At 69.4% G+C, this 57,671-nt stretch carries 42 protein-coding genes and 3 pseudogenes (1 of these 45 cut by a window edge); 24 read left to right on the forward strand and 21 right to left on the reverse strand.

Annotated elements, in window-relative coordinates:
- A pseudogene (locus IEZ21_RS31085) lies at nt 1-1,429 on the forward strand (hypothetical protein); the annotation flags it as partial.
- A gap of 199 nt (nt 1,430-1,628) precedes the next feature.
- On the opposite strand, the gene IEZ21_RS31090 reads toward IEZ21_RS31085, so the two are convergent.
- The 3 genes from IEZ21_RS31090 to IEZ21_RS31100 form a co-directional block, all read right to left on the reverse strand.
- Nucleotides 1,629-2,306 (reverse strand): AIM24 family protein, encoded by a 678-nt coding sequence (locus IEZ21_RS31090; protein WP_189325195.1) that lies wholly within the window; start codon nt 2,304-2,306, stop codon nt 1,629-1,631.
- Nucleotides 2,307-2,501: 195 nt separating this feature from the next.
- The gene (locus tag IEZ21_RS31095) at nt 2,502-4,307 is read right to left on the reverse strand and encodes a S8 family peptidase (RefSeq protein WP_189325196.1); all 1,806 of its coding nucleotides are present in this window, start codon (nt 4,305-4,307) and stop codon (nt 2,502-2,504) included.
- 498 nt (nt 4,308-4,805) lie between these two features.
- Nucleotides 4,806-6,569, reverse strand: coding sequence for an ABC transporter ATP-binding protein (locus IEZ21_RS31100; protein WP_189325197.1), 1,764 nt, complete (start codon nt 6,567-6,569; stop codon nt 4,806-4,808).
- A gap of 108 nt (nt 6,570-6,677) precedes the next feature.
- On the opposite strand from IEZ21_RS31100, the gene IEZ21_RS31105 reads away from it, so the two are divergent.
- Entirely contained in the window at nt 6,678-8,195 is a 1,518-nt protein-coding gene (locus tag IEZ21_RS31105) for a VMAP-C domain-containing protein (protein WP_189325198.1), read from the forward strand.
- A 288-nt stretch (nt 8,196-8,483) separates the two neighbouring features.
- The gene (gene fxsT, locus IEZ21_RS31110; protein ID WP_189325199.1) at nt 8,484-12,437 is read left to right on the forward strand and encodes an FxSxx-COOH system tetratricopeptide repeat protein; all 3,954 of its coding nucleotides are present in this window, start codon (nt 8,484-8,486) and stop codon (nt 12,435-12,437) included.
- 91 nt (nt 12,438-12,528) lie between these two features.
- Here fxsT and IEZ21_RS31115 read toward each other — a convergent pair whose 3' ends face one another.
- The 5 genes from IEZ21_RS31115 to IEZ21_RS31135 all read right to left on the reverse strand — a co-directional run bounded on the left by IEZ21_RS31115 (nt 12,529) and on the right by IEZ21_RS31135 (nt 16,808).
- Entirely contained in the window at nt 12,529-14,430 is a 1,902-nt protein-coding gene (locus IEZ21_RS31115) for an HEXXH motif domain-containing protein (protein ID WP_189325200.1), read from the reverse strand.
- Nucleotides 14,431-14,468: 38 nt separating this feature from the next.
- Entirely contained in the window at nt 14,469-14,636 is a 168-nt protein-coding gene (locus IEZ21_RS31120; protein ID WP_189325201.1) for an FxSxx-COOH-like cyclophane-containing RiPP peptide, read from the reverse strand.
- A 132-nt stretch (nt 14,637-14,768) separates the two neighbouring features.
- Complete coding sequence (locus IEZ21_RS31125; protein WP_189325202.1) at nt 14,769-15,860, reverse strand: effector-associated domain 2-containing protein; 1,092 nt, start codon at nt 15,858-15,860, stop codon at nt 14,769-14,771.
- A gap of 9 nt (nt 15,861-15,869) precedes the next feature.
- Complete coding sequence (locus tag IEZ21_RS31130) at nt 15,870-16,169, reverse strand: trypco2 family protein (protein ID WP_033322570.1); 300 nt, start codon at nt 16,167-16,169, stop codon at nt 15,870-15,872.
- Nucleotides 16,170-16,241: 72 nt separating this feature from the next.
- Complete coding sequence (locus IEZ21_RS31135; RefSeq protein ID WP_189325203.1) at nt 16,242-16,808, reverse strand: ATP-binding protein; 567 nt, start codon at nt 16,806-16,808, stop codon at nt 16,242-16,244.
- 241 nt (nt 16,809-17,049) lie between these two features.
- On the opposite strand from IEZ21_RS31135, the gene IEZ21_RS31140 reads away from it, so the two are divergent.
- The 4 genes from IEZ21_RS31140 to IEZ21_RS31155 all read left to right on the forward strand — a co-directional run bounded on the left by IEZ21_RS31140 (nt 17,050) and on the right by IEZ21_RS31155 (nt 22,328).
- Entirely contained in the window at nt 17,050-17,925 is an 876-nt protein-coding gene (locus tag IEZ21_RS31140) for a Sco1979 family transcriptional regulator (RefSeq protein ID WP_033322569.1), read from the forward strand.
- Nucleotides 17,926-17,953: 28 nt separating this feature from the next.
- Nucleotides 17,954-18,166, forward strand: coding sequence for a DUF397 domain-containing protein (locus IEZ21_RS31145; RefSeq protein WP_051744871.1), 213 nt, complete (start codon nt 17,954-17,956; stop codon nt 18,164-18,166).
- A 99-nt stretch (nt 18,167-18,265) separates the two neighbouring features.
- Nucleotides 18,266-19,081: an SAM-dependent methyltransferase gene (locus IEZ21_RS31150; protein WP_189325204.1), complete on the forward strand. Its 816-nt coding sequence runs from the start codon at nt 18,266-18,268 to the stop codon at nt 19,079-19,081.
- 145 nt (nt 19,082-19,226) lie between these two features.
- Nucleotides 19,227-22,328 (forward strand): beta-N-acetylglucosaminidase domain-containing protein, encoded by a 3,102-nt coding sequence (locus IEZ21_RS31155; RefSeq protein ID WP_189325205.1) that lies wholly within the window; start codon nt 19,227-19,229, stop codon nt 22,326-22,328.
- Between the two features lie 6 nt (nt 22,329-22,334).
- Here IEZ21_RS31155 and IEZ21_RS31160 read toward each other — a convergent pair.
- Nucleotides 22,335-22,445 (reverse strand): annotated as a pseudogene (locus tag IEZ21_RS31160) (sugar isomerase); the annotation flags it as partial.
- Between the two features lie 125 nt (nt 22,446-22,570).
- Between IEZ21_RS31160 and IEZ21_RS31165 the strand changes: the two are divergent.
- Nucleotides 22,571-22,927 carry a hypothetical protein gene (locus IEZ21_RS31165; RefSeq protein WP_189325206.1) on the forward strand — a complete coding sequence of 119 codons (357 nt, stop codon included), beginning with the start codon at nt 22,571-22,573 and terminating at the stop codon, nt 22,925-22,927.
- Between the two features lie 284 nt (nt 22,928-23,211).
- Here the strand turns inward: IEZ21_RS31165 and IEZ21_RS31170 are convergent, their stop codons facing one another.
- Complete coding sequence (locus IEZ21_RS31170) at nt 23,212-23,703, reverse strand: ATP-binding protein (RefSeq protein WP_189325207.1); 492 nt, start codon at nt 23,701-23,703, stop codon at nt 23,212-23,214.
- Between the two features lie 150 nt (nt 23,704-23,853).
- Here IEZ21_RS31170 and IEZ21_RS31175 point away from each other — a divergent pair, with 150 nt between their 5' ends.
- Nucleotides 23,854-24,720: a helix-turn-helix domain-containing protein gene (locus tag IEZ21_RS31175; RefSeq protein WP_189325208.1), complete on the forward strand. Its 867-nt coding sequence runs from the start codon at nt 23,854-23,856 to the stop codon at nt 24,718-24,720.
- Nucleotides 24,717-24,926 (forward strand): DUF397 domain-containing protein, encoded by a 210-nt coding sequence (locus IEZ21_RS31180; RefSeq protein WP_213089373.1) that lies wholly within the window; start codon nt 24,717-24,719, stop codon nt 24,924-24,926. The genes IEZ21_RS31175 and IEZ21_RS31180 overlap by 4 nt, the downstream gene beginning before the upstream one ends.
- Nucleotides 24,927-25,179: 253 nt before the next feature.
- Here IEZ21_RS31180 and IEZ21_RS31185 read toward each other — a convergent pair whose 3' ends face one another.
- The 3 genes and pseudogenes from IEZ21_RS31185 to IEZ21_RS31195 form a co-directional block, all read right to left on the reverse strand.
- Nucleotides 25,180-26,415, reverse strand: coding sequence for an MFS transporter (locus IEZ21_RS31185; RefSeq protein WP_189325209.1), 1,236 nt, complete (start codon nt 26,413-26,415; stop codon nt 25,180-25,182).
- Nucleotides 26,416-26,551: 136 nt separating this feature from the next.
- A pseudogene (locus IEZ21_RS31190) lies at nt 26,552-27,643 on the reverse strand (IS630 family transposase).
- A gap of 43 nt (nt 27,644-27,686) precedes the next feature.
- A complete protein-coding gene (locus IEZ21_RS31195) occupies nt 27,687-28,430 on the reverse strand; it encodes a helix-turn-helix transcriptional regulator (protein ID WP_189325210.1) in 744 nt (247 codons plus the stop codon).
- Between the two features lie 54 nt (nt 28,431-28,484).
- On the opposite strand from IEZ21_RS31195, the gene IEZ21_RS31200 reads away from it, so the two are divergent.
- Nucleotides 28,485-29,693, forward strand: coding sequence for an MFS transporter (locus IEZ21_RS31200; protein WP_189325271.1), 1,209 nt, complete (start codon nt 28,485-28,487; stop codon nt 29,691-29,693).
- A 507-nt stretch (nt 29,694-30,200) separates the two neighbouring features.
- On the opposite strand, the gene IEZ21_RS31205 is transcribed toward IEZ21_RS31200, so the two are convergent.
- Entirely contained in the window at nt 30,201-30,965 is a 765-nt protein-coding gene (locus IEZ21_RS31205; protein WP_373302339.1) for a sugar isomerase domain-containing protein, read from the reverse strand.
- A gap of 242 nt (nt 30,966-31,207) precedes the next feature.
- On the opposite strand from IEZ21_RS31205, the gene IEZ21_RS31210 reads away from it, so the two are divergent.
- From IEZ21_RS31210 to IEZ21_RS31235, 6 genes are all read left to right on the forward strand, one after another.
- The gene (locus IEZ21_RS31210; protein ID WP_189325212.1) at nt 31,208-32,098 is read left to right on the forward strand and encodes a MurR/RpiR family transcriptional regulator; all 891 of its coding nucleotides are present in this window, start codon (nt 31,208-31,210) and stop codon (nt 32,096-32,098) included.
- A gap of 236 nt (nt 32,099-32,334) precedes the next feature.
- Entirely contained in the window at nt 32,335-36,618 is a 4,284-nt protein-coding gene (locus tag IEZ21_RS31215; protein WP_189325213.1) for a glycoside hydrolase family 38 N-terminal domain-containing protein, read from the forward strand.
- Nucleotides 36,615-37,367, forward strand: coding sequence for a peptidyl-prolyl cis-trans isomerase (locus IEZ21_RS31220; RefSeq protein WP_189325214.1), 753 nt, complete (start codon nt 36,615-36,617; stop codon nt 37,365-37,367). Before IEZ21_RS31215 ends, IEZ21_RS31220 begins: the two co-directional genes overlap by 4 nt.
- 138 nt (nt 37,368-37,505) lie before the next feature.
- Complete coding sequence (locus IEZ21_RS31225; protein ID WP_189325215.1) at nt 37,506-38,873, forward strand: extracellular solute-binding protein; 1,368 nt, start codon at nt 37,506-37,508, stop codon at nt 38,871-38,873.
- Between the two features lie 3 nt (nt 38,874-38,876).
- A complete protein-coding gene (locus IEZ21_RS31230) occupies nt 38,877-39,923 on the forward strand; it encodes an ABC transporter permease subunit (RefSeq protein WP_189325216.1) in 1,047 nt (348 codons plus the stop codon).
- Nucleotides 39,920-40,801 (forward strand): carbohydrate ABC transporter permease, encoded by an 882-nt coding sequence (locus IEZ21_RS31235; RefSeq protein ID WP_189325217.1) that lies wholly within the window; start codon nt 39,920-39,922, stop codon nt 40,799-40,801. Before IEZ21_RS31230 ends, IEZ21_RS31235 begins: the two co-directional genes overlap by 4 nt.
- Here the strand turns inward: IEZ21_RS31235 and IEZ21_RS31240 are convergent.
- Entirely contained in the window at nt 40,765-43,020 is a 2,256-nt protein-coding gene (locus IEZ21_RS31240) for a glycoside hydrolase family 3 N-terminal domain-containing protein (RefSeq protein ID WP_189325218.1), read from the reverse strand. The two genes, IEZ21_RS31235 and IEZ21_RS31240, sit on opposite strands and share 37 nt — an antisense overlap.
- On the reverse strand, nt 43,014-44,051 hold the full coding sequence (locus tag IEZ21_RS31245) for an N-acetylglucosamine kinase (RefSeq protein ID WP_189325219.1): 1,038 nt from the start codon (nt 44,049-44,051) through the stop codon (nt 43,014-43,016). The genes IEZ21_RS31240 and IEZ21_RS31245 overlap by 7 nt, the downstream gene beginning before the upstream one ends.
- A gap of 129 nt (nt 44,052-44,180) precedes the next feature.
- Here IEZ21_RS31245 and IEZ21_RS31250 point away from each other — a divergent pair, with 129 nt between their 5' ends.
- A complete protein-coding gene (locus IEZ21_RS31250) occupies nt 44,181-45,416 on the forward strand; it encodes a glycoside hydrolase 5 family protein (protein WP_189325272.1) in 1,236 nt (411 codons plus the stop codon).
- Nucleotides 45,417-46,077: 661 nt separating this feature from the next.
- Here the strand turns inward: IEZ21_RS31250 and IEZ21_RS31255 are convergent.
- On the reverse strand, nt 46,078-47,052 hold the full coding sequence (locus IEZ21_RS31255) for a LuxR C-terminal-related transcriptional regulator (protein ID WP_189325220.1): 975 nt from the start codon (nt 47,050-47,052) through the stop codon (nt 46,078-46,080).
- Nucleotides 47,053-47,314: 262 nt separating this feature from the next.
- Here IEZ21_RS31255 and IEZ21_RS31260 point away from each other — a divergent pair, with 262 nt between their 5' ends.
- From IEZ21_RS31260 to IEZ21_RS31285, 6 genes are all read left to right on the forward strand, one after another.
- Complete coding sequence (locus IEZ21_RS31260; RefSeq protein ID WP_189325221.1) at nt 47,315-47,482, forward strand: hypothetical protein; 168 nt, start codon at nt 47,315-47,317, stop codon at nt 47,480-47,482.
- A 47-nt stretch (nt 47,483-47,529) separates the two neighbouring features.
- The gene (locus IEZ21_RS31265) at nt 47,530-47,790 is read left to right on the forward strand and encodes a hypothetical protein (RefSeq protein ID WP_246568319.1); all 261 of its coding nucleotides are present in this window, start codon (nt 47,530-47,532) and stop codon (nt 47,788-47,790) included.
- Between the two features lie 70 nt (nt 47,791-47,860).
- Complete coding sequence (locus IEZ21_RS31270) at nt 47,861-49,093, forward strand: hypothetical protein (protein WP_189325223.1); 1,233 nt, start codon at nt 47,861-47,863, stop codon at nt 49,091-49,093.
- Between the two features lies 1 nt (nt 49,094).
- Nucleotides 49,095-49,376, forward strand: a complete 282-nt coding sequence (locus IEZ21_RS31275) for a hypothetical protein (protein ID WP_189325224.1) — start codon at nt 49,095-49,097, stop codon at nt 49,374-49,376.
- Nucleotides 49,377-49,447: 71 nt separating this feature from the next.
- Nucleotides 49,448-50,584 carry a hypothetical protein gene (locus IEZ21_RS31280; RefSeq protein ID WP_189325225.1) on the forward strand — a complete coding sequence of 379 codons (1,137 nt, stop codon included), beginning with the start codon at nt 49,448-49,450 and terminating at the stop codon, nt 50,582-50,584.
- Nucleotides 50,581-51,927 carry an MFS transporter gene (locus IEZ21_RS31285; protein WP_189325226.1) on the forward strand — a complete coding sequence of 449 codons (1,347 nt, stop codon included), beginning with the start codon at nt 50,581-50,583 and terminating at the stop codon, nt 51,925-51,927. Before IEZ21_RS31280 ends, IEZ21_RS31285 begins: the two co-directional genes overlap by 4 nt.
- A 326-nt stretch (nt 51,928-52,253) precedes the next feature.
- Here the strand turns inward: IEZ21_RS31285 and IEZ21_RS31290 are convergent, their stop codons facing one another.
- The 4 genes from IEZ21_RS31290 to IEZ21_RS31305 form a co-directional block, all read right to left on the reverse strand.
- Nucleotides 52,254-52,901: a response regulator gene (locus IEZ21_RS31290; RefSeq protein ID WP_189325227.1), complete on the reverse strand. Its 648-nt coding sequence runs from the start codon at nt 52,899-52,901 to the stop codon at nt 52,254-52,256.
- Nucleotides 52,902-52,903: 2 nt separating this feature from the next.
- Nucleotides 52,904-54,091, reverse strand: a complete 1,188-nt coding sequence (locus IEZ21_RS31295; protein ID WP_189325228.1) for a sensor histidine kinase — start codon at nt 54,089-54,091, stop codon at nt 52,904-52,906.
- A 50-nt stretch (nt 54,092-54,141) separates the two neighbouring features.
- Nucleotides 54,142-56,346 carry an MMPL family transporter gene (locus tag IEZ21_RS31300; protein ID WP_189325229.1) on the reverse strand — a complete coding sequence of 735 codons (2,205 nt, stop codon included), beginning with the start codon at nt 56,344-56,346 and terminating at the stop codon, nt 54,142-54,144.
- A 554-nt stretch (nt 56,347-56,900) separates the two neighbouring features.
- Nucleotides 56,901-57,671, reverse strand: partial view of an RICIN domain-containing protein gene (locus IEZ21_RS31305; RefSeq protein ID WP_189325230.1) — the 3' portion only. It continues 750 nt past the right edge of the window; 771 of the gene's 1,521 nt are visible here — the last part of the coding sequence; its start codon lies beyond the right edge, outside the window; the stop codon is at nt 56,901-56,903.

A 57,671-nucleotide genomic window follows, 5' to 3' on the forward strand; every position in this document is an offset into this window, starting at 1 on the left:
CGTCGCGGGCGCCGACGACGCCGATCCGCCCGAGAGCGGCGGCGGATACGCGCAGACCGCGCGCAACACGGCCGTCGGCAAACCGCTGGACCTGCTGGTGCACCCCGAGTCGGGGAAGCTGTACGTCGGGTCCGACACCGTCGCCGGGACGACGGGCGCAAGCCTGGCGGGCCTCTACGCCGTCGACCCGGCCTCGGGACAGACTCTGAGCTGGGTGAAGGAGTCCCCCGGCAGTACGGGGCAGCCCGCGCAGCTCCCGGCGAAGCGGTTCGCCGGGCCGCTGCCGGGCGACGGTGTGCACTACCTCGTCGGGCTGCGCGGTATCGCCGCCGCGAAGGACGGCGAGGCGGCGGGACGCGGCGGCTGGCTCACCGGTACGGCGATCACGCAGGCCAAGGCGGGTGCGAAGGACGGCACGGTCGTGGTCCTGCGCGGCACCAGGCTCGAGGAGGTCGCCGTCGCTGAGACATCGGTGACCGTGGAACGCTCCCTCACCCTGCCGGCCGGCGGACCGCTCGCCGTCGACCGGGCGGCCGGCCAGATCTGGGTCGCCGACAACACCAACAGCCTGCTGCGCAGGGTCGATTCGGCCGGCTTCGCGCTGGACGGCACCGAGATCACGCTCGGCGCCGGTGCCGCGGTGACCTTCCTTGAGTGGGACACGGAGCACGGTGTGCTGTGGGCGGGGCGCGGTGCCGTACTGGAGGCGTACGACATCTCCACGGACAAGCTCGCCGCCTCCTTCACCTCGGACCCCGGGGATTCCGTCGCCGACGTCGCCGTCGACCCGGGCTCCGACCAGGCCTTCGCCGTATGGCAGGACTTCGGCAATCCGCCGGAGGAGGGGGACGGCGTCGGACGGCTCGCGGTCTACGACACGGCGGCGCTGAAGGACTCCGGCAAGGATGTCGAACTGCCGGGCGTTACCGGGCAGTTGGGCACTTCCTCGGTCGCGGTGGCCCCGGGCGGGGAGTCGGTGTTCGTGGGGAGCCCGGCCGACGGATCGGTCACCACGTTCCAGCGGCCGCAGACTCCGCCGTCCGAATCTCCGTCGCCGACCGGATCGCCCTCCCCGACCGGCGGGCCCTCGGAGCCGGAACCGGAGCCGGACCCCAGCGGCACCGATCCGACCGGTGATCCGACGGCCGACCCGAGCGCAGGCCCGTCCGCCTCGGACGGCGTGGTCCCCATCGACATCCCGACGCCCAGCGGGGACAACGGAGACAGCGGGACCGGGGGCAGTACCGGTGGCAGCGGAGACAGCGGCTCACTGACCACGACCACCGGCGGCGGCTCCGCGGCCACGTCCGGCGAAGGCATCCTCGCCTCCACCGGCACCACCGTGCTGCTGACCGCCGGAACCGCCGCCGCCCTGCTCGCCGGCGGCACCGCAGCGGTCCTGTGGCGCCGCCGAGCGGCCACAGAGTAGGGACGTCAGCGCCGCCGGACGGGCTGATTTCAGCCCGTCGTGGGGGTCCCCCCGCTCGAGCGAAGCCGAGAGTGGGGGAGCTTGAGGACGAGGCCGTCCAGGCCGATGGGGTCCGGGGCGCAGCCCCGAAGGGGGTCTGAGGGCGGAGCCCCCAGCAGGGTTCCAGGGGCGGAGCCCCTGGTGGTAGAGACCCTACGCATCAGTGCTGTTGAGGCTTCTGCGGCGTCGCCTCGCTCGGGCGTACGACGACGTATCCCTCACCCTGCAGCATCAACTGCACCGCCTCCCCCGAGCCGCCGCGGATCATCGAGCCGATGGACTGCGAACGGTGCAGCGTGGTCTGGAGGTTGGCGGTCCAGCCGACGATCGCGTCCGTGTCTACGTACACCGGGTACTGCGGCGAGACCGGGATGACCAGCGGATTGCCCTCGCAGACGAGGCCGAGCCTGCCCTGCCCGGTGAAGACACTGTTGAACAGGCCGCCGCCGGTCATGCCCGCGCCCTTCACGGTCTTGATCTCGTACGACAGGGAGGCGTCGAAGCACAGGATGTTGCGGCCGTTGACGGTGAAGACGTCGCCGGGGTCGATGTCGACGATGAAGCAGTTCTGCGCCTCCTGCGCGAACCAGGCCTCTCCCTGCCCGCGGACCACCATGAGCGGCAGCCCCTCCCCGGTGACGGCGCGCTTGAACATGCCGCCGACTCCCTGGCCCTTGCGCTCGAACTGCAGGTTTCCGCGATAGGCGATCATCGCGCCCTGCCGTGCGAGCATCTCGCCGTTGATCATGTATCGGATCGACTTGGCGTTCTGCACGCTCATGCCCACGGTGGTGGCGGGCTGCACCATGTACTCGCTGGAAAACAGGTCACCCTTCATGCGGGCATCGTGTCCCGGACGTGTACGTTCCGCCAACCGGCGGCGGGATGAAAGGCATCGCCGAAAGTATCCGTCCACGGAACGAAAGGCGGGGCGGCCGACGCCCGCTCGCGTCGGCCGCCCCTGTGGGGGGTGGCGGTCTGAAGTTGCCGGCCTGGTCAGTGGACCTGGCCGGCAGACCTGCTCAGCAGGCCGTCAGAAGGTCAGCTTCCAGCTGTTGATGGTGCCGGTGTCCTGGGCGGCGACGTCCTGGACGCGGAGCTTCCACGTGCCGTTGGCCGTCTCGCTGGAGGCGTTGACGGTGTACGTGGTCTTGACGTCGTCGGCCGAATCCGAGCCGGACGCCTTCAGGCGGTAGCTCGTACCGTCCGGGGCGATCAGGTCGACGACCAGGTCACCGCGGTAGGTGTGGGTGATGTCGACGCCGACCTGGAGGGCCGAGGGGGCGTTGCCCGTGCGGCCGGTGACGGCGATCGGGGACTCGACGGCCGAGCCGTTGTCCGGGATGGAGACGGCCGAGGTGCTGGTGAAGGTGGTGCCCCCCGTGGAACCGTCGGTCCCGCTCACCGCCTGCACCGTCTTGGCCGCGTCCGCCAGACCCGCACCGCAGCCGCCCGAGCAAGCACCGGGCAGAGCACGCGAGTTGGTCTTGATCGCGGACTCGATCTGAGCCGGGGTGAGCGAGGACTTCGCCGACTTGGCCAGCGCCGCGAGGCCCGCGATGTGCGGGGCGGCCATGCTGGTGCCCTGGTAGTAGGCGTACGACTCCGAAGCCGGGCCCTGCGTACCGGAGTTGAGCGTGGACAGGATTCCGTTGGCGGTGCCGGTGCTGGTCTGGCCGCCCGGGGCCGCGATGTCCACGACCGAACCGAAGTTGGAGTACGAGGCCTTGGCGCCGGTGCGGCTCAGCGCGGCGACGGAGATGACGTTGTTGCAGCTCGCCGGCGAGTAGTTGGCCGCGTTGGCGTTGCTGTTGCCCGCCGCGACGACGACCGTGGTACCGCGGTTCACGGCGTTGTTGATCGCGGTCTGGGTGGCGCTGGTGCAGGCGCCGCCACCGCCCAGGCTCATGTTGATGACCTTGGCGACGTTGGTGTTCGCGGGGACGCCGGAGACCGTGCCGCCGGACGCCCAGGTGATGGCGTCGATGATGTCGGAGTCGTAGCCGCCGCACTTGCCGAGGACGCGCACCGGGGAGATCTTCGCGTTGTACGCGATGCCGGCGACGCCCTTGCTGTTGTTGGTGGCGGCGGCGATGGTGCCCGCGACATGGGTGCCGTGCCAGGAGGAGGTGCTGCCCTCGGCCTGGCCGCACTCGCCGTCGGCGTACCAGTCGCCCGGGTCGGCCGGGTTGCTGTCGCGGCCGTTGCCGTCGACGGAGACCTCGGTGTCGGCGATGAAGTCGTAGCCGCCGACGATGTTGGCGGCGAGGTCGGAGTGGGTGACGTAGCCGGTGTCGATCACGGCGACGGTCACGCCGGTGCCGGTCGCGGTGTCCCAGGCGCCCGGTACGCGCATGCCCGCGGTGGTCTCGAACAGGTCCCACTGCTTGCTGTACTCGGTGTCGTTCGGGTCCGCGAAGGCCTTGTTGAGGCGGTCCGGTACGACGTACGCGACCTGCGGGTCGGCCTGGTACTCGGCGACGACGTCGGCGACCGCGGCCTTGCTGAGCTTCGCGCCCAGGTCGACGAGCGCGGCACCGGTGCCGAGGCGGCGCTGGAAGTCGAGGTCCTCGCCCGCGTCCTTGCCCTTGGCCTCGGCGTCCTCGCCGGCGGCCTTGTTCGACTTGGCCTCGCTGGCGCCGGACTTGTAGCCGACGATCAGCCGCTCGGCGGGGGCGGCCACGGCGGAGGCGGCGACTGTCCGCTCGGCGGTGACGGCAGCCGTGGTCTTCTCGGTGGGGACGGTCGCGGTGGCGGAGGTGGCGGTGCCTGCCAGCAGTGTCGCGGATATCGCGGTGACGGATATGAGGGTCCGTCTCGCAGGGCGTGGAGTACGCAAGAGTGTGTGCCTTTCGGGGGCCGGCTCCGGGGCGAGGCGCCCAGCGCGACGCGGCGGAGCAGCGTTCGAATCGCTTCGTCGTCGAAGCGGCGGGGGGTGCGATCGAAAAGACAGGGGCGATCGGAAAAACACGGCGGCCGGCCAGGCGCTTACGACCCTTAAGGGGGTGACCCACGGGTCAGCTGTGTTCGAACAATAGGCGGGGCTCTGAGCCTCCGGATACGGGGAAAACCCTCGATCCCCGCCCGAGATCCCCCTACGGACCGCCCGGTCGAGGGCCGGAAGACACCGCTTTCCCCCGCTCGGTCCGCTCTCGTCCCGTCGTTCCGTATCGGACTGCGGGGTGAAGACGGACGAAACAGCCCCGCGCCCCTTCGGGGCGCTAAGCGGGTCCGGCGAAGTCCGGTGCGGTTCGGCAGCGCCCCAAAGGGGCGCGGGGAACTGCGCGACCAGCCACGACGGACCCGCAGGTGACGCACCGGACTTCCAGCGGAGCGCTTAGGCGTCCGCCGCCGCGAGGAACTGCGTGGCCGCGAGTTCGGCGTAGAGCGGGTCGGCGGCGACGAGTTCGCGGTGGGTGCCGACGGCCCGTACCTCGCCCGCGTCCATGACGACTATGCGGTCCGCCATGGTGACCGTGGACAGCCGGTGGGCGACGACCAGGACCGTGGTCGTACGGGCGACATCGGCGACGGTGTCGCGCAGCGCCGCTTCGTTGACCGCGTCGAGCTGGCTGGTGGCCTCGTCGAGCAGCAGCAGCCGGGGGCGGCGCAGCAGGGCGCGGGCGATGGCGACCCGCTGGCGTTCGCCGCCGGAGAGCTTGGTGCCGCGGTGGCCGACGAGGGTGTCCAGGCCGTTCGGCAGCCGGTCGACGAGGCCGTCGAGGCGGGTGGTCTTCAGGGCGCGGAGTACGTCGTTCTCGTCGGCGCCGGGATTGCCGAGCACGAGGTTGTCGCGGAGGCTTCCGGAGAGGACGGGCGCGTCCTGCTCCACGTAACCGATGGAGGACCGGAGCCCGGACACGTCCCAGTCGGCAAGATCCCGGCCGTCCAGTGTGATCCGGCCCTCGCCCGGGTCGTAGAACCGCTCGATGAGGGAGAAGACGGTGGTCTTGCCCGCGCCTGACGGCCCGACGAAGGCGGTCATGCCGCGCGGCGGGATGGTGAAGGTCACGCCGTGGTGGACGTACGGCAGGTCGTCGGCGTACCGGAAACGGACGTTCTCGAAGGCGACCGCGGCGGGTTCGGCGCCGAGGCTGGGCAGCGGCGCGGGTTCGGTCGCCGGCTCGGCGGGCAACTGCCGGGCCTCCTCGATCCGGGCCAGAGCTGCCGCACCCGTCTGGTATTGCGCGACGGCGCCCACGACCTGCTGGATCGGCGACATCAGATAGAAGACGAACAGCAGAAAGGCGACCAGCGTGCCGATGTCGATGGCCCCGGTCGCGACCCGCGCCCCGCCCACCGCGAGCACGGTGATGAACGCGATCTGCATCGACAGACCGGCCGTATTGCCCGCCAGCGCCGACCACTTGGCGGCCTTCACGCTCTGCCGCCACGACTCCTGGGCGGCGGCGTGCACGGCCTGTTCCTCACGGTGCTCGGCCCCGGACGCCTTGACGGTACGCAGCGCGCCCAGGACCCGCTCCAGTGAGGCACCCATCGCGCCGACCGCGTTCTGCGCCTGCCTGCTGGCCCGGTTGATACGGGGCACGATCACCCCGATCACCGTGCCCGCGCCGAGCACCACGCCCAGGGTGACGGCAAACAGCACAGGGTCGACCACCCCCATCATCACGAGCGTGGCGACGAGGGTCAGTCCGCCCGTGCCGATACCGACCAGCGAATCGGTGGTGACCTCGCGCAGCAGTGTGGTGTCGGAGGTGATCCGGGCCATCAGATCGCCGGGTTCGCTGCGGTCGACGGCGGCGATACGCAGCCGCAGCAGATGCGACACCAGCGCACGCCGCGCCCCGAGCACCACGGACTCGGCGGTGTACCGCAGTACGTAGCCGCCCAGCGCCCCGATCGCGGCATTGGCGACCACGAGTGCGGACATGGCCAGCAACGCCCCGGTGATGGCCCGGTCGTGCTGCAGGTCGTCGATCAACCCCCGGGCCACCAACGGCAACGCGAGCCCCGCCGCCCCGGTCATCAACGACAGAACCGCCCCGCCCAGCAGTGCCCAGCGATGCGGCCGCACATATCCGAGCAACAGCCGCCAAGGCGGCACGGCGGGCGGGGCGGACGGCTCGGAATCCTGCACGGCGCTCCCCGTACGGCATTGATGACACCCTGACGTGGTTGGAACTGTAGCCGTACGCTGGTCGCCACTATCAAGACGGTTTACGACGTACGACGTACGACGAACTCGATGACAGCTGGTGGCGATCGGGAGGTCACGGGGGTGGAAGGGCGCAGCCCTGCACGGGTTCGCAATGAGTTGGCGGCCGAAGTCGTCGACGTGTTACAGGAGTCGGCCACGGTGCGGCACGGAAACAGTGTCGAACTGTGGGTGAGCATGCTGGGCCAGGAACTGCGCACGCCGGTGGAGCCGTTACGCAGCGAGGCGCTGCGTCCGTGGCTGCTGCGCCTGGTGGAGAGCTGTACGCGGACCCCTGACGGCCTGTCATGTCTGGTGCGCTGCCTGGGATATGTGGAGCAGCAGTCCGTCGCCATCGCGTCACTGCGGCGTCTGGTGGACGAGTGGGAGGCGGTGGATTTCTTCGACGGTGCGGACCTGCGTCCGCTGCGGCCGGTGCTGCGCGAGATTCGGTCGTCGGCGGGCCTCGCGGCGATGATGCGGCGGGCCAGCCGGTCGCGTATCCAGGAGCTGCCCGAGTGGTGCGACACGGGCTGGGCGGTCTTCCTGCGCCTTGCCGGGGACAATTCGGCCGCGAACGAACTACCGGTGAGCATGGCGTTCTTGGCACTGGCCGCCGATCAGCTCATGGAGGACGGGCAGGCGGAGGCGGCGGAGCTGCTGCGCCGCTGGAACCGTGGGCAGGCCCTCGCGTGGGGGCTGGAGGACAAGATGGCGGACTGGCAGCGCGGTGGCGCCGTCCAGCCGCCGCCTTCCCTGGTGCCGGCCTACCTGATGATCCAGTTCGAGCCCGACGGTGTGGATTCCGACCGTTACTACCTCTCCCACTGGCGGCAGTCGGACGCGGAGGGCTGGCATCCCGTTCCGGGCGAGACGCTGCACCTGCACCGCGACGACCTTCCCCGCGAGGTCGAGCAGCTCATCGAGCAGACCGAGGAGCGGTGGGCGGATCTGAGGCAGCCGGTCGTCCTCGAGTTCATCCTCCCGTGGGAATTGCTGGGCGAGCCGGTGGAGTGGTGGCACAAGGAGTCGTCCTCGTCGTCCCCGACACCGCTGGTGATGGACTACGCCGTCCTGGTCCGCAGCTTCGAGCGGCTGCGCAAGGCGGCCTGGCACCGGCCCTGGCACAAGAAGTGGCGTCATCTCAAGGAGAAGCCGGCGGACAGCCACCCGTACTGGAACCGTCCCGGCCGGTCGCAGTTCCACCTGGAGCTGGAGTTGAAGGAGGACGAGCACGCGGTGTGTCTGGTGCTCAGCCAGCCGCCGGGCACCGACTCGCCGGCCAGTCAGCAGGAGTTCATGGCGGCTCTGCGGGCCGGCATACCGGCGATGATCTGGCATCGCGGCGACTGCGACGACCCCGCCTTCAAGGAGGCGGTCGCCGACATCGTGCAGGACAGGGGGCTGGCCGGTCTGGTGGAGCGGGCCGGAAAATGGCGCAAGGAGGCACTGGCGGTGGGGCCGGAAGGCTGGGACAACCACGTGGGGCGCCATCTCGCGATCCTGGTCGACGATCCGGAGCGCAGACCCGGTCCCTCCGGGCCGGACCGTGCGCCGGTGAAGCCTTGAACCGGCCGTACGGACGCATGTCCGTGGACCGCGCGCACCCGGCGAGGAAGGGGCGTCACGCCGTGCACCTGGATGCTTCCGTTGACGCACATGTGTTTCACCCCGGCGCCATGATCCCAGTCATGCCGGGCATGCTGTCGCCCACGCCTCGGGTGAGCCCCCGCACGCACTTGCCCGGAGAGCGGACGCACTGCGAGGCTTTGCCCGTGGACGTCACGCATGCCCGCGGTCTGCGGGACTCCGCGAAACTCTCACCGTCACCGCGACGCCATGAGAGCAAGAGCACCTATGCACGATGACGACGGGCAGCGGCCCGCACCTGCCACGCGGGCACGGCGGGAAGCCGCACACGTCCTGAGCAGGCTCGGCCGGCCGGGCGAACAGGAGCCCGCGGAGGCGGTCCTCGTCATCGACACCCACGTGACGATGAAGCTGTGGGACCGAGCCGTCGAGGAGCTGGCCGGCGAGCTGGATCGGGCGGGGGACTTCACCCGGGTGCGGGTGGTGCGCCTGCTGGGGACGGACGAGACCGATCCGGCGCGGATACGGCTGGAGGAACCTCTCTGGTACGACGCGTCGGTGCGCCGCGTGGTGCTGGTACTGACCGACGGGCTGGCCGCCGGGTGGCGATCGGGCGCCGTGCCGCCCCTGCTGCGCGTGTGGGGGCGTACGTGCCCGGTGGCCGTGGTGCACATGCTGCCGCAGCAGCTGTGGTTCCGTACCGGGCTCGACGTCTCGCGTGTACGGATTCGCTCCCCCCGTGCCTGGGCGGCCAACAGCGAGTTCGACTGGGAACCGCGTGTCGCCCCGGTGGAGTTACCCGACACCCGCGAACACGAGTCCGACAGGGACGACGGCAACACCGACACCGTCGTCGTACCGGTCCTCGCGCTGACCAACACCTGGGCGGAGGCCCTGACACGCCTGGTCTCGGGGCAGGAGCCGCGCTGGCTGGACCTGTCCGCCGTTCAGGCCAGGTCGTGGAAGCGCAGGCCCGACGCCGCGCGTGCCCTGCCCTGGGTGGAGTACGTTCCCGACCCGCAGAGCACGGTGCCCGCGGCGGAGCGTGTCTCGGACTTCCGGGCGGGCGCCTCCCCCACGGCGTTCACGCTCGCGATCCGGCTGTCCGCCGCGCCGTTGAGCCTTCCCGTCATCCACCGGATCGTGGAGACGACTCCGGGCGCGGGCCCGGTCCATGTGTCGGAACTGCTGATGAGCGGTCTGGTCCGGCCCAGCGGAACGCAGGGTGAGGGCCCGGCGGATGTGACGTTCGTCTTCGCTCCCGACATCCGCGAGGAACTCCTCGCGCTGGGACGCCGGAGTGACACCGCGCGGATTCTGCGTGACGTACGCGAATTACTGGCCGACGAGGCGGCGGAAGGCGGCTCGCCTCTGCCGCCGCCCACCGAACCGCTGGACACCCTGGCCATGCCGCGCGTGAACAGTCGCAATATCGCGTTCCTGCGTGTGGAGCTCGCTGCTCTGAGGGCGTTGTCAGGCCGCTATGCGCAGCGCACCGACATGTTGGCCAGTGTGTTGCACTGGCACGATCGGCGATACGCCGTCAGCCTGGAGAAAACACCACACATTCCGACGGGCCCCGCACCGTCCGGCTCGGGGACAGCTGAACACGGTGATTCCCCCATTTCCCGTAACGTTTCTGAAGGAGCATCGGAGATGTCGACTACGCCCCAGCGAACGGTGGCGGGGGACCGCACCTCACAACCGCGCGTCTGGGGAAATCTGCCGCCCCGGAACCCGAATTTCACCGGTCGCATGGAGCTGCTGGAACAGCTCGACGAGCGATTGCGGGAAGGCACGACCACGGTTCTGCCGGAAGCGATTCACGGTATGGGCGGTGTCGGCAAAACACAGCTCGCCATCGAGTACGCGTATCGCCACCAGTCGGAGTACGACATCGTGTGGTGGATTCCCGCGGAGCGGCCCGGCCAGATCGGGCAGGCCCTGGTGGAGCTTGCCGGGCGCCTGGGCATTGTGACCAGCACCGAAGCCAATATCGCGGGACCCGCGGTCCGCGAGGCGCTGCGCGAGGGGCGGCCCTTCTCCCGCTGGCTGCTCATCTTCGACAACGCCGACAGTCCGGAGCAGGTACGTCACTATTTCCCCACCGGCGGCGACGGAACGATCCTTGTCACCTCCCGCAACCGGCGGTGGGGGCTGGTCGGCGGATCCCTCGAAGTGGATGTGTTCACCCGCGAGGAGAGCAAGGAGCTGCTGCGCCGCTCCGGGCCGCCGCTGCAGGACGACGAGGCCGATCAGCTGGCCGAGGCACTGGGCGACCTGCCCCTGGCGCTGGAACAGGCGGCCGCCTGGCGGGCGGAGACGGGAATGCCCGCCTCCGAATACCTGCGGCTGTTCGAGAGCAAGCGCACCGAACTCCTCGAAGTGGCCCCGCCGCCGGACTACCAACTGCCTGTCGCCGCGGCCTGGAACGTTTCCCTCGACCATCTGGAAACGCGGAGCCCGTCAGCTCTGCGGCTGCTGCAGCTGTGCTCCTATTTCGCCCCGGACCCTATCTCCCGGTCCATCTTCTCCGGACTCGGGAACAGCAGTATTTTCCCCGAGCTGGACGCGACGCTGAACGATCCGATGAAGCTCGCCCGGGCCATAAGGGAGGTGAACCGCTACTCCCTGGCGCGGATCGACCATCGCACGAACTCCATCGAGATGCATCGCCTGGTGCAGCTCGTGCTGAACAACCGCATGACCCCCGAGGAGCAGTCCCGCATGCGCCATGGCGCCCACACCCTGCTGGCCGCCGCCGACCCGAAAAGCCCGACCAGCCCGGCCAGTTGGCCACGGTATGCGGAGCTCTACGGTCACGTCATCGCCTCCGACGCGATCAGGTCCGACCAGCCGTGGGTGCGGCAGCTGGTCATGAATATCGCCAATTACCTCTACTACTGGGGCGACCACGGCGTCTCGCTCGACTTCTCCGAGCAGGCCTGGGATTCCTGGCGCACCATTTTCGGCGAGGAGGACCAGCAGACACTTCTCATGGGGCACTGGCTCTGCTTCGTGTATCTGATCGTGGGCCGCTTCGACGACGCGGCCAGGCTGGTGGCGCAGCTCAGGGAGGTCTACGTACGGACCGCCCCCGCCGACGGCGAGGACACCCGAGAGGACGCCCTGGACGCGATGAACACGGAGGCCGCCGTACGCCGCGCCGAAGGCAGGTTCGCCACCGGGGCCGAGCTGGACAAGATCGCGTACGAGCGGGCCCGCAGGGCCTTCGGGGAGGACGACCCCACCACCCTCAACACCGCCCACAACCTCGGGGTGAGCCTGCGTCTGACCGGCGAGTTCGGCCAGGCCCTGGAGTTGGACCAGCACACGCTGGCACTCAAGTTGCGGGTGTTCGGCCGCGACGACCAGCGGACTCTGATCACCGAGAACTCCGTCGCCATCGATGTGCGGGAGATGGGGGACTACGTCGGTGCGCGTGCCCTCCAGGAAGCCGCACTGGATGCGTTCCGCGATGTGTTCGGCAGCGGAAACCCCGCCACCATCGATGTGATGCGTCAGCTCAGCGAGGCCTGCCGCAAGGAGGGCGACCACGCCCGCTCTCTCGAACTGGCCACGGAGGCCTACGGAAGGTTCACCCGGCGCTACGGCGACGCCCACCCCCAGTCGCTGTCCGCCGCGCTGGCCCTGTCGGTGGCCCTGCGCCAGAACGGCGACCTGCAGGCAGCCCGCGCGCGCGGCGTCAACGCCTGCAAGGACTACCGCCAGGTCTACGACCCGAACCATCCGCATGTCCTCGCCTCGGACGTCAACCTCGCGGTCACCCTTCGGCTGCTCGGCCAGCCGGAGGAGGCGCACCGCCTGGACGAGACCGCTCTCGCAACCCTCACCGAGCGGCTCGGCGCGGCCCATCCCACCACCCTCAACTGTGCGATCAACCTCGCCAGTGATCTCGCCGCTCTCGGCAACCACGCCGAGGCCCGCATCCGGGGCGAGACGACGCTGCCGCTGTGCCTGTCCACCTTCGGTCCGGACCACCCGACCACGTTGGCGTGCTCCGGGAACCTCGCGATGGACCTCATCGCCGTCGGTGCCGAGGAGGAGGGCACCGCACTCCGCCAGGACACCCTGGAGCGGATGGAGCGGGTCCTCGACGCCCCACGGCTGCGAGCCGACCCGGGCACGGCGCACCCGGCCACGGTGCAGGCCAAGGAAGGCCTGCGGGCCAACTGCGACATCGACCCGCTGAGGCTGTGACCGGACAGGCTCTCAGGTCCGGGGCCGAGACGACAACATCCTCAGGACCTGCTGTCGCCGATTGTCAGCGCGATTCGGGACACCGGCGTTCCTACGTCTCGCCCCGGCCCAGCCACTCCGCGAGGCGTACGGGGTCCGGGGCACGGCCCTGGGCGGCCTCGACCGCCTCGTGTACGGCACGGGCCCGCTCCGGGAAGCCGAGCAGCAGGCGGGAGGCGGTGTTGCGGGCCTGCCCCTCACCGGCAAGTGCCCGCCCCAGGCCGGCCCAGGCCGCCACGGGTGCGCCCTTGCCGGAGAGCTGCGCGACGAAGGCGGCTCGGGCTCCGGCCCGGTCGTCGCAGGCGAGCAGGACGTCCGCCGCGGTGGCGCCCTCGACACCGGCGGCTTCTCCGGAACCCTGGGCGGCAGCATGCCGCCAGGCCCCGTCGGAATCGCTGAGGCGGTGCCGGACCAGGACGGCCGCGCTGTCCAGGAAACGGACCTCGCTGTCCGGCACCAGTTCGGGTTCGGCGGCGAGGCCGGCCGGCGCGCGGTCATCGCCTCGCCGCCAGGCCCGCACAGCTTCCTCCACGGCCGCGGCGGGAGGCCGTAGATGGTGTGCGCGCCAGCGGGCCCGGTGGTCGGCTGCCGCTTCCCGGGCCAGCTCCGCCTCGGCGTCCGGCACGGGATCGGCCAGCCACTGTGCGCACTGCTCGCGCAGCCCCTCGATCACGTGCCGCCCGAGGGGCGTCAGCTGTTCGTGACCGCGCACCAGATTCAGCGTGGACCACACCTGCGTACGCCACAGGGCGAACTCGAAGTGCTCCGACGAGGCCTGCGCGGCACCCGCAGCGTACCGGTGTGCGCGCCAGAAACGGGTGACCCCCGTGAAGGCGTAGATCCCCTGCAACAAGCCGCTCAGCGGGCGAGGATCATCCCGCCAAGGGGCGTAGAACAGCTCCTCCGGATCCTGCGCGGCCTGCGTGGCCTGGGCGTTGATCAGCGGCTGCAGGTGGATCAGGCCGCCCAGCTTGGTGTGCTGGAACTCATGCACCAGCGTGGCGGCGAGTTGCGGCACGTCGTCCGGACAGGACGCCGTGACACCGCCGAACGCGTCCCCGGCCGTCTCACTGTGCGGCCGGAACCTTTCCCTCGCCGGCGTGGGAACCAGCGACAGCAATCCCTGCCGCATCCCCTCGGCGCTCTCCGGCTCGTCCCGCAGCAGGATCTCCCACGCCTCGGCGAGCATGCCCTCCCAAGCCTCGGCCTCGGCAGCGGACAGGAGCCGGGGCTCGCTCGGACGGGGGAACGTCCGGTAAGGGTCCAGTTCGTCCAGGGGCAGGCGCTTGGGACGTACTCCGGACTCCAGTACGACGTGGCGTACCGCATGCCAGTCAGGGCTGTTCGCCTCCGCGTCCCGCGGCACCAGCACCTGGCCGCCCCCGCCGCTGATCCTCAACTCTCCTTGCCGCGCCTCGACTTGGGCCACACTCCACGGCTCACGCACGGGCAGCACCGCGCACCCCAGTGTCGGCAGCGACACCAGGCCACGGCGCACCGGTACGGCCAGCGAGAAGTCCAGACCGGCCCGGGCCCCGGCTGCGGCTGCCAGCGCCGACAGGTGCCCGAGCACCACCCACAAGGGAGCGTCCTCTGCGGACTTGCCTCGCATCTGACGCAGCGCGCGGGACACCCACATGCCCGTGGACGGCGACATCAGGACGTCCTCGAACACCCCGGGCGCCTGCCGCTGGACACGTTCGAGGAGGGACCAGGCCTCCCGGTGCGACAGCGCCGTCCCGGACGCCTGCGGTGGGCCGCCTTCGGAAAGGCCCTCGTCTTCGGAAACGCCCTCGTCGAGGGCTCTCAGAAGCAGCAGCCGACGGCTGCGCTCGGCGGTCAGTATCTCCGCGATCGTGTCGGCGCCGCCCTCGCCTCGGGCAAGGCTCTGTAAGCTCACCGCCGACAGTCGGTGGAACGGCAGTTCCGCCCGGGCCGCGGACTCACCCGGCATGGGTACTCCCCGGCATCGAGAGCACCGAGCCGGTCCCCTCAGTCGAAACGTGACGGGTTGTGCCCCGCCTCCGTGATGGACTGAGGGTTGTCGATGTGGTGCAGCAGCCGCTCCAGCGACTCGGCGACGGCCGTGTTGTCCATGGAGCGCAGCGCTTCAAGAGAAACCCCCGAGAGATCTACGAGACCGGACTCGACGGCAGGCATCGATCGCTCCTCGGCTGCCAAGTCCCCTCCTGTATCCCGTAATTCCATGTCCGCGCGGTCCGTGCCCTCATCATGATGACCCAGCAGGGCCCAAGCCGAAACCCCGCGACCAGGCCGCCCCGCGAGATCGAGTCAGCCAGATCGCCGGGCCAGCCGGGCCGCCTCATGGTCGACCTTGGCCACTTCGGAGGACGGCCCCTCCAGCAGACGTACGGCCTCCAGGAGCTGGTCGAGCGTGCCCGGATAGCGCAGACAGGTGCGTACGATCCCGTAGACGTCCATCCTCAGCCGGGGATCCCTCGGGCTGTTCGCCGCGATCTCCGCGCTGATGCTGTCGAGCAGCAGGGCCATGCTGTTCGCGTTGCGCAGGGAGGGAAGCGCCACCAAGGCGTCCACGAGGTCCACGAGTTCACTCAGCGGCAGGTCGGGAGGCAGACCGGTCAGACGGGTCAGGCCGGCGACCGGCCGGGAATGTACGGGGTCTGTCGCGGACCCGAGGCGGTCACGCGCCGGCAGGCCGGCGTACCGGTGGAACCGCTCCAGCTCGGCGGCGGACAGCACGTCGTACCAGCGCTCGACGCGGCTGGCGGCCAGCCTTCCCAGGCCGTCCGAGCGGTGATGGGCGCTCACCACTCCGATCACGGCACCGTCGCACCACACCACGGCACCCGACATTCCCTCCCAGGGGGAACGCTCCGGTTCGATGTCGGCTCGTGGGGCGGGGACGGCCAGTTCAAGGGTGCCTTCCCGGCGGTTGGACAGTACGGAGACCGTTCCCGTGAGGTGGCAGGAGTCCCGGTACTGGCTGGGAGCGCTGTCGTCGAGGAGGCGCATGCTGTCCCTGCGCAGTTTGAACCGGGGGAAGCCCACCGCGCTGAACGGCAGCACCACGTCGGCGTCGGGCACCGCGGCGTAGCGAGGCCGCTCGGTGCCATCGGGCTCGGGCGGCGCGCCCGTGATCTCGAGCAGTGCGACATCGGCGGCTTCGGCGAGGAGCACGACGTGGGCGTCGGCGGTCCACTCCCCCGGCCGGTCGGCGTCGACGCGCACCCGCACCGACGCCACCGGCCCCGCCACCACGTGCGCCGCCGTCAGCACGCACCGCTCCGCCACCCGGTAGCCGGACCCACGCCGCCCGGGCTGTCCACCGGGCCTGCTGACGAGTACTTCGGCGACCCGCACCGCCGCCAGCCCCTGTGCCCGTACCTGCGTCTGAGCTGACATCGGACCGGCTCAGCGCTCGCGTTCCGCTGCGTCTCCGCTCACCTGTGGCCTCGCCTCCGAGTCACGGAGGCGAGGCTCCAGGGTCAACGTGACTCGATGGGTGGTGCTGTTCCCCGTATGGCCGACGGCGCCGGCCTCCACGACCCAGAAGCGGACCCTGCCCTCCGCCGTACCGGACCGCTCCACGACGAACTCCGCCTCGAGCTCCACAGCGCCCAGCTCGAAGCGCAGCTCCTCGTCGCGCGCCGCGGACATGGCGGCGGAGAGTTCCGTACGCAACTGGGCGATCATTTCCGCGAGTTCAATCACATGGCCCCTCTACCCCCGGCGCGATCCCAGCACGCGTGGGGACGGGGAGGCATGGTTCGACCCGGACCGCCTTCACGTCCAGGACGGATCGGCCGCATGGGCGTCGGCCGATCCGTCCTGGGGCTCCGATACCGCCGATACCGCCGATGTCGCGGATATCGCCGCTGTCTCCACTGCCATCGCTGCCTCCGTCGCCTCCGCCGGCAGTTCGGCCCAGACGATGCGGCCGGACCGGTGCGGTGCGTCCCTGACGCCCCAGTCGTTGCTCAGCACGCCGACGAGCAGAAGCCCGCGGCCACCTTGGTCGTCGGGCTTCGGCTGTCTGCACGCCGGGAGAGTATGGCCGCGGTTCTGGTCCTCGACCTCGATATGGAGCCGCTCTCCCGCGGCGCGGAGTCTGCACACGACCAGATCGCTCTCCGTGTGCGTGAGCGCGTTGGTGACGAGCTCGGAGGTCACCAGTACGGCGTTGTCACAGGTCTCGCGGCTGATGCCCCACTCGCCCAGCAGCTCCCGTACGTTCCTGCGGGCGGCGCCCACCGAGGCGGGGACGGCCGGCAGGCCGAACACGCCTGCCTTGTGGAGGAGTTCGTCTCCGGAAAGTCGGCCCAAGGACTGGGGGAAGGAGGGCGAAACCATCGCCGTACGCCTTTCGTCTGCAGAGCACAACACTCCGAGTTGCGGCCCGTGATCCCCCAACTGGGCTGCACAGCCCCTTCGTTCACCGGCCCGGGCGGTACGACCACTGTGACACCTGCCGACGACGTCCCGCAACCATCAAGTTGAAAATTGCATTTTGTAGGGCGCAGGCCGCCCCGGTCGGCGATGATCGTGACAGACTGCGATGCGTTGGCCCGGACTACGGGTGAGGAGGTAAGGCGTGACCTCGGAAACCGACTGGGGCGGCGCGCCTTCCGTCCTGCGCATGATCCTGGGCAAACAGCTGGAGGAGCTGCGCAACCGGGCCGGTCTGACGTACGAGCAGGCGGCCATGGCGATCGGGGTCAGCCACTCCACGATCCGCCGGATGGAGTCCGCCAAGGTGGCGCGGCTCAGGCTCGCGGACGCCGAGAAGCTGCTCCAGATCTACGGCGTCAAGGACCAGCAGGAGATCGACACCTTCCTGAAGTCGGTCCGCGAGGCCAACAAGCGCGGCTGGTGGCACACCTACCGTGACGTACTGCCCGACTGGTTCGCCGCGTATCTGAGCCTGGAGCAGGCGGCGCTGCAGATCCGGGCGTACGAGGCGCAGTTCGTGCACGGGCTGCTGCAGACCGAGGCCTACGCGCGTGCCCTGCTCGGCGCGGGCAATCCGCACGCTCCGGAGGAGGCGACGGAGCGCCGGGTCGCGCTGCGTATGCAGCGCCAGGAACTGCTGTCCCGTCCGAACCCGCCCCGCGTGTGGATCGTGATGGACGAGACGGTGCTGAGGTGGCCGGTCGGGGGACCCGAGGTGATGCGCGCCCAGGTCGACCACCTGATCGCGCTGAACGCGCTGCCCCATGTGACCGTCCAGATCATGCCGTTCAGCAACGGTCCGCATCCGGCGATGCGGGCCGGCGCCTTCCATCTCTTCCGGTTCAGGGCCAGGGAGTTGCCCGACATCGTGTATCTCAGCGGCCTGGTGGGCGCTGTGTATCTCGACAAGGCCGACGACGTCCTGGTCTATCGCGAGGCCCTGGACCGGCTGGGCGCCCAGTCGACGCCCGCCAGCAGGACCGAGGCTTTCCTCGGTGCGATACGCAAGGAGCTCTGACGTGCACCACCACCACATACGCAACGGCATGCCGGCCCGTGATCTCGGCGCGCAGGACTGGCACAAGCCGTGGAGCGACGACGCGGGCGGCGCCTGCCTCGAAGTGAAGAAGCTGGGCGACGGACGAGTGGCGGTGCGTCAGTCCACCGATCCGGGCGGTCCGGCCCTGGTTTTCACCCCTCGCGAGATGACGAGCTTCCTGACGGGCGTGAAGGCCGGCGACGCCGACTTCCTGCTCTGACCGCTCCGACTGCTCTGATCACTCTGAGCAACCCCGGTCCGAAACACCCTTGTTGACCGAACTACCCTTGTTCTCCGACGACTTGATGGGAGGGCCGCGTTGTCCGACAACGGATGGCCTGCCGACCGTATCGACACCGAGAGCGCGCACTCAGCGCGTATCTACGACTACATCCTCGGCGGAAAGGACTACTACCCCGCCGACAAGGAAGCCGGCGACGCCATGTCGCACGAGTGGCCCGCCCTGCCGGTCCATATGCGGGCCAACCGCGACTTCATGAACCGCGCGGTGCGCTGGCTGGCCGAGGAGGCGGGGATACGCCAGTTCCTCGACATCGGCACAGGCATCCCCACCTCCCCGAACCTCCATGAGATCGCCCAGTCGGTGGCCCCCGAGTCCCGCGTCGTCTACGTGGACAACGATCCCATCGTCCTCACCCTCTCCCAGGGCCTGCTGGCCAGCACGCCCGAGGGGAAGACGTCGTACATCGAGGCCGACTTCCAGCACCCGGAGGCCATCCTCGACTCCGCCGAGTTCCGCGACACCCTCGACCTGTCCAAGCCGGTCGCGCTGACCGTCATCGCGATCGTCCACTTCGTCCTCGACGAGGACGACGCGGTCGGCATCGTCCGCCGCCTCCTCGAACCGCTCCCCTCCGGCAGCTACCTCGCGATGTCCATCGGCACCGCGGAGTTCGCGCCGGAGGAGGTGGGCCGGGTCGCGCGCGAGTACGCGGCGCGCAACATGCCCATGCGGTTGCGTACGTTCCCGGAGGCCGAGGAGTTCTTCGAGGGCCTCGAACTCGTCGAGCCGGGGATCACGCAGGTCCACAAGTGGCATCCGGACGGCAGCGATTCGGAGCCCATCCGGGACGAGGACATCGCTATGTACGGGGCGGTGGCTCGTAAGCCCTGAGCCAGGCCCTGTCCTGGCCGCAGGCACCGTTGAATGTTTCATTCAGCATCTCTAGCATCACTCGGTGGGTCCATTCACCCATCGAGGAGATCCCGTGCTCTCAGCCACTCGTGTCAGAGGTAGGAGACGGACGCGGCGACCGGCGATGCTGGTCGCCGCGCTGCTGACGGCCGCGGGGGTGGCGGCCCCGCCGTCGTCGTCCGCGGCGGAGCAGCCGCCGAGCGCCGCTGCGAAGGTGTGGCCGACTCCCCAGAGCGTGAAGGCCGGTTCGGGTCGACTCACCGTCCCCGACCGGGTCGTGGAGGTCGTCGGCCGTCGGACCGACCCGTCGGCCCGACGGCTCGTCGAGTCCGTTCTGCGCGATGCCGGAGCCGACAAGATCATCACTGTGAGCGACGGTGACAAGCCCCCCGCCGCCGGGCTCACGGTCTACGTGGGCGGCCCGGACGAGAGCGGCGCCACCGGGAAGGCGCTGAAACGGCTGGGCGCCGAGCCGCCGACCGGCCTGGCTTCGGGCGGTTACGTCCTGGCGTCCGGGCGCAAGGACGGACGGGCCCTCGTCGCCCTGTCCGGCGTCGACACCACCGGCACGTTCTACGCGGTCCAGACCCTGCGCCAGCTCGTCACCAAGACGCGCGGATCGCGTTCCGTACTCCCCGAAGTGACCGTGCGGGACTGGCCGGCAGCCGCGCTGCGCGGGGTCATCGAGGGTTTCTACGGGACTCCCTGGTCGCACGCCGAGCGGCTGAACCAGCTGGACTTCTACGGTCGTACGAAGCAGAACGTCTACGTCTACTCGCCCAAGGACGACCCGTACCTGCGGGCGAAGTGGCGCGACGCGTACCCGTCCGCCGAACTGGCCCGGATCGAGGAGCTGGTGGACCGGGCCGACGCCAACCACGTCCGCTTCACCTACGCCCTGTCGCCGGGACTGTCGGTCTGCTACTCCTCGGACGCCGACATCAAGGCCCTCACCGCCAAGTTCGACTCGCTGTACGACATCGGCGTGCGCTCCTTCGCGATCCCGCTCGACGACATCAGCTACACGAAGTGGAACTGCGACGCCGACGAGAAGGAGTTCGGCACCGGTGGCGGCGCGGCGGGCACGGCACAGGCCCATCTGCTCAACCAGGTGTGGCAGGACTTCTCCGCCACGCACTCCGGGCTGCAACCGCTGGAAATGGTCCCCACCGAGTACTCCGACCTCGCCGACTCCCCTTACAAGAAGGCGCTGCGGGAGAAGCTGGACCCCTCCGTGGTGGTGGAGTGGACCGGTGTCGGCGTGATCGCGCCGACCATCACCGCCGACCAGGTCGAGCAGGCCCGCAAGGTGTACGGCCACCCGATCCTGATCTGGGACAACTACCCGGTCAACGACTACGTCACCAGCCGCCTGCTCCTCGGCCCCTACACCGGCCGCGAACCCGCAGTGGCCGCGGCGGCAACCGGAGTGACCGCCAACCCCATGGTCCAGGGCGAGGCGAGCCGGATTGCCCTGTTCACCTCCGCCGACTACCTCTGGAACCCGGACGCCTACGACCCCAGTACGTCCTTCCTCGCCTCCGTCCGCGACCTCGGCGGGCCCGCGGCGGCGAAATGGCTGCGGATCTTCGCCGAGAACAACTACTCCTCGCAGCTCGACGCGACCGAATCGCCCACGCTCACCCCGCTCATCGCCGCCTTCCGCGAGGCGTACGAGCAGGACAGCGGCCTCGACCAGGCCGCCGAGGCGCTCAGGGCGTACTTCTCCGACATGGCCGCCACGCCCCGCGAACTGCGCGCCCGGCTCGACAACCCCGGCTTCCTGACGGAGACATCCGCCTGGCTGGACAAGCTCGGCCGCTACGGCACGGCGGGACAGACGGCCGTGGACCTGCTCCTGGCGAACAAGCGGGGCGACGCCGACGCGGTCGCCACGCACTGGAAGAAGCTCAGGGCCGAGCGCAAGGAGCTGGACGCGATTCCCCAGCAGGTCTCGCCGGGAGTGATGGACCAGTTCCTCTACACGACGGTGATCGAGAACGCGCCCGACCCCGGCGTCGACATCTCCTTCGATCCCGGTTCCCTCGCCCTGAAGCCCGGCACGACCGAGACGGTGACCCTGGCTCTGACCGACAAGCGGTCCACGTCCGCCCGGACGGTCTCCTGGAAACTCGACATGCCCGACGGCGTAACCGCCGCACCCGACGAGGGCACCCTGACCGTCCCCGCCGGAGGCAGCGCCTCCACCACCGTCACCTTCACGGCACGGGACGGCGCCGCAGACGGGGTCCGCTCCGTCGTGGCGACGGGCTCGGCGGACGGCACAGCCGTCCTGGACCGGGCGATCCCTGTCCAGGTCGGCGACGGCACGGGCACGCCCCGGGCGCTGACGGCCAACTTCAGCGGCGCTTCGGTCAGTTCGATCGACCTGGACTCCGGGAAGAGCACCGACATCTCGGTGGGCGACAACCCCGGTGAGGTGATCCTCAGCGCGGACGGGCGTACCGCCTACGCCGCCAACCAGGGCTCGAACTCGGTCAGCGTCATCGACGTGGCGCGCGGCACGGTCACCGCCACGGTCGCCGTGGGCCGCGTTCCCGCCGGGCTCGCGCTCACGCCGGACGGCCGTACGCTCTGGGTCGCCAACTACTCCGACAACACGGTCCAACCGGTGGACACCGCCGACCTCGAGGCGGGCACGCCCGTCCCGGTCGGCTCCGGCCCGGAGAACATGGCGATCACGCCTGACGGCAGGACGCTGTACGTGGCCGACATCCACGACAACACCGTCACGCCGGTCGACCTGGCCACCCAGAAGACCGGCGCTCCCATCCCGGTGGGCCCCCGCCCCTTCAACGTGGTGGCCGCACCCGACGGCAAGACGGTGTACGTGTCCAACTCCGGCGGTTCGACGGTCACTCCGATCGACACGGCCACCAACGACACCGAGCCGACGCTCCTGGTCTCCGGCCAGGCCTACGGTCTCGCCCTGTCCCCGGACGGACGGACCCTGTGGGTCAGCCCCAGTACCGGCGACACCGTCACCCCCGTCGACACGGTCACCGGCGCCCCCGGCACCACGATCAAGGTCGGCAGGTCCGCCTTCGACGTCGCCCTGGACTGGAACGGCACCAAGGCCTACGTCACCACCGCCGACGGAAACGTCCTGGTACCGGTCGACACCTCGTCGGGCACCACCGGGCCGCCTCTGGCCACCGGCGCCTATCCGCTCGCGGTGGCGCTCACACCCGTACCGGTGGGGTAGCGGGCGTCAGCTCGCGGTGCGGCGTATGCGCACCGCGTAGTGCTTCTCCAGTTCCAGGTTGCTTTCGAAGCCGCCGGGGACGTTGGCCGAGACGTAGACCGGTGGGCGGCGGCCGGCCGGTCTCGCCAGCCTCGCCATCGACGGCCCGAGGTCAACCTGAAGAGTTCCAGGTTCGGGCTGACACACTCTCCCCCTAGCTTGGCCGAGGACAGAAATGACAATCCTCAACGGGGAGTGACCTGATGAGCAAGATTCATCGTCTGGCCGGAGCCACAGCTGCATCCGCGATCATGATCGGAACCCTGGGGGCGTCGCCTGCTGCTGCCGCCACCCCGCCCGAACTACCTGTCGCCGTCCAGGGCGCATGCAGCGGCACGGCCACCGACCGGGTCTCGGTCGTCGTCGACAAGGGGTACATCAGGACTACCTACTACAAGTCTGCCTCCGTCGTGAAGACCGTGCCCCGGGATGCGTCCTTGGCATTCTTCAAGGGCGTCAGGAACAGCCACGGAAATGAGTGGTTCAAGGTTCAGTACTCTGACCGCACGAACGACTGGTGTGGCTGGATCTACGCAGGTTCCGTCTGGTGGGAGGACTGAGCAGCGTTCCTGATCGGTGATCACGCGAGAGTCGGCGCATGGCAGCAGGGCCTCTTGGTAGCTCGGGGGTGCGAACCAAACCAAGCACCAGGCGGCCCTGCTGCCGCAGCCTTTCGCGCTCGCGTGCGTGGAGTCCGACTCGCCTTCCCGGCGGTTATGCCGGGCCAGTCATCCGCTGCGTGACCGTCCCCCGCGCGTAGCGCCGTCCGGTGTCAATGCCGCCCCCGCGAGGGCGGTGCACTTCCGGACCACGCCGTCCTGCGATGCGGGCAGGAGCAAGTCCTTCAGTTCCAGCTGGGTTCGGCGGGCACGCGGCAGCGCACCTGCTTCCCGATTGCCGAGCGCCGTACGTGCCATCCCGGCGCGAGCAGGTCGACCAGCCCGAGTCCTCGCCCGGTCTCCGCCTCCGCGCTGTCGAGCGGAGTCGCCCGGCGCCTGGGCAGGGTGCCGGGGTCCGGGTCGTGGACGTTCACCGCGACGCCGTGCGACGTCACGTACACCTCGACCACGAGCGGTACGTGATCGCCGTAGGCCCGTACCGAGTTGCCTACGAGTTCGGAAAGGACGAGCTGGGCGGAGTCGACGGTGTCGGCCTTCATGCCCTGGGCCATCAGTTCTGTGCTTGTCAATTGGCGTACCTGGCAAAGGTTTTGAGGCGAGGCGCAGATGTGTGCGGCGAAGCCGTGGGGGCGGGAGCGGACGTAGAAGCCGGGGATGGTTCGTACATGGGCTGTGGCGGCGTCGAGAAGTGTGGTGAGGGGCGGAGTGGGCTGCATGGCGTGGGGTCTCCCTGGTGGACGATCGGAACGGCCCCAGCTTCAGCTACCCGCGAGCTTTTCTCCCTTGGGTAGAAAACTTCCGACCCGAATGAGTGAAGCTCTCGCGACGGTGTGCGATCTCCTCGCGAGCGTTGCCAGACTCCGCACATGCCCAACTCACCACTCGTACCGACCGTTCGACGCCGTCGACTGGGCGCGAGCCTGCGGCGCCTTCGTAATGAAGCGGGGATGACGCTCGACGCCGCCGCTGGAGCCATGGGCTGGAGGGCGCCGAAGCTGTCGAAGATCGAGGGCGCCACCCAGGCGATCAGGCCCGCAGATGTGGGCTCCCTGCTGACGGTCTACGGCGTGGACGACACCCGGGTGAGGGACACTCTGGGCGCCCTGGCACGGGACGCCGGAAAGAAGGGCTGGTGGCAGACTTACAGCGCGATCGTCTCGCCCACCTACGCCGACTACATCTCCCTCGAATCGGACGCCGAGTCGATCTGCGCATGGTCCCCGCTGGTCGTGCCTGGGCTGTTGCAGACGGCTGCCTACGCGCGCGAGACGATCGCCGGCGTGACCACATCACGCACGCCGGAGGAGGTCACCGCCCTGGCGGAGGTACGGATGGCCCGGCAGTCCGTCCTCTCCCGTCCGAGTACGGCTCCGGAGCTGTGGGCCATCGTCCACGAGGCAGCGCTGCACCAGCGCTTCGCCGTGCGTCCCCCGACCATGCGGGAGCAACTCCGGCGGCTCCTCGACGTGTCGGACATGCCGAACGTCACCGTTCAGTTGATGCCGCTGGACTCCACCGCGCATCCCGGCGTGGTGGGCGGTTTCACCTTGACCGGGTTTCCCCAACCCATGCCATCTGTAGTGCTCTTGGAAAACCTCAGCGGCGCGACGTACGTTGAGGGCAACGACGCGACGCCCTTCGCCAAGGCCTTCGAACGCATCCGTGCGACGGCGCTTCCCGTGGAGGACTCGCTCGCGAGGATCGCCGAGTTGGAAGAGGGCCACCGGAAGTGACCGACCCCAAGGCCGAGTTGTACGCATCCGACCTCACCGGGGCGATATGGCGCAAGGCATCCGCCAGCGGCGCGGAGCACGACTGCGTCGAGATCGCCGACAACGTCCCCGCCCTCGTCCCCGTCCGCGACAGCAAGCGCCCCACCGGCCCACCGATCACGTTCAGCCCTGAAGCCTGGCGCGCTTTCATCGCCCACCTGGACTGAACCCGACGACGCCCAGAGGTCCAACGCGGGCAACCGCACCTGCGTGGCACCGTGACCGGAAACGGTCACCAGGTTGTGGCAGCAAAGCAGTGTGTGCCGAACCACCACACCGGGAAAGTGGAATCCGGCGCCCACCCGACGCGACAACCAGGCCGTCAACCTGCCCCAGCCTCGAAAGACCGCACCTCGCAAACACAGAGTCCCCGTCAGCACACCGACGAGGACTCATGAACAATCGAGGGGGTACGGGCGGCTAGCGCTCTACGCGCTTCAGGCCGCGCACGGCCGGGATTGCCAGCAGCAGGGCGCAGGCGACGAGCGCCATGGACGCGGACACGCACAGCAGCGGCACCGTCCCCGCGACGACCGCGAGCGGCCCCGCCACCGCCTGCCCGACTGGCTTCATCACCAGCGAGCCGGCCGCGTCGTACGCGTGCACCCTGCCGAGGACGTCCTGCGGGATGTGCGTCTGCACGCTCGTGTGGAACATGACGATCCAGAACGCCATGCCCACGCCGCTCACCCCGTAGCACCCGGCGATGAGCGGCGCGGGAAGGCCGAGAGCGACCCCTAACGGCATGAGCGCCCACAGGATCATGGAGAGGGCGCCGGCCCGGAGCGGATACCGCGGGCGGAGTCTGATCGCGACGATCCCGCCCAGCACACTTCCCGCCCCGAGGGACGACATGACCAAGCCGAACGTCGATGCTCCGTAGTCGGTGACCAGCGTGCTGTTGCCGAGGGTCATGGTGGGGCCGGCGCCGGCCAGCTGCCAGAGCATGAAGACGACGATGACACTCCACAGCCAGGTCCTGGCCCGGAACTCCCGCCACCCCTCGACGAGATCGGACCGGAACGACGATACGCCGCTTCGCTCGGCCGGGCCCATCGGGACCGAGCGGAGCAGGAGTAGGCAGGCGCCGCTGACTCCATAGGTCAAGGCGTCGAGGGCGACCACCGTTGCCGGTGAGGAGACCACGAGCAGCAGGCCTGCCAGCGACGGGCCGATCACGACGGTGACGGACTCCGAGATGCGGAGGGTGGCGTTCGCCTTCTGCACGTCCCGGGCTATGCGCGGGGTGATGCTGGCGACTCCCGGCTGGAAGATTGCGCTGCCCGCCCCGACCAGGGCCAGCAGCACCAGGATCTGCCACATCTGCGGCGTACCTAGCAGGAACAGCAGCGCGAGTACCGCTTGAAAGCACAACCGGACTGTGTCCGAGACAACCATCAGCCGCCGGGCACCGAAGCGGTCGGACAGCACCCCGCCAAAGATGATCAGTGCTGCGAACGGCGCTACGAGCGCGGCCAGCGCATAGCCCACTCCACTCGCCCCGTATCCCGCCCGGATCACGGCGGCCGTGATCGCGACGGGGAGCATCGCGTCGCCCAGCAGAGAGGTGGTGCGGGCGGCGAAGAACAGCCGGAAGTCCGCTGTCCACAGCGGCGGATCAGACGAGGTCTCCTTGACTTGCAGGTCACGGGCCATGTCCGAGCCAGCCACCGCACACCGTCCCACGTATGCCGTTGATCCCGACCAGGGCGACAGTCTCGTGCCTCGGCCGCCCCTCGGTCAACGGAATACGTTCGACAAGCCAGCGCCTACGCACGTTTGAAGACACCGCCTAGTGTCCTGCGCCGGGAATTCGATCAAGATATGCGGTGAGACGCTGCAGGATCTCGTCGGCGTCCTTCGTCCAGACGAAGGGCTTCGGGTCGTCGTTCCACTGTGCGATCCAGGCGCGGATGTCCCGTTCCAGGGCCTGGAGGTTCTTGTGGACTCCGCGTCGTATCTTCTTGTCGGTCAGGAGGCCGAACCACCGCTCGACCTGGTTGAGCCAGGACGAGTAGGTGGGCGTGAAGTGCATGTGGAAACGGGGGTGGGCCTCCAGCCACTTACGGATGGCCGGGGCCTTGTGGGTGCTGTAGTTGTCGCAGATGAGGTGGACGTCGAGGTTGGCGGGGACCTCTTTGTCGAGCTTGGTGAGGAACTTCTTGAACTCCGCGGCCCGGTGGCGGCGGTGGATGGAGCCGATCACCTCGCCGGTGGCCACGTCCAGGGCGGCGAACAGGGTGGTGACGCCGTGGCGGACGTAGTCGTGGGTGCGGCGTTCGGGCATGCCCGGCATCATCGGCAGCACGGGTGCCGAGCGGTCCAGCGCCTGGATCTGGCTTTTCTCATCGACGCACAGGACCAGGGCCTTCTCCGGCGGGTCGAGGTAGAGGCCCACGATGTCGCGGACCTTGTCGATGAACTAGGGGTCATTGGACAGCTTGAAGGTGTCCACCTGGTGCGGCTTGAGGCCGAAGGTGCGCCAGATCCGCCCCACGGTAGACCTGGACAGTCCGCTCTCGGCCGCCATCGACGCGCGTGACCAGTGCGTGGCGTCCTTCGGGGCGCGTTCCAAGGTGGCGACGACCACCGCTTCCACCTGCTCGTCGGAAATCTTCCGGGGAGCGCCGGGGCGCGGCTCGTCGCCCAGCCCGTCCAGGCGGGACTCCAGGAAACGGCGACGCCACTTGCCCACCGTCTGCGGCCAGATACCGAGTTCGGCGGCCACCTGCTGGTTCGACTTCCCCTCCGCGCAGCCCAGCACGATCCGGCACCGCTGGGCCAGAGCCTGCGCGGACGTCGCCCGCCGTGACCAGCGCACCAGCGTCTCTCGCTCGTCGTCGGTCAACGTCACCTCGGCCACCGGCCGTCCTCTACGCGCCACACGGACAGCCTACAAATATTCATCGAACTTCAGGCGCAGGACACTAGCGGGGCTGATGTGCTCCTGGAGTGTGTCCGAAGGTCCGGCGGAAGACATCGATGAACGCGCTGGCGGACGACCAGCCGCACATGTGTGCCACGGTGGTCACCGGGATGTTCTCGGCGAGCAGTACCAAGGCGTGGTACAGGCGCAGTTGGGTGCGCCACTGCGGGAAGGTCATGCCGAGGTCGGCCTTGAAGAGGCGGGAGAGAGTGCGGTCACTGGCGCCGACCTCCCTGCCCAGTGCGGCCAGGGTGCGGTCGTCGGCCGGATTCGTGCGCAGGATCTCGCACACTGCCTTCAGTGGAAGGGTGGTTGGGGTGGGCAGGTGCAGGGGCTGCTGGGGTGAGGCCCGCAACTGGTCGAGCAGCACGGCCCGTAGCCGCCCGCGTTCGGGGCTGTCGTCGTGCGGGGTGTGCGTGTAGGCGAGGATCAATTCCCGCAGGAGGGGCCCAACTGTCAGCACGGTCGGCTCGTCCAGGCCGAGCGGGTTGTCAGGCGCGGGAAGGCCGACCAGGTGCAGTTCGAGTTCGCCGTGAGCCTGGTGGGCATGCACGGTGCCGGCCGGTACCCAGATGGCGCGCGTACCCGGCGCGATCCACGAACCGGTGCTGGTCGTTACGGCCAGCGCTCCTCGGCCTGCGTAGACGATCTGGTGGTCGTCGTGGCGGTGGGCGTCGATGGCGGCTCCGGGCGCCAGCCACTGGGTGCGGGTCGGCGCTACAGGCTCGTGGCGGATTTCTGTCATTGTTTGGCAGTTTATCGGAAGCGCGCCATGGCGCGCCGCGATGACCATGGCGATGTGCCAAGGAACAGATCGATCCTCCTGCTGTCGTTCGGCCACGCCTGCGTGGACACCTACCAAGGCGCTGTCGCGTCACTCGTCCCATTCTTCGTCACCGAGCGCGCCTACAGCTACGCCGCGGTTTCGGGCATCGTGCTCGCCGCGTCTCTGCTGTCCTCGGTGGCACAACCGGTGTTCGGCGCACTCACTGACCGCTGGGCGATGCCCTGGCTCCTGCCCGTGAGTACGATCCTCGGCGGACTGGGTATCACCCTGAGCGGTTTGAGTGGTTCCTACGCTCTGACGCTGGTGTTCGTGGCGGTGTCCGGTGTCGGGGTCGCCGCCTACCATCCCGAGTCCGCCCGCGTCGCGCGGCTCGTCAGCGAGGGCAGCCACACCGCGATGGGCTGGTTCTCCCTGGGTGGCAACCTCGGCTTCGCCGCCGCACCGCTCATGGTCACCGCCGTCGTCGCCTGCGGCGGTCTGCGCCTGTCGCCGCTGCTTGTGGTGCCGGCCTTGGCCGGCAGTGTGCTGTGTCTGCCCGTCCTGCGCGCACTGCAGAAGACAGGATGCGGCGGCTTCGGCACCGCAGTTGCGACGGGCGCCGACGACAAGGCCTCGTTCGTGAAGCTGTCGCTGGCCGTCATCTGCCGGTCCATCGTCTTCATCGGCCTGAGCACATTCATCTCGCTCTACGTCCAGCAGCGTCTGGGAGGCAGTACGGCAGCGGGCGCCGCGGCGCTGTTCGTGCTCTATCTCGGCGGCGCGGTGGGCTCTGTGCTGGGCGGCAGCCTGGCCAATCGCTGGAACCGGGTCACTGTCGCCCGCTGGTCGTACCTCGTCACGGTCGCCGCCGTCACGGGGATCGTGTTCATACCCGGCCCGGCGATCTACGTGTTCGTGGCGCTGACCTCCGTCGGCCTGTACGTCCCCTTCTCACTGCAGGTCACCCTCGGCCAGGACTACCTGCCCACACGAGTCGGCACCGCCAGCGGGATCACCCTCGGGCTGACCGTCAGCATCGGCGGCCTGGTCAGCCCTCTCATCGGCAGCATCGCCGACGCGACCTCGCTGCGTACCGCTCTGACACCACTGATCCTGATGCCCGCCCTGAGCTGGCTGTTGTTCCGCACATTGCCCGAACCCAGCGCGCCGAAGCCCACGGCGGCGCAGCAGACCGGAGACGACACGGATGCCGAACCCTCTCCCGCGCGCGATCAACGCTGACCAACCTGCAGGTCCGGCGGCCGGACGGCCGCAGCGGGCCGACGACGTGAACGGCTCGTCGAGCACGTCATCGCAGCACACGTGCCCCCTGAGGGACTGGGGCTGCCTGGCCGCTCAGCGACAGCCTTCGTGGCAGCTGCTGTCCAGCCACTCGACGTCCGCAGGCGAAGTCGAGTACTGCCGGTGCACCTGTGACGCGCTGGTGGTCCTCTACAAGGGTGAGCTCGCGGCCTTCACCGGACCCCGGCACGCCTAGCTCCGCTGTTTCGGTTGGGATGAGCCGGAGGGACGAAACGCCAAGGCGCCTTCTGAGCTGGGACGATGAACCTCGTCGAGAAGTTCTTTCGGCCAGGTTCGCCGCCTGGAGCAGTGACTCGGTCATCGACCAAGCGGTGCGTCGGGCACGAGTCGCCACCCTCAACTCAGGACATCCAGAGTTCAAGATGTCTCCACCGGCGCGGTGGCGTTCGAGCGAGGCCGTTGCCGCGGGTACCGTGCCAGGTCGGCTCAGCTCGCGGTGCGGCGGATGCGCCCCGCGTAATGCTTCTCCAGTTCCAGGTTGCTCTCGAAGCCGCCGGGGACGTTGGCCGAGACGTAGACCGGCGGTCGTCGGTCGGCGGCCAGGAGGAGCGAGGTCGCCTCGGCGACGGCCATCTGGACCAGCATCACGCCGGTGAGGGTGGACAGGGCGCAAACGGCGCCGCCGTCGGGGAGTTCGAGGAGGGCGTCGCCGGATGGGGCCGCGTTGTCGAGGACGACGTCGGCCAAGTCGGCGAGCTTCTTGCCGCTGGGGTGGGAGGCGGGGACGGCGCGGGTGTGGGCGACCGAGGTGATGGCCAGGAGGCGGTGGCCTTGTTGCTTGGCGTGCAGGGCCATCTCCACGATCACGTTGTTGACGCCGGAGTTGGAGATGATGACGAAGAGGTCCTCGGGGCGTGGGGCGGCGAGGTCGTAGATCCGCCGGGCGACACCGGACTTGCGCTCCAGAAGCGGGTCGTCGAGGACTCCGGCGTCTTCGCCGCCGTACAGAACCAAGTCGGCGATGCTCAGCCGGTTGGTGGGCACCAGGCCGCCGGCGCGGCCCGCGACCTCCAGCACGATGGCCTGGGAGTGCCCGGTGCCGAAGGCCTGGATGACGCCGTCCGCGCTCACGCAGTCGGCGATCAGTTCGGCGGCACGCCGCACCTCCTCGCGCGCGGACCCGGTGACCCGGTCAAGGACAGCCAGGCTCTCGCGTGCGAAGCCGTCGGCGCTCACGGAGCCGCCGTTCACGGACTCGACAGACAAGGGGTACTCCCCACCGGTGGCTGAAACCACCATCGCGTGCATCCGTACGTGAATGAATAAAACACACCTCGCGATCAGCGGGCAACCACGGGCGACATCCGCAGCCGCATCCCGATCGCATCCACAGCCGCGTCCACTCGCACCCCCGTACCCGCCGGTCCTGAATTTCAACAAGCCAGTTGTACGGTGGCTGTTACCTTCTCAGCGGCCAGTTTCAAGGAGATCGGATGCCCCCTACGGACGTCACCTCACTCATCCGCACCGAGCTGCCCCGGCTGGCCGGCTCCCTGCGGAAGGTGGGCGAGCTGATCCTGGAGGATCCGGCGAGCGTCACGCACGCCTCGGCCGCCGAACTGGGCCGCAGGACCGGGACCTCGCAGGCGACAGTGACCCGTTTCTGCCGGGCCATCGGGCTCGACTCGTACCAGCATCTGCTGATCGAACTCGCCCAGGAACGCGGTCGCGGCGAGGTCTCCGACTGGGGCAGCGCCGAGATCGGCCCGGACATCTCCCCGGACGACGACCTCGAGCGCGTCGTCCAGGTCGTGGGCAGCGCCGTCCTGCGCGCGGTGCAGCAGACCATCGACCGGATCGACCTCGACGCGATGGAGCGCGCGGCCCAGGCCGTCGCCCGCGCCCGGCGCATCGACGTCTACGGCGTCGGCGGCAGCGGCGCGGTGGCGCAGGAGACCGAGACCCGGCTGTTCCGCATCGGCTGCTCGGTACGCGGCTGGACCGAGGTGCACGCCGCGGCCACCTCCGCGGCCCTGCTCACGCCGGCGGACGTCGCCATCGGCATCTCGCACTCGGGGGCCACCCGCGAGACCATCGAGCCGTTCGAGCTCGCCAAGGAGCGCGGTGCCACGACGGTGGCGATCACCTCCGACCCGCGCTCGCCGCTCGCCAAGGCCGCCGACATCCGGCTCACCTCCACCTCTTCGGAGACCATCTTCCCCGGGCGCACCGGCAGCATCGGCGGCCGGCACTCGGTGCTGGTGCTCATCGACTGCCTGTACGTACGGGTCGCCCAGCTCTCCTACCAGCGGGCGAGCGCTTCGCTGGCGCTGACCGACCACATCACGCCGCAGCATGCGGTGAAGACGCGCCGTTCCCGCTGAGCGCTCCGCTGGAGGTGCAGTGATTCGGCTGCGGGCCGGTGGGGGCTGGTCGCGCAGTTCCCCGCGCCCCTGTTGAGGGGCCTGCGGCCCTCAACAGGGGCGCGGATACTGCACCGGAGGCTCGCGTAGGCGCACCTCTTGCATGGATGAACCACCAGCAACGCGCACGCATGGTTGTTTGAACCATCCCTCCGGTGTCAGGATGTGGCTCCGCCGAGCCCTCTCGTAGGAGACCCATGCGCGTCACCTCTGTCGAGTCGACCGAGCTTTTCGTCGGAACCGTCGGCACCACCGAGCAGCCGCGCCAGGTGGTCGCCGTCGAGCTGAGCCACCTCCCCGGCCGGACCGTCCGCCTCACCGTCGAGGGCCCCGGCGTGACCGGCGAGACCGAGGCCACCGCTGCCGAGGACGGCACCGTGCGCGCCGAGATCCCCGTGGTCACCGAGCCCGAGCTCGCCGTCGGCGAGCGTCGCGAGATCACGGTGACCGCCGCCGACGGGGACCAACTCACCCGCCACACCGGCGAGTTCACCGTCGCCGAGCCCGGCTGGACCATGTTCATGGTCAGCCACTTCCACTACGACCCCGTCTGGTGGAACACCCAGGCCGCGTACACCGAGACCTGGGACGTCGCCGACGACCCCGCCTCCACCGGCCTCCCGGCCCGTACCTTCGACTCGCGCGGCCAGTCCGGGATGAGCCTGGTGCGGGCCCACTGCGATCTGGCGCGGCGCGATCCGGCGTACACCTTCGTGCTCGCGGAGGTCGACTACCTCAAGCCGTACTGGGACGCCTTCCCGGAGGAGCGCGCCTTTCTGCGCGAGCTGATCCGCACCGGTCGCGTGGAGATCATGGGCGGTACGTACAACGAGCCCAACACCAACCTCACAGGGGCCGAGGCGACCGTACGCAACGCCGTGTACGGCGACGGCTTCCAGCGAGCCGTCATGGGCGCGTCCCCCGAAACCGCCTGGCAGTTGGACGCCTTCGGGCACGATCCCCAGTTCCCGGGGCTGATGGCGGACGCAGGGCTGAGCTCCAGCTCGTGGGCACGTGGGCCCTTCCACCAGTGGGGACCGACGCTGTCCGTCTTCGGGGAGGAGCCGAGGGATCCGAACCGGATGCAGTTCCCGGCGGAGTTCTCGTGGATCGCTCCCTCGGGGCGCGGGCTGCTGACCGCTTACATGGTCAACCATTACGGAGCGGGCTGGGCGATCGACAACGCGCCGACGCTGCCCAAGGCGGAAGCCGCCGCGTACAAGCTGTTCAAGGGGCTCAAGCAGGTGGCGCTCACGCGCAATGTGCTGCTTCCGGTCGGTGGGGACTACGCGCCGCCGTGCCGTTGGGTGATGGACATCCACCGGGACTGGAACGCCCGTTACGTCTGGCCGCGCTTCGTCAGCGCGATCCCGAGGGACTTCTTCGCCGCCGTTCGCGCGGAGCTCGACGAGGAAGGCCGCAAGGCCTCGCCGCAGACACGGGACATGAACCCCGTCTACACCGGCAAGGACGTCTCGTACATCGACACCAAGCAGGCGCAGCGGTACGGGGAGACGCTGCTCGCCGACGCGGAGGCGTGGGCGACGCTCGCCTCGATGGTCACCGGGCATCCGTATCCGGACGCGGCGCTCGACAAGGCGTGGCGGCAGCTGATCTACGGCGCCCATCATGACGCCGTCACCGGCTCCGAGTCCGACCAGGTCTATATCGACCTGCTGACAGGCTGGCGGGAGTTGTACGACCTGGCCGACACGGTGCACGCCGACGCGACCGATGCCCTGGCCCGGCAGGTGGCTCAACTGCCCTGCGGTGGCCCGGACTTGGTCGTCTTCAACTCCGCCACCTGGGAGCGGCGGGACGTGCTCACCCTGGCAGACCCGGGTCTCGTACCGCTCGACGACACGGGTCTGCCGCTGCCTGCCGTACGCGACGACGACGGCCAACTCCGCGTGGTCGTACCGGAAGTGCCGGGCATGGGCCTGCGCGCCCTGCCGCTCGCCGAGGGCTCCGTGGCCGAGTGGGCGCCCGGCGAAGGCACCACGATCCGCAACGAGTTCTACGAGGTGACCGTCGATCCGGCGCGCGGCGGGGGCGTGAGCGGCTTGCGCGCGCTGGCGGAGGGCGGCCGCGACCTGCTGCGCGCCGGGGACATCGGCAACGAGCTGGTCGTACAGGAGGAGTACCCGAGGCACCCGCGTTTCGGCGAGGGCCCCTGGCATCTCACGCCGACCGGCACGACCGCCGCCCGCAGCAGCGAGGTGACCGCCGACGTACAGGTCGAGCACTCCCCCGCCGGATCCCGGATCACCGTCACCGCGGACCTCGGCCTCTTCCGCTACACGCAACGGCTGTGTCTGTGGAAGGGGGTCGCGCGGCTGGACGTGTCCACCACCATCGACGGTTACGACGGGGCCGACCGGCTCATCCGGGTGCGGTGGCCGTCGGACGTACGGGGCGGGCTGCCGGTGCATGAGGTGGCGGACGCGGTGATCGGGCGCGGGTTCGGGTTCGTGGACGTCGACAGCGAGCAGTTTCCCTGGACCTTGGACAATCCGGCGAACACCTGGTTCGGGCTCGGCTCCACCGCCCGGACCGAACTCCGGGACGACGCTGGCACGTTGCTCGGGCACCGGTCGATCGGGGTCGCCGAGTTGATCTACGGCTCCTGGGAGGAGGCCGGCGAGCTCGGGGCCCCGCTCGCGGCGGCCCTCGTCCGTGCGGGCGTCACGGCGACCTCGACGATCGCGGACGGTCCTCGTTACGGCGACCTGGAGGTCGACTCCAACCTCCCCGACATCCGTATCGCCGTCGGCGCCCCCGACCGCAACTCCGTGGTCGCCGAGGCGCTGGGCTGGGACCCGGCCGCCGGGCGCGAACTGCGGCGGCAACTGGCCGAGCGGGGTGTGGCGGCGGTGTGGGTCGCGCCGCGTGCGGGGCTGCGCGAGGAGTGGGTGCCGGGGGCGGACCTGCGTGACCTGGAGCGGCTGCCGCTGCTCGTGGTGGCGGGTGCCCGTCCCGAGGACGACGCGAAGGCGGTCGCCGAGCTGGTGGCCGACCTGGAGGAGGCGACGGTACGGGCCACCGCGGCGGGCGGTGGTGAGGCCCTGCCACCGGGTGACGCCTGGGACGGCCGCAGCTTCGCCGTCCTCAACCGCGGCACGCCGGGCTGCGTGGTCACGTCCTCCGGCGACCTCTACATGTCCCTGATGCGCTCCTGCACCGGCTGGCCCTCGGGGATCTGGATCGACCCTCCGCGCCGTACCGCCCCCGACGGCTCGTCCTTCCAGCTCCAGCGCTGGTCCCACACCTTCGAGTACGCGGTGATGGGCGGCGAGGGCGACTGGCGCGAGCTCCAACTCCCGCAGGCGGGCCATGAGTTCAACCATCCGCTCACGGCGCGGCTGCGCGGCGGCCGGGCGGCGGATGACGACTCCGTACTGCCGAGACGGACGGCTCTGCTGGGGCTTGAGCCGGAGGGCCGGGTACTGCTCGACGCGCTCAAGCCGCTCGGCTCCCCGCTGGCCCGGGGCAGCGTGACACCGGCCGACCCGAGGCGTGGGATCGCGGTGCGGATGCATGAGGTGTCGGGCCGTCCGGTGCGGGCGCGGGTGCGTGGGCCACTGCCGTGGATGGTCGGCTCTCGGGCCGACGTCCTGGAGACGCCGGGGGAACCACTGGTCCCGGAGGACGGTGTCCTCGGTGTCGGGCTGACCGGGTTCGAGGTCGCCACGGTGCTGGCGACACCTGGGGACGGCTCCCCCAGCGCGACGCAGGGTCCCGGGATCGCCGCGTACGAACCCGCCCAACCCGTCCCCACCCGGTACTGGCTGCACAACTCCGGCCCCGCACCGCGCGGGAACATGCCCGTGACCGTGTACGTCTCACCGAGCGCGCTCACCCTCGACGGACCCGTCACCGCGACCGTGCGGGTCGCCTCGGAGCTCACCGACGCCCCGGTGTCGGGCGACGTGACCCTCCACGTACCGCCCGACTGGGTCGCCGAGCCCGCCCGGCTGCCGTACGCGCTGGGCCCCGGCGGATTCACCCTCGCCGAGTGCACCGTGACGCCCGCCCCCGATGCCGTACCCGGCCGGCACTGGCTCGCCGCGCGGCTGTCGTACGGCGGACAGGTGTACGAGGATGTCGTGGCCCTCGATGTGCCGGGCGCGGTTCCGGAGGGCGAGCCGGACGGGCGTACTGGCCCAACCCTGGTGTCCCGGCTGGGAGTTGAGCGGGTCAGTGTGCGCAGGGGTGAGCGGGGGCGGGTTCCGGTGAGCGTGCGGAACACGACCCGTGGTCCGATCACTGGCACCTTGTGGGCGGTTTCCTCGTGGGGCACCTGGCCGGGGGTGGGGCCCGGCTGCCAAGGGTTCGCCGTGGCGCCCGGGGAGCAGGCGGAGTGTGTCATTGAGGTGGACGGGCGGGCGGTGCCGCCGGGTTCGTACTGGCTGATGGCGAAGGTCGCCTGGCACGGGCAGGTCGCCTATACCGAGGCGGTTCCGCTGGAGGTGACGCCGTGACACATGTGCATCCGCCCGAGGGGGCCGCGGCGCTGGTGCACGGCGAAGCAATCGCCACAGCACAGGTGGACGCACTGCTAAAAGCGATGCCTCCGCGCGAAGCGCCCCTTCAGGGGCGCGGGGCCGTGACATATGCGGCTCCGCCGCGATGGGGGTCCCCCCGCGCGAGCTCGATTCGAGCGTGGGGGAGCGACCAGCCACAGCCGGCCCGCAGTTCTCAAACTGCCCTTCCCGCGGAGCGACTGCGGCGCCAGCGAAGGCGCTGGGCCACCCAGATCGTCGTCGCCGACGAACTCGCCCGCCGCGCCTGCACCGAGCGCGGGCTCGAGCCCCCGGCCCGGGAGACACTCCAAGTGCTCGCCGTGGACGGGGGCGACGTGGCCGACCTCGGAAGCATCGTCGCGGTCGTACTCGCCTACTCCCCCGCCGCACGCACCCTGCTGGCCCAACTCGCGGACGAGCAGGACCTCCCCGAAGCAGCCGTACGGGACTACTACGACCGCAACCGGGACCGCTTCCTCACCCAGGACGCCCTGCGGCGAGGAGTCGACCCCTTCGGCGGCGCGACACCGGCGGACTTCCTGCCGTACGCGGACGTACGGGAGGGCATCGCCCACGGGCTGCGGCAGGCGGCGGGCCGGCGCGCCTTCTTCGCCTGGCTGGACCGGGCCCGCGCCGGTGTGGTGTACGCCGTCGGCCACGAACACCCGGGCGACCCCTCGCACCCGGACCACGAGCACCGGCACTGACCCCGAGCCGGAACCCAAAAGCAACACGGCACCCCATTGACCTCCGATGAATTTTGGTCCACCTTTTCATCAATCGGAGTCCAAGTTGGTGAATTGAACCAGCACATCCCCAGATACCTGTTCGCAGGAGGGCATCCCATGCGTGCGAGAAGACTGACCGGATCCGTGGCGGCCATCGTCGTTCTGTCCCTGACAGCCGCCGGCTGCGGCCTCGGCGGCTCGGACGGCGGCGAGGCCACCGCCGGCGGCTGCAAGGTCGACGAGGGCAATGTCGGCTCGGGGAAGCTCACCGGCGACGTCAAGGGCGACATCACCTTCCAGACGACCAACGTGAAGAAGGACTTCGGGGACTACTTCAACGGCGTCATCAAGGCCTTCGAGAAGGCCAACCCGGACACGAAGATCAAGTGGATCGACGACCCGGGCGACGCCACCTTCACCCAGCGGCTGGTCGCCGACGCGCAGGGCTGCACCCTCCCGGACGTCGTGAACATCAACGTCAACACGGCGATCGCGCTGACGAAGAACGGCTACCTGCTCAACCTGGACGAGAAGGCTCCGGACGCGGGCAAGCCGTTCACGGACGCGATGTGGAAGTCCACCACGTACGCCGACGCCGAGGGCAACAAGGTGCACAGCGTGCTGCCCTGGTACTCCGGCGGCATCCTGCAGACCTTCAACACCGAGCTGATGGAGAAGGCGGGCCTGGACCCGGCGAAGCCCGCGACCACGGTGCTCGGTCTGTTCGCCGACGCCGAGAAGGTCGCCAAGGCCTCCGACGGCGACTACTACGCCTTCCTCGCCAACCCGCAGCACCACATCCCCGCCCACTGGCAGCAGATGGGTATCGAGGTGCTGTCCTCCGACGGCAAGAAGTTCACCTTCGCCGACGACCCGAAGACCGTGCAGTGGGTCGAGGCCATGACCAGCCTCTACAAGGCCGGCGGGATGCCCAGGGACTCCCTCTCCTCCACCCAGGACCCGGCCAACGTCTACGGCCAGGGCAAGCTGGTCTACGGCCCCACCAACCCCAACTTCCTGCGCTTCATCCAGCAGAACAACCCGACCGTCTACGAGAAGACCGGCGTCGCCCCCTACATGCTGGACGCACTCGGCCACACCGTCGGCGCCCCGCAGTACGTCGGTGTCGCCTCCACCAGCAAGAACGCCTCGACCGCGCTGGCCTTCGCACAGTTCCTGACGAACGCGCAGAACCAGCTGGAGTGGGCGAAGGACCCGAACGTCGTCATCTTCCCCTCCACCACCGAGTCGTTGAAGGACCCCTTCTTCCAGAAGGTCGAGGGCACCGACCCCTTCTCCGAGGCCCGGAAGATCGTCGCCGATGACCGCCAGACCTCGACGGCCGACGAAATCGCCCTCACGCCCGGCGAGTTGAACGCCATCGTGGCCCAGATACAGCTGGCGATGCAGGGCAAGAAGAGCGCCCAGGACGCCCTCGACGAGGCCCAGTCCAAGGCCAACGAGCTGATCGAGCAGGGCAGCTGACCCATGGCCGTACGCCCCCTGCGCACTCTCGACAAGGCGCCCGCCCCCACCTCCCCGGGGGCGGGCGCCCCGCGCCCCGGCGCTTCCCCCTCACCACACCCGCCGGGGCCGCTGCGCCGCGCCCTCCGCTCCGTGACGCCCGGCCCGGCGCCGGACGCGGGGGGCGCGGCGCTCTACCGCAAGTGGTGGCTGCCCTGGCTGTGGATGGCCCCGGCCGTCGTCGGCGTCACGGTCTTCGGAGTGTGGCCGTTCCTCAACACGCTCATCCTGTCCTTCACCGACGCCAAACCCCTCGGCGGCGCCGCGGGCTTCGTGGGCCTGGACAACTACACCCGGATGTTCGGCGACTCGGACTTCTGGCTCGCCACCCGCAACAGCCTGCTGTACGCGGTGATCGTTGTCCCCCTGATGGTGCTGCTGCCGCTGATGCTGGCCGTGCTGGTCGAGAAGAACCTGCCCGGCATCGGCTTCTTCCGCTCCGCCTTCTACACCCCCGTCCTCGCCTCCAGCGTGGTCGTCGGCCTGAGCTGGCAGTGGCTGCTGAGCGACCAGGGCCTGGTCAACACCTGGCTGCAGAAAGGCCACTTGATCAAGGAGGCCATCCCCTTCCTCTCCGACTCGTGGCTGATCCTGCTCTCGGCGATGGGCCTGACGATCTGGAAGGGCCTCGGCTGGTACATGATCTTCTACCTGGCCGCGCTCGGGAACGTCCCGAAGGAACTGCACGAAGCCGCCGCCGTGGACGGCGCGGGCTCCATCCGCCGCTTCTGGCACATCACCATGCCCGGCGTACGTACGTCGATGATGCTGGTCGGCACCCTCACCGGCATCGGCTCGCTACGGATCTTCACCGAGATCTACATGCTCGGCGGCTCCACCGGCGGCCCCGGCGGCGCCGACCGCACGCTCCCCTTCTACATCCGCGACGTCGGCCTCGACCCGCTCACCGGCAACGCCGGCTACGGCGCCGCCGTCTCCGTCGCCCTCTTCGCACTCACCCTGGGCCTCACGCTGCTCGCACAGCGCCTGACCAAGGAGGACGAGGCATGACGACGACAGCTGTCGTGAAACGCCGACGCCTGATGCCCCGCTGGCGGGACTACGGCCGCCCCCGCGAACTGATCGTCCGCTACCTGCTGTTGCTGTTCGTCCTGGGCATCACCGTCGGCCCGCTGCTGTGGCAACTGCTGTCGTCACTCAAGGGCGCGGGCGAGGACGTCTTCGGCGCGGGCGCCTCCCTCTTTCCCCAGGACCCGTCCCTGCGGGCGTACCGCCAGGTCTTCGATCAGGTGCCGGTGTGGACGTACATCAGGAACAGCTTCTTCGTCGCCGTCATCTCGATCACCAGCCAGCTCGTCTTCTCCACCATGGCCGGCTACATGCTCTCCAAGCCCGCCTGGAAGGGCCGCAAGTTGGTGTGGGTGCTGCTGATGGCGTCCATGATGTTCCCCTTCGAGTCGATCATGGTGTCGCTGTTCCTCAGCATCCGTGACCTGGGCCTGGTCGACAACCTCGTCGGCGTCTGGCTGCCCGGCTTCGTCGCCGCCATCAACGTACTGATCATGCGCGCGGCGTTCCTCGCCGTGCCGCGCGAGATCGAGGACGCGGCGATGCTGGACGGGGCGGGTGAGTGGAAGCGGTTCCGGTATCTGTATCTGCCGTCCGCGTACGGCGCGATCCTCGTCGTCACCATCAACACCTTCATCAGCGCCTGGGACGACTTCCTCTGGCCACTGATCGTGCTGCGCTCGGAGGAGCACTTCACGCTGACGCTGGGTCTGGCGCGGCTGTCGTCCTCGTCGTTCGGGTACGACCAGCGGATGGTGATGGCGGGGTCGGTGATCTCGGTGATTCCGGTGCTGATTCTGTTTGTGATCACGCAGCGGTGGTTCTATCGGGGGGTTTCTTCGGGGGCCGTGAAGCTCTGAGTCGGTGCGGTGGTCAGCGCCTCCCGCGCCGACTCGGCGATGCGGAACTCGACCACCGTGCCGTGCAGGTCGGCGCCGAGCGAGAACGTGACCGTACGGGTCTCGCCCGGCGCCAGGTCGACGGCCTGGAAACCGTGCAGTTCCAGCGTGCGCGGCCAAACGGGGGTACTGGTACGCAGACGACGCAGGTAGAGCTGGGCGACGGAACGGCCATGACGCTGGCCTGTGTTGGTGATGTCGGCCTCCACGGTGCGCCCTGACAGCCGCGGTGGACCGTACGCGAAGGTCGTGTACGACAGCCCGTGCCCGAAGGAGTACAGCGGCTCGGCGCTTTCGTCCACGTAGGAGCCGTACTCGGTGTCCTTGTGGTTGTAGTAGACGGGGAGTTGGGCCGCCGAGCGCGGGACGGAGACGGGGAGGCGGCCGACCGGTTCCGCGTGTCCGAGCAGGACCTCGGCGATCGCGTCTCCTCCCCACGGTCCCGGATACCAGGCGGTGAGCAGCGCCGCCGCGAGGTCCGCAGCCTCCGGGACGGCGTGGGGGCGCCCCTGCACCAGGACCACGATGGCAGGGGTGCCGGTCGCCGAGACTGCGCGCAACAGCTCGTACTGCGCCTCGCCGAGCCGCAAGCTGGCGAGGTCGACGCCCTCGCCGCAGGTCATCTCGGAACCGGTCTCTTGTGCTGCCCCGTTGGCGGCGAAGCCGGTCTCGGGGGTACGGGCGCTGCTGCCGCCGAGCACGAGCACGGCCAGGTCGGACTCGCGGGCCAGAGTGACGGCTTCGGGTATGCCGGAGATGTCGCCGCCGGTGAGGGCGCAGCCGCGGGCGTGGCGTACGTCCGTGCCGGGCCGGGCGAGCCGCCGCAGCCCGTCGAGCACGTTCGTGCCGGTGCCGGGGCGTTGCGGGGCCGTGTAGTCGCCGAGTTGGTGAGCGGTGGTGGCGGCGTGCGGTCCCAGGACGGCGATACGGGTCGCGGTCGGGGAGATGGGGAGGACGCCGCTGTTGTTGTGGAGGAGGGTGACTGCGGCTCGGGCGAGGGCGGTGCTCAGGTCCCGGCCGACGGATGGAGGCGGCAACGGGCTTGCGGTGTACGGCTGTTCAAAGAGGCCGAGGCGGAACTTCAGGCGCAGGACGCGGGCGACGGCGGCGTCCAGGGTCTGCTCGGAGACGAGCCCCCGTTCGACGGCCTCCTCCAGGTGTGTGAAGCCCTCGTCCCACAGGCTGAGGTCGACACCGGCGTTGAGGGCGAGCGCACCCGCGGAGACCTTGCCGCCGGTGATCCGGGCCAGCCGGTCCACAGCCAGGCCGTCGGCCATCACCAGGCCCTCGAATCCCCAGCGTTGGCGGAGCAGGTCGTGCAGCAGGGCTCGGTTGCCAGAGCAGGGCATGCCGTCCACCTCGTTGTACGCGGCCATCACGGCGGCGGCCCCGGCGCGCACGCCGGCCCTCGCGGCGGGGAGGTGGATCTCATGCAGCTCCCGTGGTCCGAGTTCGGACTCGGCGGAGTTGCGGCCGCCGGTGGTGGCGCCCTGGCCTGCGAAGTGCTTCAGCACGACGGGGGCCTTGTCGGGGGCGAAGAGATCGCCGGGGTTCCCCTGTATGCCGCGTACGAGCGCCTCGGTGAGACGGGATGCGAGGTACGGGTCCTCGCCGAAGCACTCCTCGGTACGGCCCCAGCGGGGGTCGCGGGCGATGTCCAGTGCGGAGACGAGCGCCAAGTGGCCGCCGCGGGAACGGAGTTCGGCCGCGGCGTGGGCGGCGGCCTGCTCGTACAGCTGGGGGTCCCAGGTGGCGCCGACGGCCAGGTTCACGGGGAAGACGGTGCCGTCCAGGGCCATGTGGCCGTGGGGGACCTCCTCGACGAACAGGGCCGGTATGCCGAGCCTGCTGTTGTCGACGACGTGACACTGCACCAGGTCGGCGAGCGCGGCGCTGTCCGCGGCGCCGGCTCCGGTGGCGTGGTCGACACCCGACCAGGCGTCGGCTCGCAGCAGTCCGTAGAGGGCGCCGAGACCGGCGAAGCGCTCGGTTTCGGCGTGCAGGGCTTCGGTGAGTTCGAAGCCGGATGGGGTGCGGCGGTAGGCGTTCCAGCCGTACATGCGCTGGTTGAGCTGGCCTACCTTCTCGCGCAGCGTCATTCGGCCGAGCAGGTCGCGGACGCGGGCTTCGATGGGGGCGGTGGGGTTGCGGTAGAGGGCAGTCTGGTTGGGGGTCAGCATGCGGTCGGCCGCTTCGTTGCCGGGTCGAACTCGCGCTCCAGCCGGGCCAGCGCCACGGCACCGCCACAGCCGTCCGTCACCCGGTCGACGTCCAGCCCGAGCTCCTCCAGGCGACGATGCACCGCCTCCGTAAGAGGCCCTCCCGCGCCGAGCAACCCGCCGGTGGCAACCAGCCGTTCCCCCAGGCGGCAGCCCAACGCACGTACCGTATCGGCGAGTTGATCGGCCGCCTCGCGGAGGATGGCCGTGGCGACGGCATCCGTGCCGCGGGCCGCCTCGCTCACCAGCGGTGCGAGCCCGGCGAGCCGGATCGGAGGCTCCGCCATGACCGCGGGCAGCAGCCGCATGCGATACGCCTCGCGCTGTGCCCGGGACGTGAAGGCGGGCCCTTCCGCCTCACCACCGCCCGGCAACACGTCGGCCGGAAGCCCGAACTCCCGGCCGACCAGGGCAGCCAGCACCGTAGAACCGCCCCGCCCATCCGCCATACGCAGCGCCGAACGCACCGCCTCGCGCCCGATCCAGAAACCGCTGCCGTCGTCGCCGAGGAGCCAGCCGTCACCGCCCGCGGTGGCGGTGCAGCGGCGGTCGGTGATGCGGGCCGCGACCGCGCCGGTGCCGGCGACCAGGGCGAGGCCGTTCTCGGGGGTGCCGGGCGCGGAGGCGAAGGCGGCCTCGATGTCGCTGTAGACCTCGACCGATACGGCGGCGATGCCCAGCCGCCGCAGCGCCGTGGCGAGGGCGGAGTGGGCGTTGAGCCGGCCGGGCTCGTCCGCGGCGGTCCGCGAAGCGCCCGCGAACCCGCCCGCCACCGCCGCCACCCGGCCGCGCAGCCCTTCCGGCACGGCCTGTGCGACCGCCTCGGCAAGGTGGTCGGTGAGCTGAGGCACCGGGACGGTCAGGGCGTTGCCCGGTCCCGCGGCGCCCTCACCCCGCGGGAGGCCGTCGCGCACGGATGCCAGAACGGCGCGCGTACGGGTGCCGCCCGCATCCAGGCCGACCACGAAATCCTGGTTCAAATCATTGTTCATTGGCGACCATGGTGGTTGATACATTCGCCTGAGACAAGGTCCGGCAAGGGTCCGACGAGATCCGAACGTTCCGGAACCGTTCCGGACGAGAACCGACGGTTCCGACGGGCCCGACCGGAGGAGGTCCTCATCAACACTCCCACCGCGCCCGCAAGCCTGCGCTTCGGCGTCAACTACACCCCCCGACGCGGCTGGTTCCACTCCTGGCACGACTTCGACCCGGCGCACGCACGCGAGGACCTGGCGCAGATAGCCGGCCTGGGGCTCGACCACGTACGGATCTTCCACCTCTGGCCGCTACTCCAGCCGAACCGCACGCTCATCCGCACCGCCGCCGTCGACCAGCTGGTGCGCCTGGTCGACCTGGCTGCCGAGGCCGGCCTCGACGTACTCGTGGACGGCATCCAGGGCCACCTGTCCAGTTTCGACTTCTACCCGGAGTGGACCCGCAGCTGGCACCACCGCAACGTGTTCACCGACCCCGAGGCCATCGAGGCCCAGGCCGAACTGCTACGGGTCCTGGGCCGCGCCCTGGCCGGCCGCCCCAACCTCCTCGGCCTCCAGCTCGGCAACGAGCTCAACAACCTGGTCGAACACAACCCGGTCACCCCCGACCAGGTGGACCACTACCTCGACACGCTGCTGACCGCCGCCCGCTCCGGACTGGGCGCGAAAGGCCTGGTCACCCACTCCGCGTACGACGCCGCCTGGTACGGCGACGACCACCCCTTCACCCCCGAGGCCTCCGCCCGCAAGGGCGACCTGACCACCGTCCACCCCTGGGTGTTCTCCGCCGACTGCGCACGCCGCTACGGCCCCCGCTCCCCGCAGGTACGGCACCTCGCCGAGTACGGAGTCGAACTCGCCAAGGCGTACGCCACCGAACCGGCCCGCCCGGTCTGGGTCCAGGAGACCGGAGCGCCCGAGCCTCACATCCCCGCGTCCGACGCCCCGGACTTCGCCCGCGCGACCGTCCTGAACGCGGCCGACTGCACGGACCTGTGGGGCGTGACGTGGTGGTGCTCCCACGACGTCGACCGCTCCCTCACCGACTTCCCGGAACTGGAGTACACCCTGGGCCTCTTCGACTCCACGGGCCGCACCAAGCCCATCGCCTCAGCTCTCGCCGACGCGGTGGCAAAACTGCGCACCGGCTCCCACCGGGCGCAGCCCCGCGACACCGCCCTGGTCCTGGACTGCACACCCGCGACCCGTTCCGTGTCCGGCCCGGGCGGCGCGTACTTCGAGGAGTGGATGCGGCTGCGGATCGAGGGGGTACGCCCGGCGGTGGTGAGGGCGGCATGGGCGGATGATGCGGGGTATTTGAGTGCGCGAGGCCTCAGGGAACTCATTCGGATGCCCTGACTTCACCTGACGTACTGGCACCGCGGCCCCATGACCCCTGTCGCGCAAATCGTGAACACACGGCGGAGGAATGCCCTTCAGGCACTCAAACGAGCGCTGCGTGAACACAAGCGGGAGAAGTGCTCACGCTGTGCGACTCACCCTGGGTCCGCCCCCGCCCCGACCCGCCCTCGCGGTCGCGCACCGGCGACATCGACATGGTGGCCAGGCGCCCGTGGCCAGCGGCTCGGCGCTCGTTACGTCGGTGGGCTCCGCCCACGTCCGGCCGCCGTCACGGGACACCCGCATCGTCATGAGCGTTACGGGCTGTTCATCGTCCGCGGTCACCGGTGCTCACCATGCCGGGTGATCTCCACATTGGTGTCTGTCGCGGCCGAGTAGTCGCCGTGCCGACGGGCCACTGTCCGTTGCCCGACAGCTGGCCGTGCGGGTGGGCGTGACGAGGAAGACCATCGATCGATGGCTGGCGGATGAGCACCTCGTACCTCATGCGCGGAACCGCATTGACGCCGCGCAGGCGTTGGGAGTGGACGAAGAGATGATCTGGCCGCTGACAGTGAAGGACCGACTCAAGACCGGCACCGAGTTACTTGTTCCCTGGTGTCTGAGCTGGGACTCCGAGGCCTACCTGATCTGCTCGGCGGCGAACCGTCGGACAGCACTACAGCCACCCACGCTTTGTCGCGTTAACGCCGGCTTGGAACCTGCTGGCGGCATCCAGCCGCTCCATCAGATGAGCCATCATGCGGCGGACGGTTCGTAGAGATACCCCGAGTCTCCGGGCTGCGGCCTCGTCGGTGTCGCCGCCGGCGGCCATCCGCAGCAGTTCTCTTTCTGTTGGGGTGCAACCGTCCTGGTCCCGCGGGATTTGCTGACCGAAGGGCAGTCCGACTTCCCAGACCTGTTCGAAGAGTGCGTGCAGCGCCGCCACAATGCCGGGACTGCGCACTTCCAGGGCAGCAGCGCGGGGGTTGTCGGCTTGGGCCGGCACCACCGCGATCTTGCGGTCAACGATGACCATCTGGATCGGGACGGTCGGCACGGTGCGCATCTCGCTACCGAGCTCTATGAGCCAGCGGGCGTAGGTGAGCGTTTCGGTGTCGTTGCGGAAGCTGTCACGGCAGACCGCGCGGATCGTGACACCCCGTGCGAGGGCCTCCTCGTTGAGTGACGCGGCAGCCTCGCGGGCTTCGGGCCGATGGGCGCCGCCGGGATTGAGAGAGAGGCACTCGAACTCCGTGGCGCGCTGCAGCTCCTCAAGACGGGTCCGGATGGCATCCAGCCCGTCGTGCCGAATCGCTCCGTCAATAGGCCAGGCGCTGTGGTGCTCGGCGGTTATGGAGGCTATCTCCGCGCGGGCTTCTTCAACTTCCACTTGTCGTGATGCCAGGCGCGCCTCGGCCGAGGCAAGCAGCTTTGCCAGTCCCACGTCGGGACTTACTGGCCGAAGTTTTCCGTCAAACTGAGCGGAGGGCTTGAGCAATGCCAGTTCGGCCAGTTCGTCCAGCGCAACCCGCACTTCGGGGTCTGTCAGCCCGGTGTCCGTGGCTAGCGCGGTCACTCCATGGTCTCGATGTTGAAGCGCGGCTCGGTAGACAGCTTCCGCATTCGAGGACAATCCGAGTAACTGCAGCATGGCACCCCCGTGAGTCAGCCCTACAGACTGAAGAAGATTGACATACGGGGCCGGGGAAGTCTCCCTTCCGCTTTACCGGGTCTTGGCCAGTGCGCCTACGAACCTCGTGGCTCCAAGGTGCCAAGCACCTTGCGGACAGTGACCAACCAGTGACACGGCTGGTGCCCATGGGTGAGTCTTACGTCATCGGCCGCAACACCTGATTCTCGGGCGGAGCGGAAATTCTTCGTAGTCCAACTGTCACTGAAGGGTGGAGTTTGTCATGTCCCGAGTCGCCGCCGTGGTGATCGCATCTGTCGTTCTCCTGACCGCAGCTGGGACCGCCCCGGTCGCTGCCCTCGAAGTAGCGGAAACCCAGCGTGTGGTGGCCGGCGACGGGTTTGGCTGGAGTGCCCCGCAGGACACCGACAGCGCGGAGAGGGCCGCCTGACATGCCGTGCCCGGATCCGGCCGGCGGGCACATTCCGGGAGACTGTGATGCACATGATCACGATGCGGCTGGTCCATCCACCCGTGGCGCCCAAGACCCCGGACAAGCCCTCCGAAGTCCTCATGGCGCAATGCACACCCGCCGACGGCGTCGAACACGTCTGGGCGCGGACTCACCAGGGCCACATTGACCTGGTCTTCTTCGTCCTTGCGGAGTGCGAAGCCAACGCCCTGCTCTCCGCCCGCGCCGTCTGCGAACGAGCCCTTTCGCACGAGCCGGCCCTCGCCTCCTGGCAGCTGTCCATCTGACAGGCCCTCAAGGCCTCCTCCACGCCGCTGCGCATCACAGCCCGACCGATCCGAGAAAGGAATTCGACCCATGCTCGAAACAGCCGACGCACCACCCGCACTCGACCACTCCGTCGAGCGACGTCACATCGGAACCTTCCAGGTCCCCGACGAGGTAAATGACCTGGGCTTCCCCCTCCCGGGTGTCCGGCTGGAGAGCACGAATGTCACCGAAGGGGACGGCACCAATGGGGTAACCCGGATTACCCGCATCACCACAGGACCGGGCATCACCGACTACGTCACCCACGAGCAGGAGTTCACCTACTCCACCTACGGCATCCACGTCGGCCAGGACGACCGGCTCACGTTCTTCGGCGAAGGCCAGCAGATCAGCGTCCACCTCATCGACTGCCGCGAGGACGTGGACCAGCCCGGCGCTGAGATCACCATCGAGCTGGCGGTGTCGCCCTATCGCGTGCTCATCATCCCCAAGGGCGTGGCACACACCCTCGACGGCCTCGGCGGTGTCGTCACCCGCGATGAGCCCGTGTGGTACGCGGATGCCAACCCCCACTGGGAGCCGGACAACGACCTGATCTCCTTCTCCCGCTCCTCGGATTCCGCCCCGGTCGTGCAGACCAATCGCCACCAACTGCCGGTGGCCGCCCACCTGCTGATGTCCCGCATGGCGCAGCGGACCAACGCCTTGTCGCACAACGCCTACGCCGCCCGTTACCGCGTCTCCATCGGCGGCAAGACCACCTATGCCATGGTTCGCCCGGACTGGCGCGTCGCTGAGATGAAGCAGGACACGCATGGCCTGGCCAGCGAGAACAACTTCGTCCTGACCGGCCCCGAATCCTTCACCGTGGTGCCCTCGACCGACACCTGCACCTCGGACGCCTGGGAAGTGCAGCTGAACGGCACGCCCGATCAGTTCGTACGCCACGATCACTCCCGCCGCCGCCTTACCTGGCTTGCCGGCAGCACTGACGCCCAGATCGAGATCGTGCACGCCGACGGCGAGCACTTCGTCATCGACCTCGGTGACCCCACGATCGGCGTCGCGATTCCCCCCGGCACCTGGTACCGGCTGATCGGACACGGCCGCATATGGCTCCGCGCCGAGATGGAGCTCCTCGACCGCCCCTGGGGGCCCGAGCACCGCCTCGGCAATGACGTCACCACCGCGGCCGTATCCGAGATCGGCCCCAGCAGACCTGCGCAGGACAGCGACCGCTACCTGCCTGGGCCCGCCTTCCACGCGCTCGCGCGAATGGAAGCGCAGGCAATCGCCCTCACCAACCGAAAGGAAGGCTGACATGACCATCACCGCCACCGAGGCCACCGCCTGGAAGACCGAGCTCGAGACCATCACCGCCGACGTCGCGGACCCGGCCAGCCGCGCGGCACTCGAGAGCCTCCACTCCGCGCTGGAGGGCTACTTCGAGAACCCGGTGCTCTTCCGCAGCGTCCTCGGCAAGATCGCCAAGTCGATGATCGACCCGGAGACCGAGGAGCAGATCACCGGCCAGGCCTTCCAGAACCTGGACGAGTTCAAGGCGGCCCTGCCGGCGGGCGTCACCGTCACGACCGTCCAGTAAGCCCGCTCCGTGCGCGGGTGGGTGCACCAACACGGCGCACCCACCCGCGCGCACGTCCAGGAGGAACCGGCATGCCCGCACTCCCGAAGCCCCAGCTGATGCTGACCAAGACCCGCACCACCGGCCCGGACGCCGGCTTCCCGGGTGCGCGGCACATCCGCTCGTCACGCAACGACCGGCCCTACCACTACATGGTCCACAGCCCGCACTTCGCGTACGAGGAGTACGCCATCCACCTCGGGCAATACGACCGGCTCTCCTTCTACGGCGAGACCGGCGCCATGCCCGTAAAGGTTCACATGTACGACTGCCGCGCAAATTCTCCGGAGTACGACCGGAAGCTGGAAGTCGATGTGCCGACGGACGGCTCTTGTGTGCTGGCCATTCCTCCTGGTTACGCCCACTGGTTCGAAAACCTCGGCTGCGTCACCACGCGCAACGACTACTCGGTCCTGGCCCCGGAGGACTCCTCCTCCCCCTGGAACCCGCTTGAGGACAACGCCACCTACTCGGTCACGGAGATGCGCTCCTCGCGGCCCGAGGTCATTGCCAACACCACCGAGCTTCCCTCCCCCGCGCAGTTCCTGATCTCCAAGGCCGTGTCCCGCAGCTGGCAGGGTGGTGCCACCGAGCAGGGAGTGCTGGGTACGGCCACCATCGGTGACCAGGAGATGCGGTACTTCGTCGACCGGGCTCTCGCCCAGCCGGACCTGCCCACCTCAAAGCTCGCCACCGTGTCCGCCGAGGTCGGCTCCTACCAGGCCATCCGCGACGACTCGTTCGGCATCGGCGCCAACGTCTCCAGCGGCCTGGCTGACACCATGGTCTTCCCCTACACAGCCGAGTGGCCGGGGTACTACAGCGTGCACCCCAACCTCACCCTGAGGCTCTCGCCACTGCTGTATGACAGCCCTGAGGTGGAACTGCACCTCATCGACCGGCGCACCGACTCGCCGACGTTCGGCGCCGAGGAGGTCCTGCCCTTCCCCTCCGACCCTCGCACCGTGGTGCGGATCGAACCAGGGGTCATGATGCGGGCCCGCGGTGGCGGATTTCTGCACTACCGGGTCGAGTTCGATGTGCATAATGCGCGGTCGGGGCTGCCGCAGCTCTTCGTACCCGTTCCCGAAGGCGGTCCCTTGCCGAGCTTCGATCCGCCCGGCGACGTGCTGAGCGACGATGTCGTACGAGAGTTGGCCTATCGGTGACCGATACATCGCAGCAGCCCACACAGACGAAGAAGCAGGCGCCGGCCTGGCCCCGGTGGCTGGGCGCACTGCTGGCGTTCTATGTGGCCCTCACCCTCGCTGCGGCGATGAGCGAGGGTGTCTACGACATCGCCTTCGCGAACCTGGCGCTGGACCTGTCCGGCCTGGTCAGCACGATCGGCATCGTGTACTGCGTGGGATACGGCGTCGAAGTCGTCGCCTCCCTTGCCATCGGCCCGCTGCTGGATCGACGGGACGCGGGGCAAGTCCTTGTCGTCTCCTACCTCGCCAAGATCGGCATCTTCGTGCTGATCGGCTTGAGCTCGTCGTTCCTGTCGTCGCACCTATGGACGATCGTGATCGCGGCCGCAACAGTGGACTTCATCCACCAGGTCGGTGAGATGGCGCTGTTCGTGCTGCTGCCGCGGCTCGTAGACGCCCACACCCTGGTCAAGGTCCAAGGCATCGGGGCGACCGCCCGCTCCGCCGGCGAGATCCTCTCCCCCGTCGTCGCAGGCCTGGTCATCTCCCTGCTGCCCGGCGCCCGCGGACTGATCGCTGCGGCGGGTTTTCAGATCCTCGCCTTGGCGTTGTTCGCCTGCGTCCTGGCCGTCGCGCGGCACACCGGACTACGAACGAAGCCCGATGCCACCGCGGAGCAAGAGTCCGAGGACGACTCTGCCGACCCTCGCGCCCTGCCGTCACGCCGTGAGGTGGCCGGCACGATCCTGTCCAGCCGGCCCTGGCACCGTTACCTCATCTTCCACGCTCTGACCGTGCTGGCTCTCTCCACGGTGATCCTCTCGTGGATCCCCCTCATGCGAGAGACGCTGGACATGTCCGCCGCCGCGGCCGGCACCTTTCTCGCCTTCTCCACCGTCGGAGCCCTCCTCGGCGGACTGGTCGTGGCCAAGTCCGGACCGGAGCGCATCTTCGCGAGCATGCGCTGGGCCCCAGCCCTTGCCGGTGTGGGCACGCTGACCGCAGTGCTCCTCGGCTCCACTCGATGGCCGCTGGCCCTTGGCCTCATCTTGTTCGGCCTGGGCTTCACCGTCTATCTCCGATCCGCCGGCCTCGTCGTCCAGCTGCACGCCCCGATCGCCGTGCTCGGCACCTGGAACGGTCAGCTGGACGCCGTCATCCGCGTAGTGAGCGCGGCCGGGATCCTGTCCGCCGGCTTCCTCTTCGATCTGGTCGGCGGGCACGCAGTTTTCGTCAGCCTCGGCTTCGCCCTGCTCGTATCGGCTGCGCTGTGGACTCGTTTCGGCCAAAGCGACCAGAGGGACCTCTCCGCTACTCCCCTGCACGACAGCAAGGCTGTGCCACCAGCGCGGGACGAGTAGCCGCGCGCGGCATCGACGTCGCCCCTGTCCAGGTCACCGCCTGCGTCATCGATTGGGGCCGGAGACAACACTCCCGGAGTGACGCGGGTCAAACCAGATGCCCCTGGAGGGCGACGATCACGACCAGGGCCGCCAAGCAGGCCACGGGCCCGAGCAGGGCGAACCGCACGGATCGCGCGAGGCGGCGGACGCCGGGGGCGAGGGACGTTGGGCACGTTCCGTTGCGAGAGGCGGGAACGGAGGGCTGCCCCTACGCACATCGGAGCCCAAACACAGGGACGGCCAATTCCAGGAGATCAGTACGTTCTGGCTAGGGCGCCCGGGCCTCAGGAGCGCGCAAGGAGTCCGCGTTCCAGGGCGACGACGACGGCGCGGGTGCGGTCACTTACGTCGAGTTTCGCGAAGACCCGTAGAAGGTGCGTCTTCACCGTGGCCTCCCCGATGACCAGGCGACGGCCGATCTCCGCGTTGGACAGGCCGTCGGCGACCGCCTTCAGCACCTCCCGCTCGCGGGCGGTGAGCACGACCGGTTCGGGGCGGCGCATCCGGGCCACGAGACGCTCCGCGACCTTGGGCGCGAGGACCGTCTCACCGCGCGCTGCCGAGCGGATGGCGTCGGCGAGCTGCTCGCGGGTGGTGTCCTTGAGGAGGTAGCCGACGGCGCCGGCCTCCACGGCTCGTTCGATCTCCATGTCCGTGTCGTACGTGGTGAGGATCAGCACCCGGGTGGCCACCGGCAGGGCGACGATCTCGGTGGTGGCGGCCACGCCGTCGAGCACCGGCATGCGCAGGTCGAGGAGGGCCACCTCGGGGGCAAGCCGCTTGACGAGGGCGACGCCCTCGCGGCCGTCGCTCGCTTCGCCGACGATCTCTATCGTGGGCTCGTTGGCCAGCAGGGCGATGACTCCGGCGCGCATCACGGCGTGGTCGTCGACCACGACCACGCGGATCCGGTCGTACGCGGTGTCGGTCATGGTCAGTCCTGACTGTGCGTGGGAAGGCTGGCGAGGACACGGGTGCCGTCCCCGAGGGAGCTGGTGACGGCGAGTTCACCGTCGAGCTCGGCCAGCCGTCGGCGCATGCCGTCGAGGCCGAAACCTTGGGAATCCTCGACGACGAACCCGCGGCCGTCGTCGGTGATCTCCAGCTCGACACCGCCCGCGAGTTCGGTGAGGACGACGCCGACGGTGGAGGCGCCCGAGTGTTTGCGCACGTTGGCGAGGGACTCCTGCGTGCAGCGCAGCAGGGCGACGCGGGTGCGCTGGTCCAGGTCCATGTCGGGCAGTTCGGCGGTGACGGTGAGGCCGGTGTCCTGGACGAAGCGGTCCAGGGTTCTGCGCAGGGTGGTGGCCAGCGAGCCGGGTGCGACGCCGCTCTCGGGGGCGGAGCCGACGAGCACCCGGGCTTCGGCCAGGTTCTCGCGCGCGGTCTGCTCGATGGAGGTGAGCTGCTCGGCGCAGCGCACGGGGTCGGTGACGGCGGCGGCGCGGGCGGCCTCCGCGAGCACCACGATGGAGGCGAAGCCCTGGGCGAGGGTGTCGTGGATCTCCCGGGCGAGCCGTTCGCGCTCCTCGGCCGCGCCCTGCCGCTGATACACGGCCGCCAACTCCTCCTGGGTGACGGCCAGTTCGGCGGTCAGTTGCTCCTGGCGCTCGTTGCTCTGGCCTACGAAGCGGTGCAACCACAGCCCCAGACCCACCCCTGCGGCGTAGGCGACGACGGTGAACACGGCGTTCCCGGTGAGGAATTGAGGGCTCCAGCCCTGACCGAGCGTGCCGCCGATCACGGTGAGGGCCGCGGCGGCCCCGCTGAGCGTGATCGCGTCCCGCGGGGCGCGGGTGAAGAGCCAGAACTGCGGCAGGGACACCACGTAGAAAGCGGCCCCGCCGCCCAGAAGGTAGGACGTCGCGCCCAGGACGAGCGCGAGGACGGCGAGGTAGGTACGGGGAGGCAGGACGGGGTCGTCCGGTCGGGCGAGAACGACGGTGTGGCACAGCGCGATCAGGGTGAGCAGGCCGAGCATCCAGTACTTCAGGGCTGACGACTCGTCGAACACGGCGATGGCCGGGGGCAGCAGGCCGAACAGGATCCAGCCTGCTGCGTTCCAGCGGCGGATACGGTCCGGGGTGAGCCGGTCGCCCGGCTGCTGCTGCCACTGATTCACGGCGATTCACCTCGTTCGTATGGGAGTTGAGGGGCCGGCGGCCGAGTCGATCAGCCTACCGATTCCAGGGGGCGAGGGGCCTGTTCGGTGCTGCGGCGGGCACGGCGCACTCCGCGCGAGGGCCACCAGTTGGCCTCGCCGAGCAGGAGCATCAGGGACGGCAGAACCAGCATACGGATGACGAAGGCGTCCAGGAGGACGGCGACCGCGAGGCTGAAGCCGATCTGCTTCATCTCGATTATGTGCAGGGCCGCGAAGCTGGCGAAGACCGTGACCATGATCACGGCGGCGCTGGTCACCACGCCGGCCGAGCTGCCGACGCCCTCGATCACGGCCTTGCGGGTCGGGACTCCGCGCAGGGCGGCCTCCCGGACCCGGCTGATCACGAAGACCTGGTAGTCCATCGACAGGCCGAACAGGATCACGAAGAGGAACAGCGGGACACGGGTGCCGATCGAACCGGTGGAGGTGAAGTCGACCAGGCCTTCGGCCCAGGTGTGCTGGAAGACCATGACGAGAATGCCGAGCGAGGCGGCGGCGGAGAGGAGGTTGAGGAGGATGCCGACCAGGCCGAGGACCACGGAGCGGAACGCCCAGACGGTCATGGCGAAGGTGACCAGGAGCAGTGCCCCGATGATGAGGGGCAGCTTCTGTTCCTGGTGGGCCGGGTAGTCGGTGTAGCGGGCGACGTCACCGGTCACCGCGGTCTCGGCACCCTTCACCTGGCCGACGGTCTCAGGGAGGTACGTGTCGCGGATGTCCTTGAGCGACGACTGGGCCTTGTCGCTGCTGACGTGGTGCGGGACCTGTAGCTGGAGCATGCTGATCCGCTCGTCGGGCGACGTGGTCAGCTGGGAAGTGCCGCTCAGGCGCGGGTCGTCCTTGACGTCGGCGGCGAGTTCGCGCAGGGCGGCGGTCACCTCGGGCGAACGGTCGGCGTCGGCGCGGACGACGACCTGGTGCATGGACTTCAGCTCCGGGTAGGCCGCGTTCAGCCGGTCGTAGACCTGCATGGTGGCGATGGAGCGGGAGTGTGTCTCGCGGCCCATGTCGGTGAGCTTGAGGCCGAGGACCGGAGCGGCGAGGGCGAGCAGCGCGACAACGGTGACGGTGAGCGCGGCGACGGGGTGCTTGGCGACGGGGCGCAGCACCGCGGCGGTCAGGCGGCCGGGGCCGGTCTTGTGCGTCTTCTGCTTCTTCGGCGCGAGCCCGCGGGCTGCCCGGCGCTCGGCACGGCGCTCGGCGCGCATGCCCAGTTTGGCGAGGAGGGCGGGCAGCACGGTCAGGGAGCTGACGACGGCGACGAGGGTGACGAGGACCGCGCCGGTGGCGATGGACGAGAAGATGACGTCGTCGGCGAGGTAGAGGGTGGCGCTGGAGACGGCGACCGCGAGGCCGGAGATGACAACGGCCCGGCCGGACGTGGCGGCGGCGAGTTCGACGACGGCCTGCGGGCTCAGTTTGCCGCCGGCGCGGGCTCGTTCCTCACGTTCGCGCTTGAGGTAGAAGAGCGTGTAGTCGACGCCGACCGCGAGGCCGATGAGCAGGATGATGTTGGTGCTGATGCCATTGTCGGGGAAGACGTGTGAGGCCACCATCGTCAGGCCGACGGCCGCGGCGATCGAGGACAGGGCGAGCAGCAGCGGTACGAGGGCCATCGCCACGGAGCTGAAGACCAGCAGCAGGGTGATGAGGGTGACCGGCAGGGCGATCATCTCGGTACGCGCGAGGTCGTCGCCGCGCAGCTTGTCGACGCCCTTGCTGATGGAAGGCGATCCGGTCTCCTCGACGCGCAGCCCGGGGTTGGCCTTCTGCACGGCCGCGGTCTGCTCGAGCAGCGGGTCGACGTGCTCCTTGCCGTCCAGCTCCGGGCCCTTCATGGTGACGGTGACCCGCACCGTCGTGTTGTCCGCGCCGCGCACCGGGTCGGTGACGGAGAGCACCTCGGGCAGCTTGCCCATCCGGGCGGCGACGTCGGCGGCGGCCGAGTCGGCCGCGGCGATGTCGAGCTTTCCGGTGCCCGGCTTCGCGGTGATCAGGACGTGTTCGACGGGGCGCTGCTGTAACCCGCCCTCCGCGGCGATCGCCTCGCCGCGTCCTGCCTCTCCGATGCGGAAGTCCTCGGTGGTCGCCGCGTTGGTGCCGACGGTGATGCCGATACCGAGGCACAGGACGACGAACACGAACCAGCCGACGATGCTCCGCCAGGGGTGGGCGGCGCTCCAACGAGCCATGCGTACGGGAAGATTCTTCATGTCATCCATGCTCTTCGTCGGGGGTGTGGTGCCGACAGCAGCGACTGGTTGAACTTGAGGTCCACCAACTGGTGGACCCCCGTCCGGCGAAGAGACCGGATCGCTTCAAGGACGCGGGCTCACTTGGCCCGGCCGCACGTGCTGCGGGGTCGGCCACACCTTGGGTACGACGGTTGCCGTGGCGGCGCGTTCCGCTGCCGCGGCGGGGGCCGGGGCGAGGCCCGGCGCACAGAGAGCCAGGGCAGCCAGGAGGTCGACCATCACCGGCTTGAGCGCCGGTATCCGGTTCAATGTTTTATCCATCGGGGGGCATGGCGGTTGATGGATTCATCATGGGGCAAGACCTCGGCGGACGGGTTTACGGGGCCGGAACCAACCGTGTCTGGCGGCGGGCCGCGTGTTCGGTGCGGCAGCCCGTGCCGCACTCGACGAAGCAACTCTTCCCGTGGACACGAGCAACAGCTGAACGAAGTACGGAACACGCCGCGGACACAGGCCCTGCGAGGTCGCGGGCGCACGGGCGAAGCGGGATGGCGCTCGTGCCTTTCGTCCGGTCAGCGACGGCTCCACAGCTGATTGCTGCCACCCCAGCACTCCCATAGCTGGACCTTCGAGCCGTTTGCCGTACGGACGTTGCTCACGTCGAGACACTTGTCGGACAGGTCGTTGGTGATCGTTCCGTCCGTCGTGAAGGACCAGCGTTGGCTCGGCGTCCCGTTACACGTCCACAAGATGACGCGCGTGCCGTCGGCGGTGCCGTTACCGTCCGCGCCCAGACACTTGCCCGCGATGCGCAGCTCACGAGCCGCGGTGTAGGTGTACTGCTGGCTGGGGTCGCCGGTACCGCAATCGTAAATCTGCTGTTGTGTGCCGATAGGCCCGTTTCCGGTGTTGTCGAGGCACCGGCCGGAGCCTCGTCCGACAATGAGGCTCGAGCCGCTACCCGCTTTGGATCTGGTACCCGCTTTGGAGTCTGTGGCCGAGGGCGACGGCGAGACGCCGGAGTCGACCGAGGGCGACGGCGAGACGCCGCTGGGGACGGGCATGGGCGCTTGAAGGGGTAGGGAATCGAAGGGCCAGGCGGCATCGGGGGATGAAGAGGGGAAAGGGGAGATATCGCGTGCGGCCGACGTGGACGTCGGCTCCGACGGCGCGCTGCTGAGGACGCCGACCACCGCCGTCACGGCCAGCAGCATCACAGCGCCCACCGCCCAGGCCGGCCGTCTCCGCAGGGACGCTCGCCACCCCGCGATCTTGCGCTGGTCTTCCTGGTGCGTCGGCCCGCCCGGGCCCCGCTCGCCTGCGATCCTGCGCCGATCCAGGTA

This window comes from Streptomyces flaveus, assembly GCF_014647675.1.
GTDB lineage: Bacteria > Actinomycetota > Actinomycetes > Streptomycetales > Streptomycetaceae > Streptomyces > Streptomyces flaveus.

What these genes read in the sequence shown, in the direction of transcription:
- IEZ21_RS31275 (WP_189325224.1), top strand. Translation starts at nt 49,095, where the DNA reads ATGACCATCACCGCCACCGAGGCCACCGCCTGGAAGACCGAGCTCGAG.
- IEZ21_RS31175 (WP_189325208.1), top strand. Translation starts at nt 23,854, where the DNA reads ATGCCCAACTCACCACTCGTACCGACCGTTCGACGCCGTCGACTGGGC.
- IEZ21_RS31300 (WP_189325229.1), bottom strand. Translation starts at nt 56,346, where the DNA reads ATGAAGAATCTTCCCGTACGCATGGCTCGTTGGAGCGCCGCCCACCCC.
- IEZ21_RS31235 (WP_189325217.1), top strand. Translation starts at nt 39,920, where the DNA reads ATGACGACGACAGCTGTCGTGAAACGCCGACGCCTGATGCCCCGCTGG.
- IEZ21_RS31255 (WP_189325220.1), bottom strand. Translation starts at nt 47,052, where the DNA reads ATGCTGCAGTTACTCGGATTGTCCTCGAATGCGGAAGCTGTCTACCGA.
- IEZ21_RS31155 (WP_189325205.1), top strand. Translation starts at nt 19,227, where the DNA reads ATGCTGGTCGCCGCGCTGCTGACGGCCGCGGGGGTGGCGGCCCCGCCG.
- IEZ21_RS31145 (WP_051744871.1), top strand. Translation starts at nt 17,954, where the DNA reads ATGCCGGCCCGTGATCTCGGCGCGCAGGACTGGCACAAGCCGTGGAGC.
- IEZ21_RS31240 (WP_189325218.1), bottom strand. Translation starts at nt 43,020, where the DNA reads ATGCTGACCCCCAACCAGACTGCCCTCTACCGCAACCCCACCGCCCCC.
- IEZ21_RS31090 (WP_189325195.1), bottom strand. Translation starts at nt 2,306, where the DNA reads ATGAAGGGTGACCTGTTTTCCAGCGAGTACATGGTGCAGCCCGCCACC.
- IEZ21_RS31290 (WP_189325227.1), bottom strand. Translation starts at nt 52,901, where the DNA reads ATGACCGACACCGCGTACGACCGGATCCGCGTGGTCGTGGTCGACGAC.
- IEZ21_RS31265 (WP_246568319.1), top strand. Translation starts at nt 47,530, where the DNA reads ATGCACATGATCACGATGCGGCTGGTCCATCCACCCGTGGCGCCCAAG.
- IEZ21_RS31135 (WP_189325203.1), bottom strand. Translation starts at nt 16,808, where the DNA reads ATGGTTTCGCCCTCCTTCCCCCAGTCCTTGGGCCGACTTTCCGGAGAC.
- IEZ21_RS31195 (WP_189325210.1), bottom strand. Translation starts at nt 28,430, where the DNA reads ATGACAGAAATCCGCCACGAGCCTGTAGCGCCGACCCGCACCCAGTGG.
- IEZ21_RS31230 (WP_189325216.1), top strand. Translation starts at nt 38,877, where the DNA reads ATGGCCGTACGCCCCCTGCGCACTCTCGACAAGGCGCCCGCCCCCACC.
- IEZ21_RS31280 (WP_189325225.1), top strand. Translation starts at nt 49,448, where the DNA reads ATGCCCGCACTCCCGAAGCCCCAGCTGATGCTGACCAAGACCCGCACC.
- IEZ21_RS31245 (WP_189325219.1), bottom strand. Translation starts at nt 44,051, where the DNA reads ATGAACAATGATTTGAACCAGGATTTCGTGGTCGGCCTGGATGCGGGC.
- IEZ21_RS31260 (WP_189325221.1), top strand. Translation starts at nt 47,315, where the DNA reads ATGTCCCGAGTCGCCGCCGTGGTGATCGCATCTGTCGTTCTCCTGACC.
- fxsT (WP_189325199.1), top strand. Translation starts at nt 8,484, where the DNA reads ATGCACGATGACGACGGGCAGCGGCCCGCACCTGCCACGCGGGCACGG.
- IEZ21_RS31120 (WP_189325201.1), bottom strand. Translation starts at nt 14,636, where the DNA reads ATGCCTGCCGTCGAGTCCGGTCTCGTAGATCTCTCGGGGGTTTCTCTT.
- IEZ21_RS31210 (WP_189325212.1), top strand. Translation starts at nt 31,208, where the DNA reads ATGCCCCCTACGGACGTCACCTCACTCATCCGCACCGAGCTGCCCCGG.
- IEZ21_RS31115 (WP_189325200.1), bottom strand. Translation starts at nt 14,430, where the DNA reads ATGCCGGGTGAGTCCGCGGCCCGGGCGGAACTGCCGTTCCACCGACTG.
- IEZ21_RS31185 (WP_189325209.1), bottom strand. Translation starts at nt 26,415, where the DNA reads ATGGCCCGTGACCTGCAAGTCAAGGAGACCTCGTCTGATCCGCCGCTG.
- IEZ21_RS31165 (WP_189325206.1), top strand. Translation starts at nt 22,571, where the DNA reads ATGAGCAAGATTCATCGTCTGGCCGGAGCCACAGCTGCATCCGCGATC.
- IEZ21_RS31215 (WP_189325213.1), top strand. Translation starts at nt 32,335, where the DNA reads ATGCGCGTCACCTCTGTCGAGTCGACCGAGCTTTTCGTCGGAACCGTC.
- IEZ21_RS31105 (WP_189325198.1), top strand. Translation starts at nt 6,678, where the DNA reads ATGACAGCTGGTGGCGATCGGGAGGTCACGGGGGTGGAAGGGCGCAGC.
- IEZ21_RS31125 (WP_189325202.1), bottom strand. Translation starts at nt 15,860, where the DNA reads ATGTCAGCTCAGACGCAGGTACGGGCACAGGGGCTGGCGGCGGTGCGG.
- IEZ21_RS31170 (WP_189325207.1), bottom strand. Translation starts at nt 23,703, where the DNA reads ATGCAGCCCACTCCGCCCCTCACCACACTTCTCGACGCCGCCACAGCC.
- IEZ21_RS31225 (WP_189325215.1), top strand. Translation starts at nt 37,506, where the DNA reads ATGCGTGCGAGAAGACTGACCGGATCCGTGGCGGCCATCGTCGTTCTG.
- IEZ21_RS31270 (WP_189325223.1), top strand. Translation starts at nt 47,861, where the DNA reads ATGCTCGAAACAGCCGACGCACCACCCGCACTCGACCACTCCGTCGAG.